The following is a 57,377-nucleotide window of genomic DNA, read 5'->3' on the forward strand; positions in this document are numbered from 1 at the left end:
TTGTGGCAACGAGGGGAAAGGCTACCGCCGGACCCCGCAGGCTACGGATCCCCGGTACACCACCCGGCCCCCGGAACGCCGTCCCGCAAGGACGCAGCCGCTGATTGACTCTTGTTCACGCATTGTCTTTCCGCACCCCGTCGGCCAAGTGCTGGCACCACCATAAGAGCCCCTGAGCCACCGAACGCGTTGCGGTAGCTGAGGGGCTCTTGTGCTGCCGGCATGGTGTTGAATCAGAGTACGCAGGCACGCCCGGCGCCGCATAGTCTTGTGCCATGACTTCCGCCGGCCGCTTCGCCCCGAGCCCCTCCGGCGAGCTCCACGTGGGCAACTTGCGCACGGCAGTGCTCGCGTGGCTCTTCGCGCGTTCCACGGGCCGCGACTTCCTGATGCGCATGGAGGACCTCGACCGTGCGCGCGCCGGTGCAGAGGAAGTCCAGCTCCGGGACTTGGAAGCTGTCGGCGTGACTTGGGATGGCGTCGTCGTTCGCCAGACGGACCGTGCCGGGCTCTACAACGCCGCCATCGAACGGCTCACCGCGGCAGGACTCACGTACGAATGCTTCTGCACGCGGCGCGAGATCCAGGAAGCTCCGTCCGCCCCGCATGCTCCGCAAGGCGCCTACCCGGGGACGTGCAGGAACCTTTCGACGGCGGAACGTGAGATCCGCCGGGCCTCTCGACCGGCTGCCATACGGCTCCGTTCCGAGACTCACGAATGGATTGTGGACGACCGCTTGCACGGGCCCTACACGGGCATGGTGGATGACTTCGTGCTCCGCCGGAACGACGGCGTTACGGCCTATAATTTGGCCGTGGTGGTGGACGACGGGCAGCAAGGCGTGGACCAAGTGGTCCGCGGCGACGACCTCTTGTCCTCCACACCCCGTCAGGCCTATCTGGCCTCGTTGCTGGGGTTGCCCGTGCCGGAATACGCCCATGTCCCCTTGGTACTGAATCGCGACGGCGCCCGGCTGGCCAAGCGCGACGGCGCCGTGACGCTCGGCGACCTTGCCGCCGTCGGGCTGTCTGCCGGGGAGGTACGGGACATGATCCTCGAATCGCTCGGGCTGCCAGGAGTGCCCCTTGGTGACGTCCTGGACAGTTTTGATCCGGCCAGGTTGCCCCGCAAGCCGTGGGTGTGGAACGGCCACCATCAATCAACTCTCCGGAAAGGAGCCTAAGTGCTCGCGTATGTGCTGACCCGCTACGGCGGTGCCGACGCAATGGAGCTGCAGAACGTCCCCAAGCCGATTGCCGGTCCGGGCGAGGTCCTCATCAGGGTGTTTGCCGCAGGCCTCAACCCCGTGGACTACAAACAACGCGAAGGTGCCGTGCGCGTGATCACCAGGCCGAGGTTGCCTTTGGTGGCCGGCAGTGAGCTGGCCGGGATCGTGGAAGCGGTGGGACCTGGCGTCACGCGCTTTTCCACGGGAGATCGGGTGTTTACCCGCGTGGACAAAGCCCTACTAGGTGCCTTTGCCGAGCACGCCGCGGTCCAGGAGGATCTTGTGGCTCTCATGCCGAGGTCCCTCAGCTACACCGAGGCCGCGAGCCTTCCCCTGGCCGGGCTCACCGCCTTGCAGGCACTGCGCGACGAACTCAAGGTCAAGCCCGGAACCAAGCTGTTCATCTCCGGAGGCGCAGGAGGGGTGGGAACCCTCGCTATCCAGCTGGCCAAATACTTTGGCGCCGAGGTGACCACGACTGCTTCTGCCCGCGGAGAAGAGTTGGTGCGGCGGCTCGGGGCGGACGCCGTCGTCGACTATACGAAGGAAAACCTCACCGAAGTCCTCAGTGGCTTCGACGCCGCCCTGGACCTGGTGGGCGGGGAGACACTGGAGCGGGCGTTCAAGATCCTCAAGCCGGGCGGCAAAGTGGTCAGCATCGCCGGGATGCCCGAACCGCAGACAGCCTTGAAAGATCTCGACGCCCCGGCCTGGATGGCCGCGCTGTTCTGGGCCGCAAGCTTCGGAATCCGGGGCCGTGCCCGGGAAGCGAAGGTCAAGTACCGCTACCTGTTCATGCACCCTAGCGGCGAGGACCTGAAATTCCTCGCACGCCTCGTGTCCGAGGGAAAGGTGGAACCGGTAGTGGACAGTACGTATCCACTCGAAAAGATCGCCGACGCTTTCGCCGCACTGGAGCAGGGACGCGCGAAGGGCAAGATCGTGGTGACCATGGACACCCGCGGCTGGGCCAACGCTGCTGGGTTCCCTGGCCGAGCGTAGCGAGGTTAGGGCGCGGCGGGGACTAGGCTGTCCGGGTGGATGCACAGACGATTGCCCCTGGATTCGAACAAGTCGCCGAACTCTTTGGCCGATACCTCAACGAGGACCCGGAGTATTCAGCCCAACTCGCGGCCTACCACCGCGGCGTCAAAGTGCTGGACATCAGCGGTGGGCCGCACCGCCGCCCGGATTCCGTGACTGGAGTCTTCTCTTGCTCCAAGGGCGTGTCCGGGCTGGTCATCGCATTGTTGGTCCAGGACGGCCGACTGGATCTCGACGCAGAAGTGGTCAAGTACTGGCCGGAATTCGGTGCCGAAGGAAAAGCCACGATTACCGTGGCACAGCTTCTCTCCCACCAGGCAGGACTGTTGGGCGTTGAGGGCGGTCTTACTTTGGCGGAATACGCGAACTCCGAACTGGCCGCCGCCAAACTCGCGCAGATACGGCCACTCTGGAAGCCCGGGACCGCTTTTGGCTACCACGCCCTGACCATCGGCGTTTTCATGGAGGAGCTGTGCCGCCGGATCACCGGCTCCACCCTCCAGGAAATCTACGAACAGCGGATCCGCTCGATCACGGGAGCCCACTTCTTCCTGGGGCTTCCTGACTCCGAGGAGCCCCGCTACTCCACCCTCCGTTGGACGGCGGACCCCTCCCAGTCCTGGACCGACCCCGCCAGCCATTTCGGCCTTTCGGCCAACTCAGTGGTGGGTGACATCCTGGACCTGCCCAATATCCGCGAGGTCCGGGCGGCTGGCATGAGCTCTGCCGCCGGCGTTGCCAGCGCCGAAGGCATGGCCCGCGTCTACGCTGCGGCGCTCACCGGACTTGCCCCCGACGGCGGCCGTCCCGCCGTCGCGCCCCTCCTCAGCGAGGAGACCATCCAGACTGTCACGGCCGAACAGGTCTTCGGCATCGACCGGGTGTTCGGCGAGACCAGCTGTTTCGGGACGGTGTTCATGAAATCGCATGCACGCTCGCCGTATGGCAGCTACCGGGCGTTCGGGCACGACGGCGCCAGCGCATCTTTGGGGTTCGCGGACCCCGTGTATGAGCTCGCTTTCGGGTACGTGCCGCAGCAGGCCGAGCCGGGCGGAGCCGGATGCCGCAACCTTGAGCTGAGTGCCGCTGTGCGGAAGGCAATCAACGAGCTGGCTCAGTAGGATAAAGCATGACCGAACCGAGATTCACCGTTGAAACAGCCATGGTCCTTGCCGAGGTGGCGCACAACCGCCAGAAGGACAAGCTCAAGCGGCCCCACCGTGAGCACGTGCTGGCGGTAGGGGATGCGCTGGCCGATTTCGATGACGACGTCCGGATCGCAGGCTACCTGCACGACATCGCCAAGGACACCCCCATCACCAAGCAGGCGTTGCTTGACATGGGTGTTTCGGAGCGCGCCGTGGCTATTATCGAACGGGTAACGCGGCGCTTCCAGGATGACCCGGACAGCGATGAGGCTGTCATTCTGCATATCGCGCAGGACCATGACGCCACGCTGGTCAAGATCGCCTGTAACGCCCACAACTCCGTGCCCGAGCGGGTGCGGGCGCTCGCCGAGAAATGGCCTGACAAGGCGCCCACCACGCGCTACGCAGACGCCCGGGAAGTGCTCTACAAAGCTGTGCCACGGGGAGAAATCCACCTGGTCCTGCAACGCATCAACCCGGATCTGCTGTCCGAGATGGACCGGTTGGCGGACTAGCATATGGCCTGCGCAACCCTCACGTAATTCGTCTAGTCCTCATAGACTCGTGGGATGGAACGTATTGAACCGGTGTTTGGCGGATTCGCGGAAGTTGAAGCGGCCGAGCCCGCCGTCGTGGCGGCCCACCTCTTTATCCGCTCGTTCAGCGCGGTGACGAATAAGTCAGAGACCAGGCTGAAGCGATACCCGATCCTGAAGCATCTATCGCAGTTGGGTGGGTTCGAGGCGGAGTTGCGGTTCTTCCGTGGCAGTGACGTCAAGACACTCGCGGCAGAAAGGCTCACCTTGGAGTGTGTACTCCTTTGGGAAAATGCGGCACTTGCGGCGCGATGGAACGAAGACCTTTGGCTGCTGAGGGCCGGCCAGGATGCGCTTTCCAGCGGTGATCCGTTCGAAACCACCCTTGGCGCCCTCCGCCATGACCCCCGGCAACCCTTGGGATGAGATTGCCGGGGACTACGAGCCGGAATCACTGCATTTCTTCGTGGCCGACGAGCTGAAGGATCAGCCAGCTTGAAAGAGCCGCACGGCGAGGCGGACTAGTCCCCGCTCATCAACCTTCGGCGATGCTTGAGTTCCTTGACCCAGTCCCTGGTCTGCGCCGCCCCGAAAGGTGAGGCTCCGGCGTCGAGGTCTGCGATGAGCGGGCCCGACGCCTTGAGGGCGATCTGCAGGACCCCCTCCGCCGCGCGCTCGGTCAGCCCGAGTTTCCCGGCCCAGGCAAGGAAGTGCTTCCGGGAGATGCCGCTCTTCTTCCCGCCGATGCCCAGCGCGAGCGTCTTGTCCCCATAGACAACTGTGGACGGGATGTCGTAGACGGGGGCGATGGTGTACTCGACCTGCGGCGATTGCACCATGGACACATTTTTGGCGTGGAGGTCGCCGTTGCCGCTGAGCCAGGCGAAGGCCAGCTGGATGGCCAGATTCCGCACGGCCGGCAGGGGCGCAGAACAGTGTGACGCCAAAGCCGTGCACACCTCGCCGAAAGGCACGCTGTACTTGTCCGCCGGATACAGTCCCAGCACTTGGGCCCCGTCCTCGACGGCGAGACGAACCGCGGTGCCGTCGGCTCCGGTGAGCCGATCGAAACGCTCCACGAGCAGCCCGGCCCGCCCACCGACGTCGTGCACTAACTGGACGGCACTCAAAGGGATCCGCAGCCTGCGTGCATAACGGAACATGAGGAACTCGTTTTCCACGACGAACGGGAACTCGGGTGCATTGAGTTTGAGGATGAAGCGCTTGCCGGCTTGCGCCACGGGGAGAGAGATCATCCCGGCCGACAACTTGTCCTGCACACCCGCCAATGCCACAGGATCGATGAGGCCAGAATCGCCGAGCAGGGCATCGAAGTCGAGCGGCAGCTTCGAATCGAGTACGACGGCGGAGCCTCCCTCCGTGGGCGGCTCACCGTGGGGGACGGTCTGGACATCGCCCACGGCGTCCCCTCCGGCGCCCATCAGGAGCGCGAGCTCGTCGTCGGCGCTGGCCTTGACCGCCCTGCGGAGGGAGTTCAGCCGGCGGCCCTCCGGCAGGAGGCCGGTGAAGTAGGGCGGAACGGCGCCGCTCGGCGTGAACACCGCTTCTTGCGTCAGCGGCAGGGTGGTGGCCACGGCGGGACCGCCTGATTCGAGGTACCGCGGCAAGTAGCTGAACTTGGTGCCGCCTTCTTGCCGCTCGATCCGGGCAGCCAGGACTCCTTGCTTGTAGACGTCGGCGATGCGGTGGAATGTCATGACTGGCTGTCTGCAGTCCGGCTGCTCGCGGCCTTCACCGTGAGTTCAAAGCCTAGAGTGCCAAGCACGGCCAGGAGCGGTTCCAGCTGGACCGTCGTCTTTCCTTGCTCCACGAAACGGACGAATCGCTCCGAGACGCCGGCGAGGTCTGCGAGGTCGGACTGGCTCAGGCTCAGGGAGGCGCGGCGCGCACGGACCTTGGCGCCGAGGGACTCGGTGAATTCCTGAGGGGACATGTCCACCCTTCCTGAGTGTTCCGTGCACGTTCCTGCGTGCACGTTCATGGGGTCGCGTTCCGGCACGTTCGTGCCGGTTTCTCCATTTTCCGCCCTGCTGGGGCGCGAATCAAGGGTTGCTGGGTGGGAATCGGTACGTTCGTGCCGGTCAAGTGTGGCCAAACCCGTGAATCGGCTACCCTACCGGCCTAGCCTTGAGTCTCTCCAGCGCTGCTTCTCGGCGTGCGGCCCCGCGCTTTTCGTCGATCACGATCGAGATTGCCAACGCCGCCACAATCACCATCATGCACACAGGAACGGAGACACCCAGGGCAGCCAAACCCACACTTGCGGAGAGTAAGACGACCACAAGGCCTGTGACGCCGATGAGGGTGGGGTCGAAACCCAGTAAGTAACCGTACAGCGAACTCAGGGCCACCTTGAACAGGGCCACAGGGACGGCGATCGTGGCCACTACCGCAGCGGCGCTGATGTGGGCTTCGTGGTCGATGAAGAAGGCAGCCACATGAAGGCCGGCGCCGGTGGCGGCGATGGACCCGAAGATGAACATATGGCCGTAACCGAAGGCGAATGCCCGGTGTCGCTGGTAATGCAGGGCGTGGCCGGACGGGAGGATGAAGTAGATCCACCACATTGCAAAGGCCAGTCCTGTTCCGCCGAGGCCCACAAGGGCGGCATCAACGGACCAACCATGCATGGCCACGATCGCGCGAAGGGTTTCGATTGCGCCAATGAGGCACTCACCCAAGGCGATGATGGCCAGGAGTCCGTAGCGTTCCGCGATGTGGTGCGCGTGCCACGGCGTCTTGGCTTTGCGCTCGGCGATGTACGGGGTGGCCATTTCCAGCAGGAAGAGCGGGGCAGCCATGAGGAAATTCGTGAGGATGTCTGCCTGGACAATCAGCACCGCCACCCAGCCGATCTGCGCCACCACCAGGAACTTCGCGTAGGTGAGGCAAGCACGTCGGCGCTCCGGATCCTGCCTTGCCGCGCGCAGCCACTGGAACACCAGCGCCAACCGCATGATGATGTAGCCCAGCACCATGGTGGAGTTGTCCACACGGTGGCCTTCTGCGAGCGAGTGGAACATCGGTTCGATACCCATGGCAAGGATGAGTACACCCACCATCTGCACCATGGTGACAACCCGGAAAACCCAGTCGTCAGTGTCGTAGGCGCTGGCAAACCACGAGAAATTGATCCAGGCCCACATGACGGCGAACATCGCGAAGGTGAAGCCCATCAACCCGGAACCGAAACGGGCCTCTGCCAGCTCGTGCGCGAATTGGCTACCAGCAACCCCAAAGGCGATGACGAACGTCAGATCAAAGAAGAGCTCCAGAGGTGTGGCCGTGCGATGGAGCTCGTGGGGATCGCGCCCGCCCATGCGCGACAGTGCATGGCGCAGTGGATTCATGGACATGGTTCAGGGTACCGCCGGGAGGCCCCCGGAGTCCCGGTCCCGGGCGAGCATCCCGGGGTTCCTCTTGGCCCACAACAGCAGCCCGATGTACGTCAAGTCGAAGACGCTGCAGAGGGCGCCGATGCCCAGGATGAACGGTGAACTCTCCAACACACCGAAAGTGATGGTGGGCGCGAGGGTCCCGATCCACTTGGCCACGGCGATCACCATGGATTGGCCTCGCAGGCTCCGGCGGGCTGAGAACATGGCGATGAACAGGCCGGACATCAGGAGATTCTGTAGGAATGCGGCGTACCGCGATGCGGGATCCCAATCGAACTCGGCGATGAACAGCCACTGCACGGCGAAGGATGCCAGGCCCAGCAGAACCGCCCATCCGATGAACAGCGGCCGTGTGACAAACCCGGGAAGTTCCCGCCTGCCGAACGCAAGAAAGGTGTACACAATCACGACGTCGGCCAACGCCCAGGCAATGTTGATGACCCCCTGCACGGAGATTCTCGTGCTGAGCGCATGGACCGCGTAGATGGACTCCCACGCGATGTTCAAGCCGAGGGCTGCTGCCGGAATGGCGTAGCTCTTGTGGCGAAATCCGACCAGGATCGCGCAAATGTAGACCGTTGTCCAAGCGACCCCGCTCAGGATTGTCAGAAACAACACCATGGACCCTCCTCGTCCTCAGGCTCCCCCGCCCATTTCGCCGGAAGCCCTCCCGTTCGCCGGAATCTTCCGGCGAGTCCGCGCGCTTCCGGCGAATTGGCGGGCGGGCGGCCGAAACGGGACTTGCTACACGCGACCCAACACGTCGATGTCCTCGAGGAAGTCCTGGTGGACCTCGTCGCTGACCGTGGTACGGGTATCGGCGATCGCGTCGAGGTAGTCCTGCGTGACCGGTCCCTTGCGCCCGTTCGACGCCGGTGCGCGTCCCCCGGCGGACGCGCCGACAGCGTCCGCTGTGTAAACCGCTTTTTCCAAAGCGCGCTGGGAGGCACTGCGCGCCGCATATTCGATGTCCGCGGGGGAGAAGCCCTCGGTCCGTGACACCAGCAATCCCACGTCCACCGAGTCCACCACCGTGGCCGGGATGAATCGCTGCCACATGGCCTCGCGGGCGTGGACGTCGGGCAGGCCGATGGGGATCACGTAGTCGAAGCGGCCGTGGCGCAAGAAAGCGGTGTCCAAGGCGCGGATGAAGTTGGTGGCGCACACCAGCAGGCGGCCAGGCTGTTCACGGAAAGCCGGGATGATCTTGAGGAGCTCGTTGGTGACGCCCTGCAACGGCGACGGCGGCTCGCCGGACCGCTGGGACGCGATCTCTTCGACCTCGTCGATGAACACCACGGCGTGCTCCAGTTCGGCGATTTCCAGGAACGTCTCGCGCAGCGCGCCTGCCAGGCCCTTCGGATCGGCGGCCAGGCGTGAGGGGAAGACTTCCACGAAGGGCCACTCAAGGCGCGAGGCAATTGCCTTGGCGAACGTCGTCTTGCCGGTACCGGGAGGACCGAACAGTACGACGGCGCGCGGCGGCACCACGCCGTATTCGTCCGCAAGGTCGGCCTCGGCCAGCGGCAGGACCAGGCGGCGTTCCAGCAGCTCCTTTTCGCGCCGCATGCCGGCGACGTTTTCCCACAGGTCGCGGGCGAGGATCCGGCCGCCCAGCAGGCTCAGCGGCTCAAGCTCCTGGCGCTGCACCGGAATGGTCCGCTCGAAATAGCGCAGGTTCTTCTTCACCACGAAACCGCGGCCGAGGAACGCTTCCACGCGGGTTTCGCTTTCCGGCATGAGTGCCGAGAGCTTGTTGAGGCCATGCGGAGCCATTCGATTCTCGACGGCGGCCAGTAGCGAAGTGCCGATCCCGCGTCCGCGGAACTCGGGCAGCGTGGCTAGGAAGACGATCCATCCCTGGTCATGGGCCGCGCGTCCGACGGCGGCGCCCACCACCTGGTCGCCCTGCACCGCCACGACGGCGTGGTCCTTCTGGCACGACGCCAGCACCTCGGAGAGCGCGTAGACGGGATCCACGTTGTCCGCTTTGAGCGACTCCCAAAGGTGCAGGATGCCGTCCATATCCGACGAGTGGAAGTCCCTGATGCGCCAATTGCTCATGCCTGCTCCTTGGTGGATCGCCATCGATTGCCTGGTGTTGAGCATAGGCGAACCGGCGGCGGAGCGGGGTTGCGCGGGCGTTGCGTTACGTCGCCAATTCTCTGGTGGCCCGGCTGGCGATGAGTCCTGCTACGTGTTCCGCGTCCCGGCCGACACCGCCTACGAGGCCCGAGGTCAGTCCATATTGGAAGGGCATGCCCACAAAGAACAGCCCTGGCAGCTGTTCCACGGCGCCGCGAGAGGTGGCGGGCCAGCCGTGTTCGTCCTCGGGAAGGCCGCGGATCCAGCCAAAGTCAGGTTGGTATCCGCTTGCCCACATCACGGTGGCCACAGGTAGCGTCCTGCCATCCTGTAGCAGGGGTTGGCCGTCCCGGGCGCCAGCGAGCCGGGGGAGACGTGTCACTCCTGCGACCTCGAGTTCCTTGACGGAGGTCCGGATCAGTGGTGCGCCATGCTGGGTGAAGTCGGTTGCGACCTTGCGGCCCATCGGTGTGGATCGGGTCAGTGCGTGGTGGATCATGAACCACCACAGCCCGCCGGCGTAGCGCAGTACCGGGCCCGGGACGTGGAATGGCGGAGTGCCGGCGATATACGTGCGGTGGGAGGACGCGAGTTCCACGGCGATTTCGACCCCGGAAGTCCCGGAACCGACCACAAGGACAGCTCCGGGTGGGATGGCCTCCGGGTTGGAATACTCCGCTCCGTGAAGTTGGTGGATCGCGGGATCCAGTTCCCCCGCTCCTGCCGGAATCTTCGGCCGCGCATTGGCGCCGGTTGCGACAACCACGTTCTTGGCCAGGAACGATCCGGTGCTTGATTGGAGTTTGAACTTGCCGTCCTCGCGCTCGACGCCGGTGACCTGGACACCATGACTTACCGGGAGCTCCCAGTTCTTGGCGTAATCCTCAAGGTAGTCGGCCATGGCGTCTTTGGCTGGAAAACTGCCCCGAGCTGCGGGAAATGGTTGGCCAGGCAGTGAGTCGTGCTGCGCCGGCGTGAAGAGCCGCAAGGAATCCCAACGGTTCCGCCACACATCGCCAATGCGGGCCTGTGAATCCAAGATCAGGAAGTCCTGGCCGCGTTTCTTCAGATGGAATCCCGTGGCGAGACCTGCCTGCCCGGCGCCGATAACCATCGTGTCCACTGGCTCAATGCTGTCCATCGCGAAGCCTCCCGAGGTGCGAATCCTGGCGTCATTAGAATAACATTCCAGTCATTAGAATGCTATTCTTTTTCAGTGGAGATTCGGCGCAATGACAGGCGAGTGGCCCAAGCCGTCGCAACCAAGGCTGCCGTGGTGGAGGCCGCGAGGCAGTTGTTTCTGAGCAAAGGGTACGTGGCCACCACTATCGGGGCGATTGCGGAGCAAGCTGGCGTAGCAATCCAGACCATCTACAACTCAGTGGGCAACAAGGCGGCGCTGCTGTCGGCCGTGGTGGACGCAACCGCCGCAGGCCCGGACACCCCGCGGTCAGCCACGGAGATCATGCGCGCAAGGACCATCGCAGCCGCCGACGCCGGGGCGGTCTTTGCGTTGTTGGCCGACTGGTTCGCCGAGGTGCATCCGCGGAGCAGCGAATTGTTCAGCGTCATGAGGCAGGCATCCGCCGTAGACGCCGAGGCCGCCAAGGTGCTCAGGGACCGGGCAGAGCGTCGGCTGCGGAACTATGCCGAAGCCGCGGCTGCGCTGCGGCAACGCGGAGCACTGACCTCGGGCATGAGCGACGAGCAGGCTGCCGCCGTGATCTGGTCGCTCGGGCACCCGGACACTTTCAAATCGCTCGTGCTGGATTTCGGCTGGGAACCGGAGCAGTACAGGGATTGGGTTCACGTGGCACTGAAATCGGCGCTCGCCTAGGGACCCTTCTTGACAGCCCTACCCCACCGGTCGCAACCGCAATCCCTGCATGCCGCCGTCGATCGCCAAGGACGTGCCCGACGTCGAGCCGGACAGCGGGCTCGCGAGGTAGGCGACGGCGCCGGCCACCTCAGCTGGGTCCACCATCCGACCGTGTGGCTGGCGGGCATTAAGCGCAGCGCGCTCAGCTGCGGGGTCTGCGGCGGAATCCAGGAGACGGTTCACCCACGGGGTGTCCACTGTGCCCGGGTTGACGCAATTGACGCGGATTCCTTCGCGGACATGGTCTGCCGCCATGGCGAGCGTCAGCGACAAGACAGCGCCCTTCGACGCGGAATACAGTGCCCGTTGCGGCAGCCCGGCGGTCGCGGCGATGGAGCACGTGTTGACGATCGCCGCCGCAGGAGACTCGCGCAAATACGGCAAGGCCGCACGGCTGACGCGGGCGATGCCCACCACGTTGATGTCGAGCACGCGTAGCCATTCGTCGTCGTCGTTCGCAGAAATATCGCCTTGGGCGCCGATCCCCGCGTTGTTGACCACAACGTCAAGGCGGCCGAACTTCCGGACGACCGCGTCGACGGCGGCACGCACCGAGGCGTCGTCGGCCACGTTGCATTCGACGCCGAAATGCGGTGTTCCGGACGGGTTGAGGTCCAGCACGGCAAGCTGGGCGCCGCCGGCTGCGAGGCGGTCCGCGATGGCTGCGCCGATGCCCGAGGCACCACCGGTGACCAAGGCCACGAGCCCCTCGAACTCGGTGCTCACCGCGTGGCCTTGTCCGTGCCTACCGATGCGAGCGACGCTGTACGCGCCCGGTAGAACTCTTGTCGCTGGCGGCCGAGCCCTTCTACCTCAAGCTCCACCACGTCGCCGGGCTGGATGTACGGGAAGCGGCCGGAGAGCGCCACGCCTTCCGGCGTGCCCGTGAGAATGACGTCGCCGGGCTCCAGGACCATGTACTGGCTGAGGTGGTGGACCACCGTGCGGACGTCGAAGATCATGTCCGATGTGTCCGACGATTGGCGGATCTCACCGTTGACCCACGTCCGCAAGCCGAGGTGACCGGCGTCGAGCTGGTCCGCCGGAACAAGCCACGGGCCCAGGGGAGTGGACTGCGGAAGGGACTTGCCCTTGGTCCACTGGCCCGCTGCGCCGGGCAGCTGGTAGTCGCGCTCGGAGAGATCGTTGGCGACCACGTAGCCCGCGATGCACTCCGCGGCCTCGTCCGTGCCGGAAAGGTATGACGCTTCGCGCCCGATGACGATTCCGAGTTCCACTTCCCAGTCGTACTTTTCCGACGACGGCGGGATGGGCGCGGCGTCGAATGGGCCACTGACCGTGTTGCTCGGCTTGAGGAACACCACGGGCGATTCCGGTGGCGTGGCCCCGGACTCGGCTGCGTGCGCGGTGTAGTTGAGGCCGATGCAGATGACGTTGCCAGGGCGGGCGATGGGTGAACCGATCCGGAGTCCCTCGGCCGAAATCTCGGGCAGATTCCCGGCCATGAGGGCTTCTCCGGTGCGTATGATGCCGTCCGTGGCGAGGAACTCTCCGTTGATGTCCTTCGTCAGCGGGTCAAGGCTGAAGCATTTTTCGGTGCCGTTGGCGTCTTGGGCGATGACAACCGGCTTTTCATTTCCGGCAGTGCCCAGCCGGGCGAATTTCATGTTCATGTCTTCCTCCGTGCTCTGGCTTTAACATCCGAGCTCTAGTCTGCTGTTGCTCTCCATAATACGGAAATGTGACCCATTGACAATGCAGACATCGGATGTTTACGCTCTTCCCAGTAAACGACCTGCTGCCAAGCAAGGAGCACAATGAGCGTCATCATCGCGATGGACACTTTCGATATCCGTTTTCCCACCTCCCAGGAGTTGGACGGATCGGATGCCATGAATCCGGACCCGGACTATTCGGCGGCATATTTGGTGATCAAGACCGACGCCGGTGACGGCCACGAGGGCCACGGTTTCGTTTTCACCATCGGGCGTGGCAACGAGGTTGAGACCGTGGCGATCGAAGCACTCCGCCACCACGTCCTGGGCCGCAACGTCGAGGAGCTGCTCGGCGACATGGGTGGCACGTGGAAGCTCCTCGCCCACGATTCCCAACTCCGCTGGCTCGGCCCTGAAAAGGGCGTCATGCACATGGCGATCGGCGCGGTCGTCAACGCACTCTGGGACCTCAAGGCGAAGCGGGCAGGGCTCCCTCTCTGGGAACTTCTAGCCGGAATGAGCCCCGAGGAGATCGTGGCGCTCGTGGACTTCCGGTACCTCAGCGATGCCCTCACTCCCGAGGACGCGATCGGAATATTGCGTGCGGCGGAACCGGGGCGCGCCGTCCGCAGGGCAGCGCTTCTTGCGGAAGGCTACCCCGCATACACCACGACGCCGGGCTGGCTGGGTTACAGCGACGACAAACTTGTGCGTCTGGCAAAGGAAGCTGTTGCGGACGGCTTCGGACAGATCAAGCTCAAGGTGGGGGCCTCCTTGGAGGACGACATCAGACGCGTCCGCACGGCGCGCGATGCCGTAGGCCCGGACATCAAGATCGCGGTGGACGCTAACCAGCGCTGGGACGTGCAGGAAGCCATTGACTGGATGGCACACTTGGCGCCCTATGACATCGCGTGGATCGAGGAACCAACGAGCCCCGACGACGTCCTGGGTCATGCCGCCATTGCCCGGGGCGTTGCCCCGATTCCCGTGGCCACGGGTGAGCATGTCCAGAACCGCGTGATGTTCAAGCAGATGCTGCAGGCCGGATCCCTGCAGGTTTTGCAACTGGACGCTGCGAGGGTGGCGGGCGTGAACGAGAACATCGCCATCCTCCTTCTCGCGGCGAAGTTCGGCGTCCGCGTCTGCCCGCATGCTGGCGGGGTCGGTCTCTGCGAGGCCGTTCAGCACTTGTCGATGTTCGATTTCGTGGCCGTTTCCGGCGACAAGGATGGTCGGATGATTGAATTCGTGGACCACCTGCACAAGCACTTCGTCACCCCGGTGGATGTGCACGATGGCTGCTACTGGCCGCCCTCCGCACCGGGGGCCGGCAACGAAATGGTCGGCGGAACGCTGGCCGATTTCAGCTTTCCCGATGGCCCCGTGTGGGCCTCGGGGTCCACTCCTTTGACTCCCCAGCAATAACCCTCATCGAAGTTCCCTCTTGAAAGCACAGTTCCCTACTGAAAGCACGTGGTGAAAGATATGCGCAAAGAAGCGTTGGTGGCAGGTGCCTTGGCACTGGGCCTCATTGGCCTCACTGGCTGCGGGGGCAGCTCATCCGGCAGTACTTCAGACGGCAAGACCGCCATGACTTGGGCCATGTGGGTCGGCGGCACGGAAGACCAGAAGAACTGGGAGAAAGTTGCCGAGAACGTCAGCAACACCCTGGGCGACGTGAAGATCACGCTGCAGGGCTCCACCTTCCAGGACTACTTCACCAAAATGAGTACCCAGCTCAGCTCGAACACGGCCCCGTGCCTGGTGGCCGTCCAGAGCCTGCGGACGGCCCAGCTCAAGGACGGCATGCTCCCGCTGGATGACCTCGTCAAAAAGAACAACCTGGACTTGAGCGCCTTCGATCCGTCCATGATCAAAGGACTCAGCGCCGACAACAACCTGTACGCCCTGCCGTACGACGTCGGCCCGGTGATGATGTTCTACAACAAGGACATGTTCGACGCCGCCGGCGTGCCGGTACCGAAGGCAGGCTGGACGGCCGATGAGTTCGTTGCGGCCGCGAAGAAGCTGTCCGTCAACGGCAAGCATGCCATCGCACCCAACACAGCTGACCTCTTCATTGAGTCGCAAGTCCTTGCCTACAACGGGGGACGCGTCCTGAAGGAAGACGGCACCATGGACGCAAGCGATCCGAGCTTTGCCAAGGGGCTCCAATGGGTCTCGGACCTGACCAACACAGAGAAGGTCTCCCAACAGCTGCCCGGTGGCGACCCCGCGTTCAGCGCCAATGAATTCATGGCGGGCAATACGGCCATGAATATTGACGGCCCGTGGTCCCTGTTGGACGTCAAAGCCAAAGCCAAGTTCAAAGTGGGCGTCACCACCCTTCCCGCCGGCCCCGGAGGCGGGAAGACCTTCAGTGCCGGTTCCGGCTGGGGCATCTCCAAGCAGTGCGCCACTCCGGACAAGGCCTTTGCCGCCCTCAAGGAAATGACTGGCGACAAGGTCCTGGGGGACCTTGCAGCAGCAGGGCGCGCGTTGGCCGCACGAACCGCCCAGCAGACAAAGTGGATTGACAACGCCGGAATTCCGGGAGTCGCAGAGACCCTCAAGAGTGCGGAAGCCGCTGCCGTGCCGATGCCAAGCAACACCAACAGCGACCAACTGGGCCAGCTTTTCAACCAGTACCTCGTCAAATCCATCAATGGACAGCAGAGCGCAACCGATGTCATGAAGGACATCGCGGCCCAGCTGCCCCGATGATCAGTGTTGTACCTGCCCGGCGGTTCATGACCAGCCGCCGGGCAGATACTCACTCTTCGCAAAGGAATGAGAAATGACACTACTCAAGCCCGCCAAGCCGCCGCTTCCTGAGGCAACCGTGACAACCGGCAGCGTCAACGCAAAGGCTGAGCCCGATGCCCAGCTAGGCCGGAGGACAATGTGGGGACCGGCCTTTGCCCTGCCGCATGGACTCGGCCTGGCATTCTTCACCCTGCTACCGATCGTTGTTTCCCTCGTCATCAGCCTCTTCAACTGGCCGCTCCTGGGAACGCCGAGTTTCCTCGGCCTGGGTAATTACCAGCGACTGTTCAGCGACCCCATCTTCGGCCAGGTCGTCGGGAACACTGTCCTGTTTGTGGTTCTCTATGTGCCGCTGAACCTGGTTGTCTCCCTGGGCCTTGCCGCATGGTTGACTCCGCGCATCAAGGGGCGCCATATCTTCCGGGTCATCTTCTTCATTCCTTCGATCACACCGGTGGTGGCAAATGTCGTCGTCTGGCGGATGCTTTATCAGCCTGGTGGTTTCATCGACGGCACCCTGCAAAGCACCACGGGAGTTTCAGCGCCAAACTTCCTCGGAGACGAACACTGGGCAATGATGGCCATCGTCGTCATGAGCGTATGGCAGGGGTTCGGCTACAACATGCTGGTTTTCTCGGCCGCCTTGGACGCCGTCCCTGAGAACCTCACCGAGGCGGCGGCAATCGATGGCGCCAATGCCTGGACCATCTTTTGGCGGATCAAGCTCAAGCTCATTTCACCGTCGATCTTCTTTGGGACGATGATGACCCTCATTACCTCTTTCCAGGTTTTCGCCCAGCCGTTCATCCTCACCAAGGGAGGACCCGGCTCTGCCACCTCGACGATCGTCCTGTACATCTACAACCAGGGCTTCCAGTTCCACCAGCTCGGCCTGGCGTCCGCAGCCGCGTGGATCCTCTTTGTCATCATCCTGGGCGTGACGGCAGTCCAGTTCCTCGGACAGAAGAAGTGGGTCCACTACGATGCTTGAGACAACCAGCCGGGTACGACCCTTCACAGCCGTTGCCCCGGGAAGACGATGGACTGCAAGGATCCGGCCTGCCATTGGATACGCGATCCTGTGCCTCATTGCACTTCTCTTCCTCTCCCCGCTGATCTACATGTTCGCGACGTCCTTGAAGCCGCCCGCGGAGATCTTCACTGTCCCACCGAAGCTGTTCGGCTCGGAATTCCGCTGGCAGAACTACCAGGAGGCGCTGAACTACATGCCGTTCCTGCGCTTCATGGGCAATGGTCTGTTGGTCTCGGCCGCTGGAACGGCCCTCACTCTGGTGGTTTCGGCGTTCTCCGGTTACGCCTTTTCCCGGCAGCGCTGGCGGGGACGGAACGTGGTGTTCATGGTGTTCCTCGCAACCCTGATGATTCCCCAAGAGGTCCTGATTGTCCCGATGTTCGTCATGATGCAGAAAGTGGGCTGGGTGAACACTTTCCAGGCACTCATTGTGCCCTGGGCCTTCACAGCATTTGGCGCATTCCTGCTCCGGCAGTTCTTCCTTGGCGTACCCCAGGAACTCGACGATGCGGCCAGGGTGGACGGCGCGGGAACCCTCAGGACCTTCCTGTTGGTCATGCTTCCGCTGGCCAGGCCCACCATGGCCGTGCTGGCAGTCTTCAGTTTCATCAGCTACTGGAACTCGTTCCTGTGGCCGCTGGTAGTGATCAATGACGTCAACAACCTCGGCACCATTCCGCTCGGGCTGCAGATGTTCTTCGGCCAACAGGGCAATCAGTGGCACCTGGTCATGGCCGCCTCGGTGATTTCGATGGCTCCCACCCTTCTGCTGCTGATCCTGCTGCAGAAACACCTCGTCAAAGGCATCGTCACGAGCGGCTTGGGCGGACGCTAGACGCTAGCTCTAGCCCGCTAGCCAACAACCCAAAGACTCAACAACGGCAGAACAACTTTTGAAGGAGCAACTACCAATGATCGCCCAAGCACCTTGGTTTACGGAGTCCCGGTTCGGCATGTTTGTCCACTGGGGCTTATATGCCCTGCCAGCGCGGCATGAGTGGGTCATGAACCGGGAACGTATTCCTGCTGAGGAATATGAGAAGTACTTCCAGCGCTTCAACCCGGATCTCTACGATCCGCGGGAATGGGCCCGTGCGGCGAAGGACGCCGGCATGAACTACGTGGTGCTGACCACCAAGCACCACGAGGGCTTTTGCCTGTGGGACTCCGCACTGACCGACTACAAGTCCACCAAAACGCCGTCCGGCCAGGACCTGGTGGCCCAGTATGTCGAGGCGTTGCGGGAATTTGGCCTGAAGGTAGGGTTCTATCACTCCCTCATTGACTGGCACCACCCCGATTTCACCATTGACGGATTCCACCCCGAACGCGACAACCCCGAGGCCGCAAAGCTCAACGAAGGCCGCGACATGGCCCGCTACCGCGAATACTTGCACGGCCAAGTACGCGAACTGCTGAGCAACTACGGCCAGATCGACTACCTCTTCTTCGACTTCTCCTACACCAGTGAAGACCACAAGGACATCTGGGGCGGCAAGGGCCGTGAGGCGTGGGGTTCCGTGGAACTCTTGAAGATGGTCCGGGAACTGCAGCCGGGCATCATCGTCAACGACCGCCTGGACATTCCCGGCGACTTCGCCACGCCGGAGCAGTACCAGCCTTCCGGGCCGATGGTGGTGGACGGCGTCGAGGTGCCTTGGGAGGCATGCCAGACGCTGAACGGCAGTTGGGGCTATGACCGGGACAACCTGGACTACAAGTCCGTGGACTTGCTCGTCCGGATGCTCGTCGACGGGGTGTCCAAGGACGGCAACCTGCTCCTCAACGTAGGCCCCACAGGCCGCGGGAATTTCGATCCGAGGGCGGTGGAGTCCCTCCGCGGTATCGGCGAGTGGATGAAACTGCACTCCCGGGCCATCTACGGTGCTGGACCCGCGGCCTGGACCCCGCCCGCGGATGCCCGGTACACGCGCCGTGGCGACCGGCTCTACGTGCACTTGTTTGCGTGGCCGTTCGAATACGTCCACCTCCCCGAACTCGCCGGCAAGGTCGAATATGCCCAGCTGCTCAACGACGCCTCCGAAGTCGCGATGCTGGAGATCGCACCCGACCGGGAAGCAATCAACACCACCCCTGGGGGACAGCCGGCAGGTACGCTGACACTGAAACTGCCCGTCCAGCGACCGGACGTGGCGGTGCCCGTCGTCGAACTCTTCCTGAAGCCCGGGGTGTAGCATGCCGGAAACCATTGCCCTGCACACCCGGCTCAAGCCGGGTGCAGAGCAGGACTATGCGAATGCCCATGCGGGGATCCCCGCCGAGCTCGTCGCCGCCCTGAAAGAGGCCGGCGTGGGCAATTGGCGGATCTGGCGCAGCGGCCAGGACCTCTTCCACTTGGTTGAAGTGGAGGACTATCAGGCTATGCGCCGGGCGCTCGCGGACCACCCGGCAAACGTCCCGTGGCAAGCCCGCATGGCGGAGCTACTGGAAGTCCAGGATGACTATTCGGGCAATGACTCGGGCATCCCGTTGGTGTGGGAGCTGGCATGAGCGGGACGCAGTGGACTGGCCGGCTGGGCAAGCTCGGCTTCGGAGCGGCCGGCATCGGCAACCTCTACCGTGCCATGCCGGACGCCCAAGCTGACGCCACTGTCAACGCGGCCTGGGATACTGGGGTCCGCTATTTCGACACCGCCCCGCACTACGGCTTGGGGCTGTCCGAGCGCAGGCTCGGCGCCGTACTGAGGGGGAAGCCTCGCAGTGAGTTCACTGTGTCCACCAAGGTGGGCCGGCTGCTGGTGCCGAACACCGCGGGAGCAGACGCGAAGGACGACGAAGGCTTCGACGTCCCGGCTACGATCAAGCGCCAGTGGGACTTCTCCGAGGCAGGTATCCGCCGGAGCATCGAGGAATCGCTCGAACGCCTCGGTCTGGACCATGTGGACGTCGCCTACCTGCACGATCCAGACTTCCACGACCTCGCCAAGGGAATCGGCGAAGCGCTGCCCGCCCTGGAAAAGCTGCGTGCGGAAGGCGTGGTGAGGGCCATCGGCGTCGGTACGAACTCGGCAGGGGCCGCCCTCGAATGCGTCGAGGCCGCAGACCTGGACCTCGTGATGCTCGCCGGTCGGTACACGCTGCTCGAGGAGCCCAGCGTTCCGCTCCTGGACCGCTGTGTTGAGCGTGGCACCGGCGTCGTGAACGTGGGCGTGTTCAACTCCGGCCTGCTGGCGCGGCCCGAGGTCCCCGAGGACGCGCACTACAACTATGCGCGTGCCCCGCGCGCGCTCGTGGAGCGCGCACGGGCGCTCGCCGGCGTGTGCCGGGACTTCGGGGTGGAGCTCCCGACGGCGGCACTCCAGTTCAGCCTGCGACATCACGCCGTGGTGAACGTGACGGTGGGGGCCAGCGCTCCGGAGCAGATCGCCGCCAACGCCGCGCGGATGAATGAGGACGTGCCGGAGGAGCTGTGGGCGGCTTTGGCGGGTGTGACCGTGTGATTGATTCCCACCTGCACTTGTGGGAGCTTGGGCCGGGTCCGGAGAGCGACGCCGGACCCGGCCCCGCGAGTGGCCCGCGTCCCTACGCGTGGCTTGGCCCGCAACACGGCGCCCTTTTCCGCACCCACGACGAGAGCGAGGCATGGGACACCCTGGATGCCGCAGGCGTCGTTGGAGCGGTTCTCGTCCAAGCTGACGACACTGTTGCGGATACCGAGTCCATGCTCGCCGTCGCGGACCGCAACTCCTGGGTACTCGGCGTCGTCGGCTGGATTTCCCTCGAAAAGCCCGCCGAAGCGGAGCAGGAGTTGCAACGGTTCCTTCGGAATCCCGCTTTCCGGGGCATCCGGCACTTGGTCCACGACGATCCGCGGGACGACTTCCTGGAATTGCCCGCAGTCCGCGATTCGCTGCGCATGGTCGCCGGCAACGGATTGGCCTTCGACATCCCTGATGCCTTTCCGGGGCACCTCGGGCGGACGGTCCAGCTGGCCCGGGATCTGCCTGAGCTGACTGTTGTGCTGGACCATCTCGGGAAGCCTCCATTGGCCGATGCTGCAGCCATGGACTTGTGGCGTGCGGACTTCCGGGCCTTGGCCGAGCTCCCCAACACGGTGGCGAAGGTGTCCGGCCTACACTTGCCCCGGATTCCCTATGTGGCCGAGGCCTTGCGTCCGCTGTGGGATGAAGCCCTGGACGCTTTCGGCCCGGGACGGCTCATGATCGGTGGCGATTGGCCCGTCAGCACCCTAGGTGCGCCGTACGGACGCACAATGGAGGTGCTTCTCGAACTCGCCGCCGGCCTCACGAAGGGGGAGCGGCAGGAGTTCCTTGAGGGAACGGCGGTACGGACGTACGGGCCTCAGAAGCGAAGTTAGAGCGCCTGACGCAGCCAGCTCTCGACGCCGCTGATGTGGACGGTGACGAGTGCCCGGACCAGCTCGGCGTCGCCGCGTTCCAAGGCGTCCGCGATGGCCTTGTGCTCGGCGAGGGTGTGCGCCACGGCCTTTTCCTGGGTCAGGCCGCGCCAAATGCGGGCTCGGACGGTACTGCTGGAGAGGGCCTCAAGAAGACCCGCGAGGTAGTCGTTTCCGGCCGCCTCGGTGATGATGCCGTGGAATTCGAGGTCGTGGGCCACGAGTTCTTCCACGTCGGTGTTCTCGTCGATTCCGTCCATGGTGCCGCGCAGGGCCGTGAGGGCCGTGGGAGTGATCTTGCCCGTGGCGATGAAGGCGGTGGCGGGCTCCAGGATTCGTCGGACCTCAAAGAGCTCCAGGATGGAACGGTCCTGATGAAGATCAACGACGAACGCCACGGCCTCATTGAGCAACTTGGCGTCAAGGCTGGTGACATAAGTGCCGTCCCCACGCCGCACGTCCAAGACCCGGATGAGTTCGAGGGCCTTGACGGCTTCGCGCAGTGAACTTCGGGAGAGGCCGAGCCGCTCGCTCAGTTCCTTCTCCGGCGGGAGGCGGTCCCCGGCCTTGAGCTCGCCGCGGATCAGCATGTCCTTGATCTTGCCGATCGCTTCATCTGTGACAGCCATGGCTACATCCTAACGGCCAATGATCCGATGTCTGGCACCCAACTGACTCGCATTTGTTGTCGTTATGAGGCCCCAAAACGACAACAAATGCGAGTCAGTTGGGGGCCGCAACGCACGACGGCGGCACCCGGGTTCCGCGCGAACGGAACCGCGGGTGCCGCCGTCGGGCACTCAGTACTGAAAGGGTTAGATCCTGTCCTCGGAACCGGCAACTGGCAGGTTGGCGATCACGGGTGAGCTGCCGGTGAACCCGTCGCGGGCTGCGGCGAGCTCGTGGATTTGCTTGCGGCACAGGTACCAACCGACCACCATGAGGGCACAGGCAATTGCCGTGACCAACATGGTGAGCGGGGAGTCGATAAACACCATCACCAACACGCCCACCAGGAACAGCAGCGAGAGGTACCCGGTGTACGGAGCGCCGAACATCCGGAAGGACGGGCGCTTCAGCCAGCCCTTGTCCGCCCAGCGCTTGAGCTGCATCTGGCACAGGACGATCGTGGCCCAGGTAACGATGATGCCCACGGAAGCGACATTGAGGACGATCTCGAATGCATCGGCCGGGACCAGGTAGTTCAGCGGCACGCCAAGCAAAGAGACACCGGCGGTGATGGCGATGCCCCCGTAGGGGACACCGGCCTTGTTCATGCGCTGGGCGAACTTCGGAGCAGAACCGGCCACGGACATGGAGCGGAGAATGCGGCCGGTGGAGTACAGCCCGGCGTTCAGGGACGACAGGGCCGCCGTGAGGACCACGAGGTTCATGATCACGTCCACACCCTGGATGCCGATATGGCCGAAGAACGTCACGAACGGGCTGACACCCTTGACATAGGAGGTGTACGGCAGCAGCAGGGCCAGCAGGATGACGGAGCCGACATAGAAGACCGCGATGCGGAAGACCACGGAGTTGATGGCCTTGGGCATGATCTTCTCGGGGTTCTCGGTTTCGCCAGCTGCGGTGCCCACGAGCTCGATCGAAGCGTACGCGAACAGCACGCCCTGCATGAGGATGATCATGGGCAGGATGCCGTTGGGGAAGATGCCGCCGTGGTCCGTGAGGAGGCTGAACCCGACTTCCTGGCCCGGTACCGGGGTGCCGAAGATGACGAAGAAGGTGCCAACCACGAGGAACACCACCAGCGCGGCCACCTTGATGAGCGCGAAGTAGAACTCCATCTCACCGAACACCTTGACGGAAACGAGGTTCAGGCTCAGGACGACCACCAAGGCGATCAGGGCCCAGGCCCACTGCGGAACAACGCCCATCCACGGCACGTATTTGCCGAAGAAGTTCATGTAGAGGGCCGCAGCGGTGATGTCCACGATGGTGGTGGTGGCCCAGTTGATCCAGTAGAACCAGCCGGAGACAAACGCGGCCTTCTCGCCGAAGAACTCGCGGGCGTAGGAGACGAAGGAGCCCGACGACGGGCGGTGCAGCACGAGTTCGCCAAGGGCGCGCAGGATCAGGAAGGCGAAGAAGCCGCAGACCGCGTACGCGATGACGAGTGAGGGGCCCGCGGCGTTGAGGCGGCCGCCGGCACCCAGGAACAGGCCGGTGCCGATGGCGCCGCCGATCGCGATCATCTGGATCTGACGCGGCTTCAGGCTCTTGTGGTAGCCCTTGTCCTCGGCGTGAAGGAGCTTTTCAGTGGCGTGCGCCTGTGGCGGGACCGTGTGGTCCGTGATGGGTGCATTGGTCATGGGAATCCTTAGGGGGGTGTCCTGTTGGGGGTCCGGATCTCGCCGTCCGGCCTGTCTGTTCGGGCGCTCAGGCCCGACGGCGGCCGGTGAGTGCCGCCGTCGTCGCACAGTGTGCTTGACTCAGCCTATTTACTGAGGTTGGCGAGGCGTTCCGGGCGGAGGAGCTCATCGAGCCGCTCCGAGGTCAGCAATCCGTGTTCAAGAACGAGTTCGGCCACACCTTTGCCGCTTGCCAGCGCTTCCTGGGCGATGGCGGTGGCAGAGGCGTATCCAATGTGCGGATTGAGGGCCGTGACGAGTCCGATCGACTGTTCTACTGTGAGGCGCAGCCGTTCGGTGTTCGCGGTGATGCCCCGGATGCAGCGCGACGTGAGTGTGCGGCACGCGGCTTCCAGGTGGGAGATGCTCTTGTGGAGGCTGTGGACGATAATCGGCTCGAAGGCGTTCAGCTGGAGCTGGCCCGCTTCGGCCGCCATGGTGACGGTGACGTCATTGCCGATGACTTCATAGGCCACCTGGCTGACCACTTCCGGGATCACCGGGTTGATCTTGCCTGGCATGATGGACGAGCCCGACTGCACAGCCGGGAGGTTGATTTCGCCCAGTCCCGCACGCGGTCCGGAGGACAGCAAGCGGAGATCGTTGCAAATCTTGGAAAGCTTGACGGCGACTCGCTTGAGCACGCCCGAGAGGTGCACGAATGCGCCCACGTCCTGGGTGGCCTCGATGAGGTCGACAGACGTGACCAAGGGCAGGCCCGTGATCTCGGCCAGGTGCCGGCAAGCCACCTCGGCGTACCCAGCGGGGGCGTTGAGTCCCGTGCCGATGGCGGTGGCGCCAAGGTTGATTTCGTGGATCAGCAGCTGGGATTCGGCCAGCCGTGCCCGGTCCTCGCCGACAGTCACGGCGTATCCGCCGAATTCCTGGCCGAGGGTCATGGGGACGGCGTCCTGCAACTGGGTGCGGCCCATCTTGACCACCGTGCGGAATTCCTGGCCCTTCTCCGCGAAGGCGATCTGGAGTTCCTGCAGTGCCGCAAGAAGGCCTTGGACCGAGAAAATGGTGGCCAGGTTGACTGCCGTTGGGTAGACGTCGTTGGTGGACTGGCTCAAGTTGACGTGGTCGTTCGGGTGGAGCCTGGCGTAGTCGCCCTTGGGGTGCCCGAGGATTTCGAGGGCGCGGTTGGCGATGACCTCGTTCGCGTTCATGTTGGAGCTGGTGCCGGCGCCGCCTTGGATGACATCCACCATGAACTGCTCGTGGAACTTGCCGTCCAGGATGTCCTGGCAAGCCTGCTCGATGGCGTTTGCCCGCTCATCGTCCAGGAGGCCAAGCTCGCGGTTGGTGCGCGCTGCGGCCAGTTTCACTGCAGCGAGGCCCTTGACGAGGTTAGCGTTGGTAGCCAACGGCTGGCCTGTGATGGGGAAGTTCTCGATGGCACGCAGCGTGTGCACTCCCCAGTATGCATCGGCTGGGACGTCGCGATCGCCGAGGAGATCGTGTTCCGAGCGGAACGGGCGTGCGTGATTGACGGTTGTCATTGCTGTCCTTTGGTCTGCTGGCTTCTTTGGCTGCGTCAGTTGGATGCGAGGAAGTTCGTTGCACGCAGGACGCCCACCGGGTGGCCGCCGCCCAACACTGGTGGGCTTGCAAGCGCGGCGAGCTGGCCGCCGTCGAGCCCTAAGGCTTCGAGGACGCCCACGGTGACGGGCATGCGGGCGCGGTCGCCGCCGTCGGAGATCTTGATGGCGACGCTGGTGCCGTTCCGCAGGCCGATCAGCTGGAGGCCTTCGAAACCGTCCTTGGCGAGCAGGCCGGGAAGCGTGCGCATGATCGCGGTGACGTCACGACCCTCGCCGGCCACCATCTCGGGGTAGGCGCGCATGGCGTGGGCTACTTGGCCCTCCGCTGTTTTGTTGTCCGCTGCCGCCAAGCGGCCGTACGCCCGGGCCATGCCGTGCAGGCTGTGGGCGAAGAGCGGGGTGCCGCAACCGTCCGTGCTGACGGCAGCTGCGTCTTCGCCCGTGAGCTCGGTGATGGTGTCCCTCACGAGCATCTGCAGGGGATGCTCCGGGCGAAGGTAGCCCTGGACGGGCCAGCCGTTGATCACGCATGTCGCGGCCATTGAGGCATGCTTACCGGAACAGTTCTGCGCGAGCTGCGTGGGCTTGCCACCGGCGCGGAGCCATTCTTCGCGCTCGGCCGTGCCGTAAGGGAGGTCAGTGCTGTTTTCCAACGCGCTCTCGTCCAGGCCGTGCATTTCGAGGATGCGGGCGGTGCCTTCGAGGTGCATCGCGGCGCCGGAGTGGCTTGCCGCGGTGAGGGCGAGGAGGTTCTCCGGAAGCTTGAGTCCCGCGCGGACCATGGCGACCGCCTGCAGGGGTTTGAGGGAGGACCGCGGGTAGAACGCGGCGTCGGGCTCTCCCGCTTCGAGGAGTGTTTCGCCGTCGGGTCCGACGGCGATGAGGGAGCCGTAGTGGATGCTCTCTACCAAGCCGTCGCGGGTCTGTTCAGCGAGGGGGACGTGGTGCGGGGTTGTTCGCATAGAGGGGTTCGACTCGGTGGTTTCCGGCACGACGCCTTCCGGCGCGGCGCTTTCTGGCGCGGCGCTTTCTGGCACAGAGGTGTGCGTTGCATGCGGGGTGGGCATGGCTTCCTTCAGTTGGTGGATCATTTGCTGAGGATGGTGTCCAACGCGACGCTGACGGCGCTGAGATGGTCGGCCATGGCGTCTTCGGCGGCTGGGGCGTCGCCGGATTCGATGGCTTCGACAATACGGAGGTGCTCATCGTCTGAAACATGCTGGCGGTCGGCCACCATGTTCAGGGTCTCGGATTGGTGGGCCAGCGCCTCGCGGATGTCCGCGACGACGCTTTCGAAGACCTTGTTTCCGCTGGCGCGTGCGATGGCGGAATGGAAACTGGCATCGAGGCTGACCCAGGTCTCAGGGTCGGTCTCGGAGAGCATTGACGCCACGATTTCCTTGAGGTGTTCAAGATCTTCCGGGCTGCGGCGTTTCGCGGCCAAGCCCGCCGCGGGGACTTCGATGTGTGGGCGGGCCTCGTTCAGGTCCCGCGCTGAATACTGGCCGAGCGTGAGGTCATTTGCCACCCGGTCTGCGACGACGAACGTGCCTTTGCCGGTCTTCGTGACGGTTAGTCCGAGCGCATTGCAGGAACGGAGGGCTTCACGGATGACCGAGCGGCTTACCCCGTACTGCGCTGCCAAGGTGGCCTCCGAGCTCAGCTTGGCTCCTACGTCCACCGTTCCGTCTTCGATGTCCTGGCGGATGGCACTGAATACGGCTTCCGCAGCACTGAAGCGGGCGAGGGGCCGGGGGCTTGATGGCCTGGGCGCTTGGGCCGGCCGGGGGACGGCGCCGCTTGTGGCGGTGCGCTGGCCAGCCGCAGCTTTCTGGCTGACGGCTGGCTGTCCGGTGACGGCCTGTCCGGCTGTCCGGCTGTCTGACAGGTTCACTCTATGAATATGGCACGGGTCACAGGGTGGTGTCAAGATTCGCCGGCTTGCTGACATCGAGAGCGCCGTATCGAAGGGAACCGAACATCGATTGTCGACGCCGTGGCGGGTCTGGATCGAGCCGATTGGCGACGGTAGGAGGATTTACCGCCTCCGCCTGGCGCCGAGTGAGTTGACACCGTTGCTGACATGGCGCCTCGATCAGATGGGATTCCTGCCTCAGATACTGAGAGACACCCAATAGGCCAGTCGCTCGAACCGCATTCCCGAGGCGAACGAACTGCTGCCGGAGCATAATTGCATCCATGGCCAACCGTCCGCGCGGGCGATGGGATTCAACGACGCAGAAAGTACCGCCCATCACGGTGGAGGTGCCGGTCCTCGGCGTTGGCGCCGGACCTTCTGACTATGAAGAGTTAGCGCGCTACGTGTATGCGCTACGTAGGTCCCGCGGACTCCACATGACACTGTTGCACCTTGGCGTCGCGGAGGACTTTTGCCGGGACGTGGCTGTTTGGACCAAAGGCAACACCAGTCCTGAGTCGGCCATGCGCGAGACAATTTCCTGGGCAGAGGGGTTGCCTGTGCTGGAAGCTTTTTCCGGAAGCGCCGAAAGGCTGATCGTACTAGGCGCCGGTGGGGTGTGCGGACTGGAGATAGACGTGCCCGCTTCGGTGCATGACTATCAGGTTTCCCTTGTGGAAGCCCTTCACGAACTTTTGGACGAACTGCTGGTGGACAACATCGACGACTTCATTCTCAGCTCTCCAGCACTTGGATACCGCTCGCCTCGATGGGTACCCCATGTGGCCGTGGGCAGGCCGAAGTACACGGGTCGCGGGCCTTGGGAGATCGGTAGGGTCGGAGTCGATTTCGGCGAATCGCGGATCAGGAACCGCCAATTCCTCCGGGATATCGGTGCCGACTGAGGGATTTAAACCTAAGGCCGCCAGGCGACGTCTCTGACGTGGGTGTCGGCGAACACTTCCAGGCGTGAGACGAACTCCTTGATGGATGCGACAGCATAGTGCTCAGGATCCCAACAGGCGTGAATCTGCAGACGCACGGGTTGGCCAGCGGAACTGGTGATGAAGGCAGAATAGGCGCCGAAACGCGGCAAGTCTGTTGCAACGCCGACGCCTCGACCCGAAGCTGCAAGCGCTTGGACCAGGCGCGGTGACGGCACCTGCTCGAATGAACCATATCTCAGGCTTTCCGCGCTGACCGCGTCGTCCAGTGCGGTGCGCGTTGGATTGTCCTGAACTGGCAACACCAAATCTTCGCGCAACAGATCACCGACTGCAATCATGGCCCGCCGCTCGGTCGCCCAGGGGTGTGTCTGGGACGTGTATGCACGAAGGGGGACGCTGGTTAGCGTGCGCGCGTCCAGGCTGTCGCTGGGTGGGCGTGAGGCGGAAATGCCCAGGTCGCAGTTGTCGCGGACGGCCTCGTGGATCCGGTCGGGGTCGACGGGTTTGACAGTCACAAACGCGTCGCCTCGGCCAAGGGACGCAACAAACGGCGCCACTATCTCTGAAATCGTGGTGTCTGCGGCCGCGATCGAGATGCGAGAGAGCGTCCCTTTGGCCATTTGCTTAGCCAGCATTTCAACACGATCCGCGCGTCTCACGAGGTCGGATGCGACATGCAGCATCTCTGTCCCGGCATTCGTGAGGGACAAGCGCGGACCCTTGCGGGTGAACAGGTCAACGCCGAGATCCCGTTCGAGAGCCTGAAGCTGCCGCGAAATTGCCGGCTGAGCCACGTGGAGATGTTCGGCGGCCGAGGTCACCGTCCCGTGCTCGACGACGGACAAGAAGTAGCGAAGGTGCCGTATCTCCATCCTCCGATTATGCCTTGGAGGCATGGATTTGGCACATAAATGGGTATTGGACAGGATGATTGCGCCGCGGAACGATTGACCCATCACCCCCAAGACAAAGGAGTCGTTGTGGATTTGCTCTCTCTCGATACGTGGCTGCTGCCACCACACAATCGTCATTCACTGCACCAGGTCGATCGGCTGGTGCCGGTGGCTACGATTGCCAGGGGCGATAGGGCCCCCCGTGCCCTGTCGCCCGCAGATACCTCCCACGAAGCCGACCATTCCGCCGTCGCCCTCGCACCCGGGCGGGAGGCGACGCTGCTTGAGTTTCTCGAAATGACCAACACCGATGCCTTCATTGTCCTTCGCGGCGACCAGGTCCTTTACGAGCGGTATTTCGGCGACAACACGCGGGAGTCGCGTCATATCGTCATGTCCGTCTCCAAGTCACTCTGTGGGATGTTGGCGGGGATTCTTGTTGACGATGGCCTGCTCGACGTTGACGCCAAGACATCAATGTACGTCCCGGAACTCGAAAACGGCTCGTACGGTGGTTCGACCGTCGGCCAATTGCTGGATATGACCGCATTGCCTGACTTCGACATGACCTACACCGATCCCTCGGCAGAAGTCCAAGCGGGCGACCGATCCGCGGGGTGGCGTCCGCGGCGCGATGACGACGCCGACGGAACGAGGGCTTTCCTTGAACGGCTTCAGGGTTCAGGCGGCCACGGAACGGCGTTTCAATATTGCTCCGCAACAACCGATGTACTCGCCTGGGTGCTCGAACGCGCCGCGGACATGCCCTACGCACGGCTCTTGGAGACAAAGCTTTGGCAGAACCTCGGCGCCGAAGATGATGCAGTAATCACCGTCGACAACCGCGGCACACCCTACGCCTGCGCTGGAATCAGCATGCGACTGCGCGATCTGGCACGGTTCGGACGGTTGATTCTCGACGACGGCCGAATCGACGGGCGGCAAGTCATCCCAGAAGAGTGGATCCGGACAACGGCACAGGGTGGTGTCTTCGACACTTCCCTGTACGGTGATTCCACGCCAGGCACGTATCGAAACCAATGGTGGATCCCCGGGGGTAGTCACGGCAGCTTCTATGCGGTAGGAATCTTCAGCCAGTACCTCTGGCTCGACCCGAGTACCGGCATCACCATTGCGAAATTCTCCAGTGAGACGGGCCCGCTCAACCACAAGAGCGAACACCTCAACGCACTGCATTCCATCGCGTCCAACTCGGCTTTTTGTAGCGGCGACGGCGAACGCTCGGCAGGGAAGGACAAGTGACCACCGACAAGCCGCGCTCAGCGGCGATCGAACAACGCTCCATCGACTACATCCCGCTTGACGAACGCCATGGCAAGCCGTGGCACCTGTTCACTGTCTGGTTCTCGAGTAACCTGCAGATCACCGGTCTGGTCACGGGCGCGCTTGCCGTCACCGTGGGACTCGACCTCACCTGGGCGATCATCACGATCCTCATCGGCAACCTCGTCGGCGCGGTCTTCATGGCCTACCACTCCGTGCAGGGGCCGCGGATGGGCGTCCCCCAGATGATCCAAAGCCGCGCACAGTTCGGGTTCCTCGGAGCCCTGCTACCGGCCGCGATCGTCCTGTGCATGTACGCCGGTTTCGCCATCGAAGGCGGCGTCGTCACCGGTCAGGCATTGGCATCCTGGGCGCACATCTCCTTCTCCAGCTCCGTCATCATCCAGGGCGCGATCGCCGCTGTCATCGCGATCGTCGGGTACAAACTGATCCACCTCACCAGCCGTGTTGTTACCGTCGTCTCGACGATCCTGTTTGCCACACTGACCGTCACGCTCTTTTCGCTGCTCCCGATCGAGCTCCCGGCCGGGCCACCGCCCGCATTCGGTACCGTACTGCTCGCGATCTCCATCTTCGTCTCGTGGCAGGTCACATGGGCTCCCTACGTGTCGGACTACTCCCGTTACCTTCCGGCGGATACTCCGGCGCGCACGACCTTCGCGTGGACCTACGCCGGCTCGGTGGTGGGCGGTTCCTGGGTTATGATCCTTGGCGCGGTCGGGGCGACGGTTAGTGCACAGGCAATGGGAAGCGATTCCATCGGCTTTCTGAGCGGTCTAGTGCCCGCCGTCGGCGGGGTCATCCTGCTTGCACTGCTGATCAGCGCCCTGCCGGCGGGCGCGTACGGAGCATACGGCGCCTACCTCACTTTCATCAGCGCCGTCTCCGCCCGCGGCAACGGTCGAGCGACCCCGATGGTCCGAACGATCTTCTCCATCGTTTTCACCATCGTCGTCACTGCGGTAACCATCGCCGCCAATGGCGACATCCTCGCGACCGTCGAAGAGATCACGCTGTTCCTGCTCTACCTCCTGGTGCCTTGGACAGCGATCAACCTGACGGACTACTACTTCGTGCGAAAGGGCAGCTACGAGGTTGCTGAGCTCTTCAAACCCCGCGGGGCGTACGGGCTCGTGAACCGGCCGGCCATCATCATCTACGTGCTCGCGATCGCCGCCGAAGTCCCATTCGTCAACAGCAGCCTGTTCGCTGGACCCTTCGTGCCGTTCTTCGGAGGAGCAGACCTCGCCTGGATCGTCGGGCTCCTGCTGCCTACGGTGCTCTACCTCGGCTACGCGCGGTGGCTGAACGTGAAAACGCCTGTCGCGGCCGACGCGTTGGACCTTGCAGAATCCAGCGCCGACGTGTAGCCCGGAAACCACAATCGACCCCGATGGTCGGGGAATGCCCGGAATGTGTTGCCCGCCAAACAGTCGGTAGACGTCCTGGATTACTAGGACGTCTACCGGCTTGCTCACATCCGCGGATCCGAAGGGCTGATGCCTCCGGGTATTTATTGTTGGTTGAGTGCGCCGCCTGTGGCGGGGTCGCTGTAGCTGGGTTTGCCGTTTTCGTGGTGGCCGGCGAACCGCCGAAGGTATTGCGGGGCGTCTTCGTCGGCAACGCTCACGTCGTACCAGCCGTGGCTGGACGCCAGTTCGACTTCCCTGGCAACGGTCTTCCTGGGCGGGACCGTCACTTTGAGCGCTTTGCCTTGGTCGTAGGCATTGGAGATGCGGACTTTCCGGGGGCGCGTTCCGGAATTGCTGAGCACGAGCTGCACGCTGGTGCCGGCGGCGTCCTCTTGTACCTTGGCTTGGAGCTCGTCAGCGTCCGTGAGACTGCCCTTGAACTCAGCGAGGTAGCCGTTGGCGCCCCACACTCCTAGGTCGTAGGAAGTGTCGCTGGACCAGGAATCGCGGACGGTGTCTTTCGCGGCAACCTGGTATCGGCGCGGCGCGTCCTGCGGGGCTCGTCCGTTGCGGACCAGGAAGTGGGCGCCGGCCTCTCCCTGATTTGCGAATTCCAGGCTGAGTTCGGAGCTGCCGGAGCGTACGAACTCGACGCCGAATCGATACGGAAGGGGGCGCGCCGGACGGACTCCAGGTGCCTGCTGCGGCATTGACTGCGGATTCTGGACTGAGAAGGGCTGGCCCTGTCCCTGGATGGGGGCGGGTGGTGTCATTGCGGTGAAGTCGGACTGCGCTCTGGAGAAGTCAAACGCCGATGTGAGGTCCCCACAGACGGAACGGCGCCAGTCGCTGATGTTCGGCTCCGGCACGCGGAATCGCTTTTCCAGGAACCGGATGACCGAGGTGTGGTCGAATACTTCCGAGCAGACCCATCCGCCCTTGCTCCAGGGTGAGATGACAACAAGTGGAACCCTGGGACCGAGGCCAATGGGTTGTTTTCCGTGAGGGTCGGCGCCGGGCACCAAAGGGTGCGCTTCGCCGGGGTGCAGATCCAGATCGAGGAATTCATCCGCGAGGCTCGCCGACAGGGACGCCGATACCAGGCCGTCGGTGCCGGGGCGGTTCTTCAGCGGCGGCATGGGAGGTACCACGTGGTCGAAGAAGCCATCGTTCTCGTCATAGTTCAGGATCAGCGCTGTCTTTGCCCAGACTTTGGGATCCGCCGTGAGAGCGTCCAGGACCGTGTCGATGTAGTACGCGCCGTCCGTCGGCGAAGCCGAGGGATGCTCGCTGTACTTGTAGGGCGAAACGATCCACGACACAGAGGGCAATGCGCCAGTGAGCACGTGCTGTTTCAGCTCGGCAAGGGTGTGGGTTGACGCGCCGTTGTCTACGAGCGGCCCGCTGGCCCCCTGTGCCCTTTGGAAGTTGGCGAAGAATTCAAGGGAGTTGTCGGTGTAGTTGTCCGTTGGTTGGCCCGGGACACCTGTTCCTCCCTGGTAGACACGCCAGCTGATGCCGTTCTGCTGAAGCCGCTCCGCGTAGGTGGTCCAGGTATAGCCGTTGGTGACGTTGCGTTCCTCGATGCCGGGTCCATTCTTGGCCGAGCCGAGCCGGTTTTGCGGGTCGATTGTGCCCGTCCACAGTGCAATCCTGTTCGGTGCGGTATCGGCGTGGACGGAGGCAAAATACGCGTCGCAGATGGTGAATGAGTCTGCAAGGGCTCGATGGAAGCTGTTTTCCTTCTCGGACAGATAAGCCATCGTCAGTACATCTTGTTTTTGGTTTACCCACTGGTCCCACCGGCCCTCGTTCCACGCCAAGTGGCCGCTGCTCCAGCCATGGTCGGTGCCGGCGATGTTCTCTGAGGTCCGGGCTGAATCGAGGTAGAACGGCAGGACGTATTTTGCGTCTGCTGGCAATCCGCGGGCATGGTAGCGAGCAGTCTGAACCGTAGCAGGGGGTTGATGCCAAACGTCGTTTCCGTTGGGAAGGAGCCACGGACGCGGATCACCGAAGCCACGGACTCCCCGCATGGTGCCGAAGTAGTGGTCGAAGGACCGGTTCTCTTGCATCAGGATGACCACATGTTCGACGTCGTCAATCGTGCCGCTTCGCACTGCCGGTTCCGCCGCCAGCGCCTTCCCGATCGATGCTGGCAACGCCATTGAGGCGGCAGCAGCCGCAACGCCCCCGAGCAATTGCCTCCGGTTCACCGTAACCATGTTCGTACCCTCTTCCTTAGCCGTCGATGTTTCCCCTCTGCATCCTCCCAGCAGCCGTCAGGCAGTCAGTGAACCGGCACTTGACCCAAAATGAACAAAACGCAAAGACATGTGACGCAAAGCGAACGCGCGGAGAAAATTTTTAGCGAAAGTCAGCGCGCCGCATCTGTCCGCGCCCACGGTGGATTCCTATGGGTGGCTTCTGAGCCGGATCGTCCGCGCCTGATGGATGGCGGCCAGTGCAACGGCGCTGGCTGTGAGCCTGAGGGTGTGGATCCTGTACCACCACTTCAACAGGGGTTTGCGGCGCGTCTCGTCGAGCGGTTGTGGGCTGAAGAACAACTCAGGGTTGATGGACCGTAGCAGGTATGCGGTAGCAGCCGCGCCAGTCGTCGAGCTGGCGGCAGCCACTATCAGCCAACCCCTGGTGCTGGAATGATTCCAACACATCGCGACGGTCTGAGGAGGTCTGTCCCATGCCCACAATCTACCGCCGTGGCCCGTCACTTACGCAAGCTTCGAACCACGTCGTACAGGCCGCTCCGGGACGCGGTTCCGGTCTTCTTGAGGGCCCTCGAGATGTGGTTTTCCACGGTCCGGGTGCTGATCCCCAGCCGGCTGGATATTTCGATATTGCTTTGATGGCCGGCCAGAATGGCTATCTCGATCTCCCTTGCTGACAGGGGCTGAGGCCGTTCTGCCCCGGTGTCGAGGACAAAGTCCTCCCCCTTCGGCTGGAAGCGGACTTCGAAGGCGGACACGGTTTGTTGGAACGCTGCGGCGCAATCGGGGTCGCGTTCAAGCGAATAGCGCCTCGCAGTCCCCTTGAGAAGCGTGCCGATCAGGTGAAGGTCGGTGTCGGGTTCGTATTGGTCCAGAAGAATCCTCAGCAACTGATGGTCGCCCTCGCTGATAGCCGAAGCAATCGCGAGGAACTGATCGTGCATGGCGCCACAATGTTTCTTGAACACCCGCCCCGCTCCCTTGAGGATTCTTTGGCCAGGGGAGAGTGCCAGCATGAACAGCGAGGAATATACGGCCTCCGTGATGTATCCGCGATCAATCTGCTGCTTCAGAAGGTCGGCGGCCCTTTCATCGAATTCCTCGGGAGAAGAATACTGCGCGGCAACGAGATCGTAGACCGATTTTCCGGTTCCGGGCAGGGGGCCGATATCCGCGACATCCTTGCGTGCCTGGGTTCCGAGCGAGGGGATGGTCTTGGCTGAGGCGGACAACTCGCGAAGGCCGGCGATTCTGAGCATCGCATCATGGAGAAAACTCACCAGGAAGCCGTGCTTGCCCAGGGCGAAGACGCTGGTCATGACGTAGTCGGCTTCAAGGCTCAAACCTCGTTGGAGCAAGGCCAGCACCGATACGTAACTGCTTGCGACGAACCTGAACTGGTCGAGGCCGCGCCGCGCTGCCGCACGCTGAGCCAGGGAGAAGGAGAGCGCTTCATCGCTCTGTCCGCCGATGAGGAGGGCGAGCCCGCGGACGAAAGGTTCAATACTGGTGGCGAGTTCGTAACTGTCTGCTGAATCGAGGGCCATAAGGGCCGCCTGGGCATCGAAGCGGTATATCTCCAGCATGCCTTGAATAACCGGCACAACGCCGCTTTCGGGATGGTGGCTTGTCAGCCCGTACAAGGCTTGGTCGAGATTTGCAGGCATGCGGTCGAATGACGCTGCAAGGTAAATCGCAAATGCTTCAGCCTCAGCCTTCCAATCGGGGTAGGCATTACCCAGATCCTTGAGTATGCCGGTGGCCGCCACGAGCCCGTCGCCATAAGAGATCACCCAAAGCGCCTGGGTCATGGCGAAGAAGAAACTGTCGGCGGGATCCGCCCCCGCGAACTGGGTTCCACTGAAGACTTGTTCGATACGCGAGGGATCGATTGCTCCGCCCCAGTAGAACTTGAGGAATGCAGCCGCGTTGGACATGGACGGCTCGGACTCCCACAGTCCGAAATGCGCCTCCTCAAGCAAACGGAGCTGTTCCTGGAAATGTCGGGTTGCTGACGTGCCGCCTCCCGCCTCCCTCCGAAGGTCCTTGAGCAGCTCGGCAAGAGGTGGTGACAAGGGATTGCTCGCCGGCTGGAAGGGGGTGTCGATTTCCCGGGCTATGCGATCAGTCAGCAACCTGCGCGAAGAAAGCGTATGACGGTCGCGGAAATAGTCCGCGACGATCGGGGGACTGACGTCCACCCAGATCGTGTTGTTGACGTCTTCCGTGACCGCAACCAGCCCGCGCCTTTCGAGACCGTCGAGGATCTCCGGACCAGCCATCGTGTGTAGGGACTCCATGGGACTGGCCCCCAGGACAGACAGGGTGTGCAACGCCGTCAGTTCGTCGGTGTTGAGGCCCTGAAGGAGTGCCTCTATGGTGCTCTGAAGGTACTCGTTCCAAAGCGTGTGGCTAGCGATGCTCCACTGTCCATCGCGAAGTATGAGCAGCTTGCTGAACACCGCGCTTTGGGCAATCCTGACCACGAGCCGCGGGTTCCCGGCTGACTTCATGAGGATGGCGGTGGTCAGATCTAGGTCTGGCGGCGATCCCAGAGTCTGCGCCAGGAGTTTGTTGACTTGATCGTAGCGAAGCGGGCTCAGGCGGATTTTCGCCTCCGGCCACCGGGCCGGCGAAAACACGGAAGACTGCGAATAGAGCGGGGAGTCGCCAGCCGTCGTCATCAGCGGCCGCCGCGTCCGCTTTTGAACGATGTCTATGACGGCGAGGGACTCCTTGTCCAGGAGATCGACGTCGTCCACAGCGATTGCTTTGGGACCCCGCCGCGCGAGTCGCTCTGCCAGGACGTCGGCCACCCCCAGTGGCCCATTCTGGCGGATCCGTGCGTCTAGGCCGAGGCTGCCTATTCCGGCCAACGGGGTCTCCCGCAAGAGCCGCGCGCCGGAGAGGCTGAACACCTCGGCTCCGGTCTTTTCAAGATCCGCGACGATCGACTTCAAGACCGTGGAACGTCCGCTTCCCGCGCCGCCGACGATCCGAACACTGATGCCGCGAGCCACGTGGTCCAGTGCGCGGCGGGTTTCCTCTTCGAACACTCCAGGACTCCTAACTCTTAGCGTTGCCATCATTGAATCCCACGCGCCCCCACGGCAACTGCAAAAGGAGTTGTCCACGACACGAAACGCCATTGGTTCGGGCAAGGAGTGGCGTGGCCAGCCGGTTTCGGTGGGAGAAGCACACCGTTAGGGGACTGGGCTCACACAATTAACAACGCTATGGCCGAAATCGGCCACTGAGTGGGGAATGGCCCCAAAATGAGTAGTGAAGTTTCCTTGGACTAGGTGTTGGAGGGCCGATAAGCCCGGAACACTCACTCCCGGCGCTCACCCGCCAGCCGTGCTCTATAGGTGCTGGATCCCCGCCCGCTGCATGGCGTCTCGGTAGATTTCGATGTTCTTGGCCAGGAGTTCCTGCTGCTTCGCCTCGGACAGGGCAAACGCCCGTCCGCCGAGCGCGCTTGCCTTGTAGACCTTGATCCCGTGCTGCCGGAGCGGCGAGTGGTAGGTCTTCTCGTAGAGGGCCAGGAAGGCGGCGGCCTCTGCGCCATGCGCGACGATCGCGGACACCCTCTTGTTGATCTTGAGGAACTGGCGGAACGGGCGGAGTCCGTCGGTCTTCTCCTGTGCGCTCAATGCCGGCGGCAGGTCGGGGTCGCGGACCCAAGGGTAGGAGTTCCATGGCATGACATAGCGCACGTCCAATTCAGCCGAGTCGTAGATGAGCTGAGCGCGGCGGGCGGCATCGTCGTCGTTGAGGTGCGAAATGAATCCCGAGGCAGTGCCTTTGCCCGGGCTCGTATGGAGTGTGACAATCCGGCACTCGTCTTCGTCATGCACCGGATCGACGTAAGGCACGGAAGAACCTGGCCTCTTGGCCATCAGTTCGTCGCACAGCTGAGTCACGGCAGCAATGTTGGGCTCCTGTAGCAAGGCCCTTTTTTCGTCCCAGTCAATGGTCACGTTCTCTCCTTCGGCAGCGCGGCGTCCAGAATCGGCGTCCCTTGCCACTTTACGCCGTCACTTTACGCGTCGCTCACGCTCTGCAGAGCCGAGGGGCGAAAACGCCCGACGCCGGGGCCGCACCGCGGGCTTCCCAGCGGCCCTGTCGGAGTGGGGTGCTATTGCCCCTTCAGCTTCTGCATGTCGCGCCGGTCCTTCTTGGTGGGCCGTCCTGAGCCGCGGTCGCGCTGGGGAAGCCCAAGTGCCGGCGCCGCGGGGCGCTCCGGAGTGTGGTCGGTGAAGCAGTGGGAGGCTGCTTCGGCGCCTACTCTTTTGGCAATGAGCTGCCGGACCTCAAGGATGCGCTCGAAACCGGACTGGCGGACACGGATGGTGTCGCCGATAATCACGGGTTGGGAGGCCTTGACCGGGTTCCCGTTGATTCGCACGTGCCCTGCCCGGCAGGCGGTAGTGGCCGCGGAACGCGTCTTGTAGGCGCGGATAGCCCAGAGCCAGGCGTYGATGCGCACGTTGCCGCTTTTTGATGTTTGGGCGGAAGTCGGGAGGCTAGTCATGATTGCGAACGAGTATAGTCGGCGCGCGGCCCGGTCCGTTGCTCCAGAAGCTGATTACCGGCGTCGTAGTTCTGCGTACTCAAGGTGCGGGACGACCGTCCCCGCGTCCCGCTCCAGGAAGTTGGTGCCGGGCGCCACGATGTCGTCAATGGCATCAAGGAGGGCTTCGCTGAGGACAACGTCCGCGGCCTTGAGGTAATCGGTCAGGTGGTCCTCCGTGCGTGGGCCGATGACCACGCTGCTGACGGCGGGGTGGCTCAGCGCGAAGCCGACGGCCAGCTGGATGAGGGTGAGTCCATGCCGTTCTGCGACGCGGGCCAAGGCATCCGCAGCCAGGAGTTTGTTCCTGTTGAAAGGTGCGGAGACGTCGAAGCGGCCGGGAACCGCCGAGGCTCGGGAGCTTGCGGGCTGCGGGGCTCCCACGCGGTAGTTCCCGGAGAGCCAGCCGCCGTCGAGCGGTCCATAACTGAGTACGCCGAGGTTGTACTGTTGCGTGATCGCGAAGACGTCGCGTTCATTCGCGCGGACCAGCAAGGAATAGGGCACCTGGTCCACTACCGGCGGCACGAGGTGGTTCGTCGTCGCGATCCACTGCGCCTCTACAAGCTGCGACGGCGTGAATACCGAGGTTCCGTAATAGAGGATCTTGCCCTGCCGGATGAGGTCGTTGAGTGCCGTGATGGTTTCCAGGACATCCGTGTTGTAGTCCGGACGGTGAGCTTGGTAGAGATCGATCCTGTCCGTCTGCAAGCGGTTGAGGCTGCCCTCCACGGCTTTCATGATCCAGCGCCTGGAATTCCCCGCGTGCGCGGGATTCGGCCCCATTTGTCCGTGGAACTTAGTGGAAAGGAAAACGTCATCCCGGCGGCCATGGAGTGCCCTGCCCACAATGGCCTCCGCCTCGCCCTGTGAATAGATGTCCGCGGTGTCGATGCTGGTGATACCGGCGTCGAGCGCCGCATGGACGATGCGGATGCTTTCCTCGGCGCCCGTGGGCGCCGTGCCCGTCCCAAGGTTCAGGGTACCTAGGGTAAGGGGGCTGATCAGGGCGCCTGTGCGTCCCAGGGTTCGAAGCTCGCTGAGGCTCATCTCCGGCTTCCTCCGTGAAGAATCATGGCTGTGCAATGGATTGACACGACGCTACACATCTCGTGGCCGGGGCATGCGAAAAACGTACAAATTCTTCGCTTTTCGTATTGCGGGGTAATGAAAACAGGGCGTGACGAATTGTGAATTGACTCGAATCGACACGCTAATACACAAATATTGCCGATATCGGCGTCCGGTGAATTAGTAGAAAGGCAAGCGCGAAACTACAGAGAAAGGAAACCGCCATGACCCAGGCAACGGTGGACGGAGGCGCTTCGATCAAGCAGGCGTTCGCGCAATTTCCCTCAGGCGTGGCGGCGCTCAGCGCCATGGTCGGCTTCGCACCGGAAGTACTAGTGGCATCCAGCTTCACTGTAGGTGTCTCGCTTGAACCACCCCTAGTCATGTTCGCGGTGCAGAACTCCTCCACCACGTGGCCCAAGCTCCGGAGAGCCCCGCGGATGGGCGTTTCCGTCTTGGCACAGGGCCAGGAAGCCCTGTGCCTTCAGCTTTCCTCCAAGACGCAGGACCGCTTCGCTGGCCTTGCGACGTCCACGAGCGACGCCGGTGCCGTGTTGATCGACGGCGCGGCACTGCTGCTTGAATGCGAAGTAGTCTCAGAGACCCCTGCCGGCGACCACGCGATCGTCGTCCTCCAGGTCAAGTCCGTGGAGATCAACCATGACGCCGAGCCCCTCATTTACCACGGGGCCGGGTTCAGGCAACTGGTCGCCTGAGCTTGCGCGCGGGCCCCAACTAACTCGCATTTGTTGTCGTTTTCGTGCGTCAAAACGACACCTACTGCGAGTTAGTTGGGTCAGTCGGGCGCTGCGGACCTTATGCCCGGGGGCGGCCCCCGGCAGAGGCTGTCACCCGGCCGGAAGAGACAGGCTTGCCGCCATGGGGGTCTCCCCGGTGTTCGCGGACCGGCGCGCGAGTCTCGGGCGACTCCGCGGCGTTCCCTTCGGCGGGTTCCTTGTCAGAAGCTGTCGCTTCTTCATCGGCTGACGCTTCCTGCGCCCGTTCAGCGTCGCGCGCTGCGGCCCGGGCGTCAGCCTCGGCGACGGCAGCGGCCCACTGGCTGTTCAGGACCGGAGGATCCTGCTTCACCGCAACCACAAAGGGATGTTCCTTGGCCTGGGTTGTGGCGACGGCGGTGGCCGTGGCTGCGATTCCGGCCTTGACCTGTGCAGGCTTAGGCCAGGCGCGTGGGTTCACCAGCGACTTCCACGGGAAGTTCCGGACAGCAGTCCACCCCGCCGACCACACCAACTTCGTGGTCCCAAGGACTCCAAGACGCGGTTTCTCGGGAACAACCGCACCCGTCCCCAGGGAGTCGGCTTCCGCCGTCGCCGGCTCCTTAGACTCCGCTAGGACGGGGACGCGCCGAGGACGCGGCGGCAGGTGCACAACCGGGACCGTATCTCGTTTCGGGAAGATTCCCACCATGGCGAGAACGATGATCGAAAGCAACTTCGCGACGCCGGCCAGCACCAAGGTGACAACCATCAGGAAGCCCAAACCAAGGAACATCAGCAAAGCCAGTCCGAGCGTGCCGAAAAAGGTCAGATTGAGGGCCAGTGTTGTTGGATCCTCCACGTAGCCTCCCCGAGCCAGAGTTGTGAGGTGGACGCCGCGACCGTCGGTCCGCAGGCATGTCTCCTAGCCTACGGGCGAAATCTGAATGAATCATCCGCCAGACTCCGCCTTGCCGAGGTTGTATCGAAGCTGTTATCTGCTGTGGCAAAATTTGTTGCCTAGCTCTCACCATCCAGTCCAGAGAGGGCGTCAATGCCACTCGATTCCGCTCGCCTCCGCCACGGCGCCTGCCCTTGCCTGTCCGGGGAGCAGTACACCGAGTGTTGCGGACGTTTCCACCGCGGGGACGCCGACGCACCGACGGCCGAGCAGCTCATGCGTTCGCGTTACTCGGCCTTCGTTGTCCTTGATAGGGACTACCTCCTGCGCACCTGGCACCCGGAAACCCGTCCGCTGGCGCTGGACTTGGACCCGGACATTCAATGGCGCCGGCTGGACATCCTTGCAACGCGCCGGGGCGGTCCCTTGGACGCTGAAGGGACAGTCGAGTTCGCGGCACACTACCGTTCCGACGGCGAACGCGGGGTGCAGCGTGAAAACAGCCGCTTCGTACGGATTGACCGCCGGTGGTACTACCTCGATGGCGACATCGGCTAACCCGTGCGCGCTGCCCTGATCAGCCGCGGGCCTCAGCGGTACTTCCGGTGCAGGCTCTCCTTCAGCGAGGCGCCGGGGGAGGCATCAGCGATCCACGGACCCGTACCTTCGGATTGGTCCAGGATTCCGGCCTCAAGCCAGGCGTAGTCGCCAGCGAGAACGTTCGCGGACAGCTCGTGATCGACGTCGTCGGTGTTCCGCCACAATTGCTCGAAGTAACCGTCCACGCGCGTCCGGGCCTGCTCACAATAAGCCTCGGCAAGCTCATACGCAGCCGCGCCCTGTTCCGGTGCCGTCTGCAACAGCATTTCGGCCCGCGAGCAGCACGCCGCCATGGCAAACAACTCCGCCCCGATATCCACAATCCTGCCCAGGAAGGCCTGTTTGTACTCGAGCTTCGCCTGCCAGCGGCCCATCCCGTAGAACGTCTGCCGGGCGAGCCTGCGGGAGGACCGCTCCACATACCGCAATTGCTTGGCCAAACGCCCAAACTCACCGTAGGAGCGTGGATCCATACCCGCTCCGGCCACGAGCTTAGGGAGCCACTTGGCGTAGAAACCTGAGGCGCCGACGGCGGCACGCGCCTTCTCCTGCAGGGTCGCGTCCCCGGAGGCGAGCTCGCCCGCTGCCGAAAGGTGGGCGTCGACGGCTTCCCGGGCGATGAGCAGGCGCATGATCTCGGACGAGCCTTCGAAGATCCGGTTGATGCGCATGTCCCTCAGCAGTTGCTCCGCCGCGACCGCGCGTTCCCCGCGGGCCTCCAACGAATCCGCCGTCTCGAAGCCACGACCACCGCGGATCTGGACCAGTTCGTCAGCCACGGTGTAGCTCAGCTCAGTGGACCAAAGCTTGGCCAGGGCGGCCTCGATCCGCACATCTTTCTGCCCGGCGTCGGCCATCTCGGCGGAGAGCTCAAAGACGGCTTCAAGGGCAAAGGTGGTGGCCGCGATGAAGGCGATCTTCTTGCCGACGGCCTCATGTTTTCCCACCGGGCGTCCCCATTGGGTGCGGGCGTTGGACCATTCGCGGGCGATCTTCAACGACCACTTGCCCGCCGCCACGCACAGCCCGGGTATCGAGAGCCGGCCGGTGTTGAGCGTCGTGAGCGCGATCTTGAGTCCCTGGCCTTCGCGGCCCAGCCGGTTGGCTGCCGGTACGCGGACTTGGTGGAAGCGGGTCACCCCGTTTTCGATGCCGCGCAGGCCCATGAAGGAGTTCCGGTTCTCGACGGTGATCCCGGGGGAGTCCATTTCCACCACGAACGCTGTGATGCCGCCTTTTTCTACCGTTCCATCCGGGTTGGTGCGCGCAGGCACCACCGCCATGACCACTACCAGTTCGGCGATGACGCCGTTGGTGGTCCAAAGTTTCACGCCGTCCAAAAGGTAGGACTCGCCGTCGTCGCTTGGCACTGCGGTGCAGCCCATCCGGGCGGGGTCGCTGCCGACATCGGGCTCTGTCAGCAGGAAAGCCGTGATGGCGCCGGCCGCACAACGCGGCAGGTACTCCTGCTTTTGTTCGGGTGTACCGAAGACCTTGACCGGCTCCGGGACACCGATGGATTGGTGGGCCGAAAGCAGCGCGCCGAGGCTCGGATGGACTGATCCCAAGAGCGCCAAGGCCCTGCCGTAGTAGACCAGCGACAGGCCCAAGCCGCCGTATTCGCGCGGAATCTTCATGCCGAAAACGCCGAGTTTGGTGAGGCCGGCGAGGTATTCGTCCGGGATCTTCGCCTCGCGCTCGATCACGCGGCCGGACATGGTGCTGCAGAATTCCGCCAACTTGGCCATGAATTCTTCGCCGCGCTCGACGTCTTCGGCCCTTGCCTGCGGCCACGGGTGGATGAGTCCAAGATCGAAATCCCCCAGGTACAGCCCCTTTGCAAAACTTGGGCGGTTCCATTCGGTTTCGCGGGCGGCCTCGGCGACGGCACGGGCTTCTGCCGCGGTGACGCCGGTGCTCTTGTTATCAGTGGCGGAGGTCATGGGGAGACTCCTCTTGCCGGTTGTGCCGGTTCGAGCCCAGGATCCGCCTCGGGTGGGGGACCCTTTAGCTGTCCCTCAATGCTACCCGCGGGTAGGTACCTGTGCTAGGGGAGGTTTGCGATGGGAATTCCACGGGCAGTTCGACCTTGCCTGCCTGGTGAACCAATTGATCCCACGCGAAATTGATGCCGTGGACCAGGCCACCCAGCACGTTCTTCACGGCGAACCAGGCGAGGCTCGCCGCTCCAACCAGCGCAAGAGTGGCCATGGCGGCCCCTGCAATGAACGCTGCTAGGACCAGGCCTAAGACCAGTGTTCCGCCGAAGACGTAGGTGCTGGTGTCCAAAGTCGTAAGGTCGAACTGCATTGGGTCCCCTCCGCAACGCTGCCAAAGCCAAAGCCGACGTCGGAATGTCGAAGTCGTTGGAAACGACACTAGGGCCGGCATCGTCGGTCCAGCCAGCAACAACACCGGCCTCCGCGCGTGTTGATACGCGATCGAAACCCTACCGGTAGGTAGATCACGGAAGGGTTGCGGCGCACCCTGCGTTAACCTTGTACGGGGCAGTTTTCGGGATTTCCGCTGCCAGAAGGTTCCGCGGCAGCTGAAGGAGAGTAAGTGTCCCGCTCAGCAATGTCCTCCGCCGACGCCATCAGCGCGCGGCTCAGGGACCTCGAACTTCTTACCAAAGGCCCCGCATGGGCCCTCACACGCTCGGCTCCTTGGGTCATCGCGGTGCTCCAGGCGTCCTTCACCCGCACAAGGCCGCAGCTTCCGCTCGAAGAGTTCCACGCCGACGTCGACGCCTTCCTTGAGCAGCTCCGCAGGCAGGATCCCGGGCTGGGCGGCCAGGCGAGCGGCAAGGCCTTTGCCGACGAGTGGACCCGCAAGCAGTTCCTGACCCGTCGCAGCCAGTCCGGCCAGATCGTCTACGAAATCACCGAGGCTGCCGCACGCGTCCTGGCTTTCCTCGATAGCCTCTCCAGCGAACGCTCAACCCTCAACGGTTCCCGGCTCGGAACGCTGCTGGGCGACGTCGAAAAGCTCGCCAACGAGACGAACCCGGATCAAAGCGCCCGTTTGGAATCCCTCGAAGAGGAGATCCAAGAGCGGCAGCAGCTGATCGAAGACATCAGCTCGGGCGACTTCGACGGTCTCTTGGACGATGAAGAGGCTGTTGAAGCGGCTGGAAACATCCTGGACCTGGCCGCGAGCCTGCCCGCGGACTATAAGAAAATGCGCGACCGCATCGAAGAACTGGTGGGCGAGCTCCGCAACCAGATCATCGAGGAGTCCCTCAGCAAGGGTGCCACCATGGCGCAGGTCCTCGAGGCGGACAAACGCTTGCGGCAGAGCCCCGAAGGCCGCACGTTCCGCTCCTTCACGGCGTTCCTCGAAGATCCGCAGCAACAGTTGCGCTTCCGTTCGGCGATCGGTGACGTGTTGAGCCGCCAGTTCGCCGACGACCTCAGCCACGAGGACCGTGAAACACTCAAGAACCTGGTAGCGGAACTGCGAACGCAGCACAGCCAGATCCAACGCATCTACGGCCGGCTTTCGGAGAGCCTCAACAACTACATCCAAAGCGACGATATCCGCCAGTCCGTGCGGCTGCGGCAGGTCCTGCGCGAAGCCGAACAGGCGATCCGCTCCATGCCCTACGAACGCGACCGTCCCGGCCTGGTCCGCGGCCCTGTGTTGTTCAACGCGGGGTTCGAATCACTCGCCATGGTCAAGCTCTTCGACCCAGACGAGTTCGCAGCGCCTCCCAAGCTCGCCGACCCCATCGCCTTCAGCGATTCGGACCGCGTCCGCTCGCTGCGCTCGGCGAAGGCGAGGCCCGACGTCGTTCGCTCCGCCATGGCGGGCGCTGCCACCCTGGCGGAGGCCTGGACCAACCTCCCGGAAGATGAACGGCATATCAACACCGTCCGGGCCCTCCTGTCGGAAGCGCTGCACGGTGGCGCGGCATTCGACCGGGCCGCCTGGGAAAACATCGACTTCGAACAAATCGATGGCAGCACACGCACCGCGTACCTGCCGCTCGTGACGCTGACTAAGGATTCCGATGACTGACGCCCACCCCACCGAGCATGCCCCCTCTTCGGAGCAAGGAGTGGACATAACGCAACATGTCCGGTCCGAGGCTTCGCAGGATGGACATGCGCATTCCCGGACGGCGGAATCGGCGGCGGCATCGGAGACAGAGGATGGACATGTCCATCCGGATCCGTTCCGCGTGACGCCCCGCGACACGTTCGTCGACGGCGCGGCGCTGTTCCCAGGCGATACCGGCGTGCTGCCCATGAAGGTTCGCCAGGCCCTCGTACGGCTGCTCAAGGGTCCATATATCGACGGAGGCCGCGACGAAAAGCTCTGGACCACGCTTCTGGACAACCAGGTGATTCTGCGCAGCAGGCTTTCGGAGCTCTTCCTGAACCTGCAGCTGGATCACGAACGGAAAATCGCCGTGCTCCGGCCTGTTGATCCGGAAGCCATCGGAGGCAGCGCTCGCTCAAGCATCCTGCGCCAACAGCGCGCGTTGAGCCGGGTGGAAACCATTGTGCTTCTGCGCCTGAGGCTCCTCCTCGACCGGCACGTCACGGCCCAGACCGACCCCGTCATCACGCGCGAAGAAATCGCCGAACTCGTGGCGCACTACCAGCCATCCGGCCAGCAAGACGCCCTCCGCGACACCGACGTCGTGAACCGCACGGTCACGAAGCTCCTGGCCCGCCAACTCCTCCTGGCCACGGGCATCGAAGACACCTTCGCGATCTCCCGAGCGCTCCCCCTAGCCCTCCCCTTCGAAAACATCGGCGACATCCCAGCCCAAATCGAAGCACTGATCGCAGTAGCAGCCGACGAATCCGGCACAGAACCGCTGATCGAACTAACGGAAACAGACGACGACGACCCTAACTCCAACGACGACGCTGACTCCGATGTGGAAGACACAAATGGTGACGAACACGCCGCAGCGGTGGATGCAGGCCCGGGAGTGGCATCGGGCCTGTCGGAGCCGCGCGCTGAGCTGATCGAAGATCAGCCGCGCGGCGAAGGGGCGGGGCCGGCATCCACCGCGGAGGCCTACGCAACCACAACAGCGAAGACCACCAGTGAGGCAGCCAAGTGACTATCGCAACCATGCTTCCGATTGGCGAACTCACGAACCCGGGCCAGATGCGCCTTGCCTTGGTCCAGGTGGTCAACTGGGGCACGTTCCATGGCGCCCACACGATGCATGTGGACCGCAACGGGACGCTGCTCACAGGCAATTCGGGCGTCGGCAAGTCGACGTTGTTCGATGCCATGCTCCGCGTCTTCGATGCCCGTCCGCGCTCCAATGAGGCTGCCGCGCAGCGTGCTGGCGGGGCTGTGGAGGACAAGAGGACCACGTTCACGTACATGCGTGGAAAAGTTGGCGACAAGGCCGTGGGCGAGGGCTCGGCGAGTGCCTTCCAGCGACCCGGTGCCACCTGGTCCGCCGTCGCTCTGACGTTCGACAACGCGGCCGGCACCAAGATCACTATCTCGGCTCTTTTTGACCTGCCTAAGAACGGCACGGAGTCCAGCGTCGGCCGGTTCTACGTGATTGACAACAAGCCCCTGGATCTCGGAGCGATCGAGGGCATCGCGGAGAAGCGCTTCACCAAGGGCGCGCTGGAGACCATTTTTCCGGATGCCCAGATCTTCGATGTGCACAAGGCTTTTGCGGAGCGTTTCCGGCGGCTTCTGGGCATCAACTCCGATCAGGCTCTCCCGCTTCTGAGGGTCATCCAAGCGGGCAAGGGCCTCGGCGGCAGCGTCAACACGTTCTTCCGCGACCAGGTGCTCGACGCCCCCGCGACGCTCACGGCTGCGGACGACGTCGTCGAGGAATTCAGCAACCTCATGTCCATCAGGCAGCGGTTGGAGGACGTGCGCCAGCAGCGCGATCAGCTCGCCCCCGTGCCCGGGATGAACAAGGAGTATGCCCAGTCGTTGCTGGAGGCCAACCGGCTCCGGGAGCTCAGCGGCGAGGAATTCGACGCCTATAAGCAGCAGCTCTCGGTCACGGTCCATGCCAAGACCTTGGCCCGCTTCAAGGACCTTGCCCAGGCGAAAGCCAAGGAGCTCAGCGCTGAGCGAGGCGTCCGCGACGCGCTCGCCAAGGAACTTCGCCAGCTCGAATCGGATTACAACAACCAGGGCGGGAACGCGATTTCGGCGATCGAGCAGTCGCTCGAAAATGCCCGGGTCGGCCTCAAGCTCCGCCAACAGGTCGAGGAAGCGGCCCGCCAAGCATTGGCCGACGCCGGACTCAACCTTGAGTGGACAGCTGAGGGTTGGGAGCAGGCCCATGAGCAGGCCGCGAGCCGCTCCGCCGAACTCAAGGACGATTCCGAAGCGCTGAGGGAACTCCGGTTCGAAGCGTTCGACGGCCACGCCACCAAGAAACGTGAGCTCGCGGCAGCCCAACAGGAGCTCGTCTCGCTGAAGACGCGCAAGTCCCTGCTGCCGCCGTCGAGCATTGAAAACCGCGCCGCGATCGCCGCAGCCACCGGCGTTCCCGAGGATCGCATGCCCTTTGGAGGCGAGCTGATAGACCTCGCCGAGGGGGAGGAACAGTGGCGGCCCGCGGCCGAGCGCGCCCTGCGGAACCTGGCCACGACGCTGTTGGTTCCGGGCGAGCATTTCGCCGCGGTCACGCGCTACCTGAACGACAACACGGTGCGCGGCGCGCTGCGGGCCGTGGACGTTTCCAAACCGCTCGCGGGCGGCGCTTTGGCTGTGGAGGACGTGTCCGACGGCGATTTGCTGACGAAGCTGAACATCCTCACCTTGGGTGCCAATGAGAACGCCGGACAGTGGATCCGAGAGCGGATCGCCCTCGATTTCGCTTTCCCGTGTGTCGAAGACCCGGACGAGCTCGCCAAGCTGGACAAAGGCCTGAGCCTGGGCGGAGTGGTCAAGCGCAACAGGCACACCGTGGAGAAGGATGACCGCTTCACGAGTCGCCAGGACTACGTTCTCGGTTTCGACAATGCTTCCAAGCTGGAGCTCGTGGCCGCGAAAGTCGGCGAGCTCGAAAACGAGCTTCTGAAGGCCGCCGAACTCGCCCAAAACCGCGAGGATTCCCACCAAGGCATGACGCGCCAGCTCGAAGCGTTGCGCCGCATCGCCGACGACGAACGTGGCTGGGATCAGGTCTCTGCAGCAGTGGCGGCCGAGGAGCTGGCGAAGATCGAACAGCGGCTCAAGGATGCCTTGTCAGCCCAGGCCGACCTGGAACCTTTGCGTGCAAACATCGAGGCCGTACGCGAAAAGCACCAGTCCTCCACAGGGTCGGCGGCGGTTTTGCAGAGCGAATACAAGACCCTCGACCACCAGATGACCACGGCTGACACACTCCTTGATGCGGCACGCAACCGCCTGGACCAGGCGCCGCCGTCGGGCGCTACTGTTGCTGCCCTCGAACCGTACTTCAGCGCATTCGGCGAGCTGAGGGAGCTTCATGAACTCGACACCCTGGCTGCCGAAATCCGTAGCAAGCTCCTGGCGGAACTGCACGCCGCCGAGTCGCGGGGGCAGGCGTTGGCCGAGCGGCTGACGCGCATGTTCGAAGGATTCGTGCGCGAATGGGGCACCGCCATTTCCGCGGACCACGGCACCTCGATCGGCGCCGCGGGGGAGTTCGAGTCCCGCTATCACCAGATCGTCAGCGAAGGGTTGCCTGCGCAGGAAGCCGAATTCCGGCAGTTCTTCAACCAGCGCACGCACGAGTCGTTCAGCACGCTGTTGCACTTGCTCGACGAGGAACGCCGCGCCATCACCAGCCGTATCCTGCCCCTCAACGGCATCCTGTCCGAGGTCAATTTCCACGAGGGAAGCTTCCTGGAACTCGACATCAAACAGACGCTGCCCGCCACGGCGAAGCAGTTCAAGGACGCCATCCAGAACGCGTTGAAGACGCGCCACGCGCGGCCATCCCGTGCGGCGGGTGCCGCTTCGGGTGCCGGTGCCCTCGCGGAGGCGGACGACGACGCCGAGCTCACCAACCGCTACAAGTCGCTCGAAACGCTGGTCAAGCGTCTCGGATCGCAAACTCCGGAGGACCGGCGTTGGCGAGCCGAGGTGCTGGATGTCCGTGGGCATCTTTTCATCCAGTGCAAAGAGCACCGCTCCGTCCAGGGACCACGGGGTGGYAAGAAGACTGAGGTGTACATGCACGCGGACACCGGCTCGATGTCCGGTGGCGAGCGGCAGCGCTTCACGGCGTTCATCATGGCCGCGGCGCTGAGTTACCAATTGGGCATCGCCGAGCAGGGTTTCACGACCTACGGAACGGTCATGATGGACGAGGCATTCGTCCTGGCCTCGGAGGAGTTCGCCGGCGCGGGCATCAAGGCGCTGCACGAGTTCGGCTTCCAGCTGTTGCTTGCCGCGCCCGAGAACGTGATAGATCTTTCCCGGCACCTCGGTTCCGTTACCGAAATCCTGCGCGACAAGCGAACCAACCGCTCCGGCGTGCTTACCGCTCCCGTGATCGGTGGCCAGGGCGTGCCGGGTGCATGGCGTTCCGAGGCCAATCCTGTGGACATCGTGCTCCGCTAGCCCAGACGCTCGCTCACTTTTGTGGCACTTTCGCCGGACGCTCGCTCACTAGACGTGAGCGAGCATCTGGCGTTTTGCCCTCAAAAGTGAGCGGGCGTTTGCCGCCGCAGCGGCTACTTGCCTTGGACCCGCCCCAGGAACTGGGCGGTCCGGGACTGCAGTCCGGCGATTTGGCGAACGACGACGGCGGCCGGGTCCGGATTGATCTCATTGGCCGGCGGCTCTTTGCGGACGTTGGTGCAACATCCGAAGTCGGCGCAGATCAACGTACCCACAGTGTTGCCGTCACGACCCGATTGGCCTGCGCGCTTGGCAACCCAAAGATAGACATCGTCCTTGGAAAACACATCGCGGCACAGCTCGCAAAGGACTGAGCGTTTCTTGCCGGAGCCTCCCTCGGGTGCGCGCAGCATGATGCCAGTGAGGGAACCATCATTCGGGAGGACGAGATAGCCCCGCATCGGCATCTTTTCGTCGCGCCAGCCAAGGAATTCGAGGTTATCCCAGTTCAGGGAATCAAAGTCCTTCGGAAGGTTGAGCTTGGCGGCCTCCGAGCGGCTCGCATTGATGAATGATGAACGGATTTGTTGAGCGGTGATTTTCTGCACGGCGAGTTCTTTCAGATCGTTTGGGTCCCCGCGGAGGGGAAAGGACGCTAGCGTCTGGCGATCCGGACGCGCAACAAAAGAGCCGCTTTGCCGTGCTTCTTGCGTGCGGCGGTGGGGTTAGTTCCCTGTGCCGCCGAGCGGAATGGCCGACGCGAGGGCAGCTGCAAAGCAGGCCAGTGCGGCCACCTCGCCAACCATGACAGCGCCAACGTGTGCAGTGCGCATGCTCATCCTCTCGATCCTTGCCGAATTCCGGCCCTTGGCGCGGTTCGTTGAATCAACCGGCCCTGTCATCTTTGCAAACGCCGTAGGCGGTGTCCAAAAATGCTGCGCCTTGAAGCACCCGCCTGGCCAGACACTCGCTCACTTTTCGGGCGTTTCCCCCCGACGCTCGCTCACTAGAGGTGAGCGCATAGGTGAGCGAGCGTCCGGGGGTTCACCAACGCGAGTCAATTACGCAAAGTAAACGTTTCGTAATTCTCCGAAGGGTAGGCTAGCCTTACTTAGGTTTGCATCACTTACCTAAGGAGTCCCGTGGCTTCCCGCCCCACACGCCGTGCCCTGCTGAAGACCGCAGGTGCAGCGACCGCCGCCCTTGCCGCCGTCGCGCTGTCCCTCACCGGTTGCTCGACCGGATCGACCGCCGCCAGTTCCGCAACGACCCCGGCCCCAAGCAATCAGTTCCCGGTCACTATCAAGAACGTCTTCGGTGAGACCACCATCAAGACGCAACCGCGGCGCGTGGTGACCGTCTCATGGGTCAACGACGACGTTGCCCTGGCTCTCGGCGTCGTGCCGGTCGGTGTTCCGAAGAACGCCTGGGGCAACAACGGCAAGGGTTCTACTCCTTGGAAGGACGCCGCGCTTGAGAAGCTGGGTGCCGGCTTCGGCACCGCGAAGGCACCTGCCCAGTTCTCCGAGGCAGACGGCATCAACTTCACGGAAATCGCCAAGCTCGCTCCGGACGTCATCCTTGCCGCCTATTCCGGCCTGACTGAAGACGACTACAAGAAGCTCTCCGAAATTGCCCCGGTGGTGGCGCAACCCGAACTCGCGTACGGCACACCGTGGCAGCAGGCCACCATGATCATCGGCAATGCCCTGGGCAAGAATTCAGAGGCAGCCAAGCTGGTCTCGGACACCGAGGCCGCCATCAAGAGCAAGGTTTCCGCTTTCCCCCAGCTCGCCGGCAAGACGTTCATCTACGGCAACCTCGAGCCTGCAAAGGGCGACGGCGTCAACGTCTACACAGCCAACGACAACCGGCCGCGTTTTCTTTCCGAAATCGGCATGAAGCTTGCTCCGGTGGTGGAGAACGCCAGCCAGGACTCCAAGGAATTCTTCGTTCCCTGGTCCGCTGAAAAGGCCAACGAGCTCTCATCGGACGTCTTTGTGACCTGGGTTCCGGATTCCAAGACCACTGACCAGATCAAGAATGACCCCTTGCTGGGCCAGATCCCCGCCATCAAGAAGGGCGCCCTGGTTGCCGACTCTGACAACACCCTCACCCTGGCGATCTCCGCATCCTCGCCCCTGAGCCTGCCGTGGGCACTGGACACGTTCCTGCCGCAGCTGGCCAAAGGTGCCGACGCGGCCGCCAAGTAAGCGATGCGCCTGACATGACACAAAGTACGACGACGGTTGGCCCACCTTCCCCCTGCGGAACCACGCGCGAATTGGCAGCTCATGACCCTCAAAGCGCTCCCAATGGGCATCACCTGCTAGTTCGCGGGAAGGGTGGGTGGTTGTTGGCTGCCGTCGTCGTGCTTGTGTTGGTCTGCGCCGCCTCGCTCACGATCGGTGCGAGGGGCATGTACCTTGAAACCGTCTGGCAAGCCCTCACGCGGTTCAACCCGGACGACGGCAACCATGCCGTTGTTCACACCCGCATTCCACGCACCGTCCTCGGCTTGGTGGCAGGGTCTGCCCTTGGCCTTGCCGGTGCTGCGATGCAGGGAGTCTCCCGCAACCCGCTGGCCGACCCCGGCATCATGGGCGTCAATGCGGGAGCGGCACTCGCGGTGGTCGCAGGAATCTACCTTTTCGGTATCTCGGGGGCGAGCGGCTACATTTGGTTCGCTTTCGTTGGCGCGGCGGCGGCCGCCGTCGTCGTCTATCTGATTGCGTCCATGGGGCGTGGCGGGGCGACGCCGGTGAAGCTCGCTTTGGCGGGAGCGGCCCTGAGCGCGGGGCTCTATTCGCTGATGAACGTCATTTTGGTTTCGAGCCAGGACACGCTGGATCGTTTCCGCTTCTGGCAGGTGGGTGGAATCGCCGGCAGCGACTGGTCCGTGGTGTTGACCGGGTTGCCGTTCCTGCTGCTTGGGGCGTTGATCGTCCTGGGTAGCGGCCGCATCCTGAACGGCCTGGCCCTCGGAGACGACGTTGCCCGTGGACTCGGCCAGAATGTGGTTCTGGCCAGGGGTGTCACCGCGCTCGGGATCGTGCTGCTCTGTGGCTCGGCCACGGCGTTGGCTGGTCCCATCGGTTTCGTCGGACTCGTGGTTCCGCACGCCGTGCGCTTCTTTACCGGCCCGGACTACCGCTGGATCCTGCCGTTCTCGATGGTTCTCGCGCCGGGGCTGTTGTTGGCTTCGGACGTGCTTGGCCGAGTCGTGATGCTTCCCAGCGAGGTCCCTGCGGGCATCATGACAGCCATCGTCGGGGCTCCCGTCTTCGTGTGGCTCGTCCGCCGGGGCAAAGGGGCGTCGCTGTGAGGGCCACCCCGCGGAACCTGAACAGGACCGGACTCCTGGGCGCCGGCGTCGTGATCCTCTTTGCGGTGACCGTACTCCTGGGCAGCTATACCGTCACCATCCCCGATTTCTTCAGGATCCTCACGGCCCATCTGACGGGCGGCGAGAAGATCCCGGGCGCAAGCTTCATCGTCATGGAAAACAAATTGCCGCGGGCTGTGTTGGGCATCCTGATCGGCGTGGCGTTCGGCCTCTCCGGCGGGCTCTTCCAGACCATGCTCCGCAACCCCCTCGCGAGCCCCGACGTCATCGGCATCAGCTACGGAGCGAGTGCCGCGGCGGTCTTGGCTATCGTCGTGTTCGGCGCGTCCGGCGCCGCTGTGTCGGCGGCTGCGCTCGCTGGAGCAATCGGCGTCGCGCTGCTCATTTACGCCATTTCGCGGGGTTCGGGCGGCCGCGGTTCGGGCGGGCGGGGCTCTGGCGGGCGCGGAAACGCGGCAAGCAACCGGCTCATCCTCGCCGGCGTGGGGATCGCCGCCGCCTTGGGGGCAGTGGTGAACTTCCTCATGACTAGGGCAGATATCCGGACGGCCTCCGAGGCCCTCATCTGGCTCAACGGTTCCTTGAATTCCGTTAACTGGGAGCGCGTGGGCATACTCCTCGCTTCCCTCGCAGTTCTCGTTCCCGCTCTGGCCATCCTCGCCCGACCGCTGCGCATGCTCGAACTGGGCGACGACGCCGCGGCCGGACTGGGGATCCGGGTCAACGCTGTGCGTTTCGGGCTGGTGATCACCGCCGTCGCGCTCGCTGCGGTTGCGACGGCGGCTGCCGGGCCGGTTGCCTTCGTCGCCTTCCTTGCGGGGCCAATCGCGCGGCGGTTTGTCGGGCGTCCCAGCCTTCCGGCATCGGCATTCACGGGCGCTTTGATTGTCCTCGCGGCCGACTATTTCGCGTACAACGTGGCCCCCTTGGTCCTAGGCGGCACCGTACTGCCGGTCGGCGTTATCACCGGGGCCCTTGGTGCTCCATTCCTGCTGTGGCTGCTGGTCACGTCCAACCGAAAGGAAGCCTGACATGGCACAACTGAGAGCACACGATTTGACGCTCCAATACGAGCAACGCCGCGTGGTTGAAGGACTCTCGACGGTGATTCCCGAAGGCAAAGTGACCATGATCGTCGGTGCCAACGCTTGCGGAAAGTCCACGCTGCTCCGAGGGCTGTCCAGGCTGTTGAAGCCGAGCGCCGGCGTCGTCACCTTGGATGGCAAGGACATCCACTGCCGTCCGGCCCGGGAACTCGCCCGCATCCTGGGCCTCTTGCCGCAGCACCCCCTTGCCCCGGATGGCATCACCGTCCGCGAACTCGTGGGCCGCGGACGCTATCCGCACCAAGGATTCTTCCGCACCGCTACGGAGGACGACGACGCCGCCGTGCGGCGCGCGCTCGAAACCACGGCAACGCTTGAGCTTGCTGAGCGGAACGTCGACGAATTGTCCGGTGGGCAACGCCAAAGAGTGTGGATCGCGATGGCCCTCGCCCAGGAAACGGAGGTCCTGCTCCTCGACGAGCCCACCACCTACCTTGACCTGGCACACCAAGTGGAGGTGCTGGATCTGGTGACCGACCTCAACCGTCGCCGCGGAACTACGGTGGCAATCGTGCTTCACGACCTCAATCTGGCGGCGCGCTACGCCGACCACGTCATCGCCATGAAGGTGGGGGAGATTGTTGCCGAAGGGCCTGTACGCGATGTTGTCACCGAGGATCTGGTCCGCGACGTTTTCGGTTTGGAGTCCCGAGTGGTTCCGGATCCGCTTTCCGGCACCCCGCTCGTTCTTCCGATCGGGCGGCACCACACCGTCTCTCCCTCAAACCGTGTCGAATTGGAGTTCGCCTCATGAACGCAAACGCAGTGCGGAACGCCGTCACCGAGCCAATGACCCTCGCGTTCGACGTCACGGTCACCGCGGTGCAGGATTTGGGACCCAATTTCCGTCGCATCACTTTCGGGGGATATTGCTTGCGCGGGTTCGGCGTCTCAGGGAACACCTTGGACCTGCGCATCAAGCTCATGATTCCGTCGCTCGACGCGGACGGTCACCCGTTGCCGCTACCTGCCTTCAACATGGGCCACGCCGGTTGGTACCAGGAATGGTTGGCCATGGACCCCGCGGTGCGCGGTTCGATGCGGACCTACACCGTGCGGAACGAGAGGCTGGACGCCGTCTACCCGGAGATCGACGTCGACTTCGTGATGCATTTCGACGACGACGGCGGGTCGGCGGGCGGTGGAGGCGCAGCTGGCGCGGCCGGGTCGCGCGAGTCCGGCAGGGCGCCGTCGTACAAGCGGGCCCCGCCTGCCCGCCGGTCGGGTGGTCCGGCAGCCAACTGGGCGCTTGCCGCGAAACCCGAAGATTCGATCACGATCATAGGCCCCAACAATCGGGCAGCCCATTGCATCACTGCCGAAATCTACTCGGGCATCGAGTGGCGTCCCGGCTTGGCACAGCGCGTCCTCCTTGCCGGAGACGAAACGGCCGTGCCGGCCATCAGTGCCATTCTGGAGTCTTTGCCTGCGGGCATCACAGGCCATGCCTTCCTCGAAGTGCCTGAGGCGGGCGACTTCCTGGACCTCGCCACCGAGGCCGACATCGAAATCACCTGGCTCGCGCGCGGTGCCGCGATTGGCCGCTCGCGGCCTCATGGCGAGTTTCTCAAGGAGGCTGTCCGCGGAGCGGTTCCCGTCCCCGGCTGGGTGGGCATCATCTCGCTGGACGGCGCCGCTGGTCCGGAACCGGAAGACGTCAATGTGGACCGGGACATCCTCTGGGAAACCCCGCTGCGCATGGACACGGCCGCCATCGAAGCGTGCCGCAACCCGGGCCTTCCCCCCGGCGCACTGCCGTTTTACGCCTGGATCGCAGGCGAGGCCGGGGTCATCAAGGAGCTGCGCCGGTATCTTGTCCGGGATGTAGGAATCGACCGGAAGAAAGTGGCGTTCATGGGCTACTGGCGCAAGGGGAAGTCCGAACTCTAACCGGCCCCTGCGACGCTCGCTCACGTTTGTCGCACTTTTGTTCCGACGGGCGGCCTCATAGGTGAGCGAGCGTTCGGCCAAAAGACGCCATAGGTGAGCGAGCGTCGAATTAACCTGGGCTTTGCCGGCGGGCAACCGGGCGGGGGTACGCTGGCGTCGTGGCTGGGAACGTGCTTCATGCAGACCAGAACGGACGACGGCGGTTTGTCGCCTTGGGCGATTCTTTCACCGAGGGCGTGGGGGACCGGAACGAGGCCCTACCGAACGGCGTCCGGGGCTGGGCCGACCGCGTAGCCGAGAAACTGGCCAAAGCTGAACCGGGCTGGGAGTATGCCAATCTTGCCGTCCGGAGCAAGCGCCTCCGCCATGTCGTTGAGGAACAGTTGGACCGGGCCTTGGCCATGGAACCCACGCTCATCACGCTTTACGCCGGCGGTAACGACATCCTGGATTTCGGCACCGACATGGACCAACTCATGGCCGAATACGAAAAGCTTGTAGCGCGGCTCGCAGCCACGGGGGCCACGTTGGTCTTGTTCACGGGGTACGACGTCAAGGTCTCGGCCGTGCTGGAACCGTTCAAGAAGCGCAATGCCCTTTACAACGAACGGGTGCGCGAGCTCGCCGCCAAGCACGGCGCCGTGTTGGTGGACTATTGGTGCCTTGACGCCTATCACGACCGCAGGATGTGGGCCTCGGATCGGCTCCACATGTCCAAGGCCGGGCACAAATACATGGCGGCGCAGGTCCTGGACCACCTCGGCATCCCGCACAAGTTCTCACCCAAGGATTGGGAACCGCCGCAGCGGCTCAAGCTG

The 57,377-nt window shown here is 63.5% G+C and carries 51 protein-coding genes and 1 pseudogene (1 of these 52 only partly in view); 29 read left to right on the top strand and 23 right to left on the bottom strand.

Annotated features, from left to right (window positions below; translation table 11 throughout):
• The first annotated feature begins 275 nt into the window (after positions 1 to 275).
• The 5 genes from gluQRS to AC1DLO_RS16600 are packed head-to-tail and all read left to right on the top strand — an operon-like array spanning position 276 to position 4,383.
• Positions 276 to 1,184, top strand: coding sequence for a tRNA glutamyl-Q(34) synthetase GluQRS (gene gluQRS, locus AC1DLO_RS16580; protein WP_476890721.1), 909 nt, complete (start codon positions 276 to 278; stop codon positions 1,182 to 1,184).
• On the top strand, positions 1,185 to 2,231 hold the full coding sequence (locus tag AC1DLO_RS16585) for an NADP-dependent oxidoreductase (RefSeq protein WP_476890722.1): 1,047 nt from the start codon (positions 1,185 to 1,187) through the stop codon (positions 2,229 to 2,231). It begins immediately after the preceding gene.
• A 35-nt stretch (positions 2,232 to 2,266) separates the two neighbouring features.
• Positions 2,267 to 3,394, top strand: coding sequence for a serine hydrolase domain-containing protein (locus AC1DLO_RS16590; protein ID WP_476914530.1), 1,128 nt, complete (start codon positions 2,267 to 2,269; stop codon positions 3,392 to 3,394).
• An 8-nt stretch (positions 3,395 to 3,402) separates the two neighbouring features.
• Positions 3,403 to 3,936, top strand: coding sequence for an HD domain-containing protein (locus tag AC1DLO_RS16595; protein ID WP_476890724.1), 534 nt, complete (start codon positions 3,403 to 3,405; stop codon positions 3,934 to 3,936).
• A 54-nt stretch (positions 3,937 to 3,990) separates the two neighbouring features.
• On the top strand, positions 3,991 to 4,383 hold the full coding sequence (locus AC1DLO_RS16600) for a hypothetical protein (RefSeq protein WP_476890725.1): 393 nt from the start codon (positions 3,991 to 3,993) through the stop codon (positions 4,381 to 4,383).
• Positions 4,384 to 4,478: 95 nt separating this feature from the next.
• Here AC1DLO_RS16600 and AC1DLO_RS16605 read toward each other — a convergent pair whose 3' ends face one another.
• The 6 genes from AC1DLO_RS16605 to AC1DLO_RS16630 all read right to left on the bottom strand — a co-directional run bounded on the left by AC1DLO_RS16605 (position 4,479) and on the right by AC1DLO_RS16630 (position 10,602).
• Complete coding sequence (locus AC1DLO_RS16605) at positions 4,479 to 5,675, bottom strand: type II toxin-antitoxin system HipA family toxin (RefSeq protein ID WP_476890726.1); 1,197 nt, start codon at positions 5,673 to 5,675, stop codon at positions 4,479 to 4,481.
• Positions 5,672 to 5,911, bottom strand: coding sequence for a helix-turn-helix transcriptional regulator (locus tag AC1DLO_RS16610; RefSeq protein WP_476890727.1), 240 nt, complete (start codon positions 5,909 to 5,911; stop codon positions 5,672 to 5,674). Before AC1DLO_RS16610 ends, AC1DLO_RS16605 begins: the two co-directional genes overlap by 4 nt.
• A 175-nt stretch (positions 5,912 to 6,086) precedes the next feature.
• Positions 6,087 to 7,334 carry a low temperature requirement protein A gene (locus AC1DLO_RS16615; protein ID WP_476890728.1) on the bottom strand — a complete coding sequence of 416 codons (1,248 nt, stop codon included), beginning with the start codon at positions 7,332 to 7,334 and terminating at the stop codon, positions 6,087 to 6,089.
• Positions 7,335 to 7,337: 3 nt separating this feature from the next.
• A complete protein-coding gene (locus AC1DLO_RS16620; RefSeq protein WP_476890729.1) occupies positions 7,338 to 7,997 on the bottom strand; it encodes a transmembrane-type terpene cyclase in 660 nt (219 codons plus the stop codon).
• A gap of 123 nt (positions 7,998 to 8,120) precedes the next feature.
• Positions 8,121 to 9,440, bottom strand: coding sequence for an ATP-binding protein (locus AC1DLO_RS16625; RefSeq protein ID WP_476890730.1), 1,320 nt, complete (start codon positions 9,438 to 9,440; stop codon positions 8,121 to 8,123).
• Between the two features lie 85 nt (positions 9,441 to 9,525).
• Positions 9,526 to 10,602, bottom strand: coding sequence for a flavin-containing monooxygenase (locus tag AC1DLO_RS16630; RefSeq protein ID WP_476890731.1), 1,077 nt, complete (start codon positions 10,600 to 10,602; stop codon positions 9,526 to 9,528).
• 75 nt (positions 10,603 to 10,677) lie between these two features.
• On the opposite strand from AC1DLO_RS16630, the gene AC1DLO_RS16635 reads away from it, so the two are divergent.
• A complete protein-coding gene (locus tag AC1DLO_RS16635) occupies positions 10,678 to 11,298 on the top strand; it encodes a TetR/AcrR family transcriptional regulator (RefSeq protein WP_476890732.1) in 621 nt (206 codons plus the stop codon).
• Between the two features lie 18 nt (positions 11,299 to 11,316).
• Here the strand turns inward: AC1DLO_RS16635 and AC1DLO_RS16640 are convergent, their stop codons facing one another.
• Both AC1DLO_RS16640 and AC1DLO_RS16645 read right to left on the bottom strand, forming a co-directional pair.
• On the bottom strand, positions 11,317 to 12,066 hold the full coding sequence (locus AC1DLO_RS16640) for an SDR family oxidoreductase (RefSeq protein ID WP_184741537.1): 750 nt from the start codon (positions 12,064 to 12,066) through the stop codon (positions 11,317 to 11,319).
• Complete coding sequence (locus tag AC1DLO_RS16645) at positions 12,063 to 12,974, bottom strand: fumarylacetoacetate hydrolase family protein (protein ID WP_476890733.1); 912 nt, start codon at positions 12,972 to 12,974, stop codon at positions 12,063 to 12,065. The genes AC1DLO_RS16640 and AC1DLO_RS16645 overlap by 4 nt, the downstream gene beginning before the upstream one ends.
• 144 nt (positions 12,975 to 13,118) lie before the next feature.
• Between AC1DLO_RS16645 and AC1DLO_RS16650 the strand changes: the two genes are divergently transcribed.
• From AC1DLO_RS16650 to AC1DLO_RS16685, 8 genes are all read left to right on the top strand, one after another.
• On the top strand, positions 13,119 to 14,444 hold the full coding sequence (locus AC1DLO_RS16650) for an L-fuconate dehydratase (protein WP_476890734.1): 1,326 nt from the start codon (positions 13,119 to 13,121) through the stop codon (positions 14,442 to 14,444).
• 48 nt (positions 14,445 to 14,492) lie between these two features.
• The gene (locus AC1DLO_RS16655) at positions 14,493 to 15,743 is read left to right on the top strand and encodes an ABC transporter substrate-binding protein (RefSeq protein ID WP_476890735.1); all 1,251 of its coding nucleotides are present in this window, start codon (positions 14,493 to 14,495) and stop codon (positions 15,741 to 15,743) included.
• Between the two features lie 73 nt (positions 15,744 to 15,816).
• Positions 15,817 to 16,776 carry a carbohydrate ABC transporter permease gene (locus tag AC1DLO_RS16660; protein ID WP_476890736.1) on the top strand — a complete coding sequence of 320 codons (960 nt, stop codon included), beginning with the start codon at positions 15,817 to 15,819 and terminating at the stop codon, positions 16,774 to 16,776.
• Positions 16,769 to 17,653: a carbohydrate ABC transporter permease gene (locus tag AC1DLO_RS16665; protein ID WP_476890737.1), complete on the top strand. Its 885-nt coding sequence runs from the start codon at positions 16,769 to 16,771 to the stop codon at positions 17,651 to 17,653. The genes AC1DLO_RS16660 and AC1DLO_RS16665 overlap by 8 nt, the downstream gene beginning before the upstream one ends.
• A 76-nt stretch (positions 17,654 to 17,729) precedes the next feature.
• Positions 17,730 to 19,013 (top strand): alpha-L-fucosidase, encoded by a 1,284-nt coding sequence (locus AC1DLO_RS16670; protein WP_476890738.1) that lies wholly within the window; start codon positions 17,730 to 17,732, stop codon positions 19,011 to 19,013.
• 1 nt (position 19,014) lies between these two features.
• Entirely contained in the window at positions 19,015 to 19,329 is a 315-nt protein-coding gene (locus AC1DLO_RS16675; RefSeq protein ID WP_476890739.1) for an L-rhamnose mutarotase, read from the top strand.
• The gene (locus AC1DLO_RS16680; protein ID WP_476890740.1) at positions 19,326 to 20,279 is read left to right on the top strand and encodes an aldo/keto reductase; all 954 of its coding nucleotides are present in this window, start codon (positions 19,326 to 19,328) and stop codon (positions 20,277 to 20,279) included. The genes AC1DLO_RS16675 and AC1DLO_RS16680 overlap by 4 nt, the downstream gene beginning before the upstream one ends.
• Complete coding sequence (locus AC1DLO_RS16685; RefSeq protein ID WP_476890741.1) at positions 20,276 to 21,157, top strand: amidohydrolase family protein; 882 nt, start codon at positions 20,276 to 20,278, stop codon at positions 21,155 to 21,157. The genes AC1DLO_RS16680 and AC1DLO_RS16685 overlap by 4 nt, the downstream gene beginning before the upstream one ends.
• Here AC1DLO_RS16685 and AC1DLO_RS16690 read toward each other — a convergent pair.
• The 5 genes from AC1DLO_RS16690 to AC1DLO_RS16710 form a co-directional block, all read right to left on the bottom strand.
• Positions 21,154 to 21,825, bottom strand: a complete 672-nt coding sequence (locus AC1DLO_RS16690; protein ID WP_476890742.1) for a FadR/GntR family transcriptional regulator — start codon at positions 21,823 to 21,825, stop codon at positions 21,154 to 21,156. The genes AC1DLO_RS16685 and AC1DLO_RS16690 overlap by 4 nt on opposite strands.
• A gap of 186 nt (positions 21,826 to 22,011) precedes the next feature.
• Positions 22,012 to 23,529 carry an amino acid permease gene (locus AC1DLO_RS16695; RefSeq protein WP_184741469.1) on the bottom strand — a complete coding sequence of 506 codons (1,518 nt, stop codon included), beginning with the start codon at positions 23,527 to 23,529 and terminating at the stop codon, positions 22,012 to 22,014.
• A 125-nt stretch (positions 23,530 to 23,654) separates the two neighbouring features.
• Positions 23,655 to 25,070 (bottom strand): aspartate ammonia-lyase, encoded by a 1,416-nt coding sequence (gene aspA, locus AC1DLO_RS16700; protein WP_476890743.1) that lies wholly within the window; start codon positions 25,068 to 25,070, stop codon positions 23,655 to 23,657.
• Between the two features lie 35 nt (positions 25,071 to 25,105).
• Complete coding sequence (locus AC1DLO_RS16705) at positions 25,106 to 26,203, bottom strand: asparaginase (RefSeq protein WP_476890744.1); 1,098 nt, start codon at positions 26,201 to 26,203, stop codon at positions 25,106 to 25,108.
• Positions 26,200 to 27,006 (bottom strand): FadR/GntR family transcriptional regulator, encoded by an 807-nt coding sequence (locus AC1DLO_RS16710; protein WP_476890745.1) that lies wholly within the window; start codon positions 27,004 to 27,006, stop codon positions 26,200 to 26,202. Before AC1DLO_RS16710 ends, AC1DLO_RS16705 begins: the two co-directional genes overlap by 4 nt.
• Before the next feature lie 305 nt (positions 27,007 to 27,311).
• On the opposite strand from AC1DLO_RS16710, the gene AC1DLO_RS16715 reads away from it, so the two are divergent.
• A complete protein-coding gene (locus AC1DLO_RS16715) occupies positions 27,312 to 27,935 on the top strand; it encodes a hypothetical protein (RefSeq protein WP_476890746.1) in 624 nt (207 codons plus the stop codon).
• Between the two features lie 11 nt (positions 27,936 to 27,946).
• Here the strand turns inward: AC1DLO_RS16715 and AC1DLO_RS16720 are convergent, their stop codons facing one another.
• Complete coding sequence (locus tag AC1DLO_RS16720; protein ID WP_476890747.1) at positions 27,947 to 29,008, bottom strand: LysR family transcriptional regulator; 1,062 nt, start codon at positions 29,006 to 29,008, stop codon at positions 27,947 to 27,949.
• 159 nt (positions 29,009 to 29,167) lie between these two features.
• On the opposite strand from AC1DLO_RS16720, the gene AC1DLO_RS16725 reads away from it, so the two are divergent.
• Positions 29,168 to 30,133, top strand: a complete 966-nt coding sequence (locus tag AC1DLO_RS16725; RefSeq protein WP_476890748.1) for a serine hydrolase domain-containing protein — start codon at positions 29,168 to 29,170, stop codon at positions 30,131 to 30,133.
• On the top strand, positions 30,130 to 31,545 hold the full coding sequence (locus tag AC1DLO_RS16730) for a purine-cytosine permease family protein (protein WP_476890749.1): 1,416 nt from the start codon (positions 30,130 to 30,132) through the stop codon (positions 31,543 to 31,545). Before AC1DLO_RS16725 ends, AC1DLO_RS16730 begins: the two co-directional genes overlap by 4 nt.
• A 143-nt stretch (positions 31,546 to 31,688) precedes the next feature.
• On the opposite strand, the gene AC1DLO_RS16735 is transcribed toward AC1DLO_RS16730, so the two are convergent.
• Positions 31,689 to 33,812, bottom strand: coding sequence for a phosphocholine-specific phospholipase C (locus tag AC1DLO_RS16735; protein WP_476890750.1), 2,124 nt, complete (start codon positions 33,810 to 33,812; stop codon positions 31,689 to 31,691).
• A gap of 229 nt (positions 33,813 to 34,041) precedes the next feature.
• On the opposite strand from AC1DLO_RS16735, the gene AC1DLO_RS16740 reads away from it, so the two are divergent.
• Complete coding sequence (locus AC1DLO_RS16740) at positions 34,042 to 34,251, top strand: hypothetical protein (protein WP_476890751.1); 210 nt, start codon at positions 34,042 to 34,044, stop codon at positions 34,249 to 34,251.
• A 64-nt stretch (positions 34,252 to 34,315) separates the two neighbouring features.
• Here AC1DLO_RS16740 and AC1DLO_RS16745 read toward each other — a convergent pair whose 3' ends face one another.
• The 4 genes from AC1DLO_RS16745 to AC1DLO_RS16760 all read right to left on the bottom strand — a co-directional run bounded on the left by AC1DLO_RS16745 (position 34,316) and on the right by AC1DLO_RS16760 (position 39,438).
• Positions 34,316 to 36,871: a helix-turn-helix transcriptional regulator gene (locus tag AC1DLO_RS16745; protein WP_476890752.1), complete on the bottom strand. Its 2,556-nt coding sequence runs from the start codon at positions 36,869 to 36,871 to the stop codon at positions 34,316 to 34,318.
• Positions 36,872 to 37,177: 306 nt separating this feature from the next.
• The gene (locus AC1DLO_RS16750; RefSeq protein ID WP_184741461.1) at positions 37,178 to 37,795 is read right to left on the bottom strand and encodes a uracil-DNA glycosylase family protein; all 618 of its coding nucleotides are present in this window, start codon (positions 37,793 to 37,795) and stop codon (positions 37,178 to 37,180) included.
• 158 nt (positions 37,796 to 37,953) lie between these two features.
• A complete protein-coding gene (locus tag AC1DLO_RS16755; RefSeq protein WP_476914531.1) occupies positions 37,954 to 38,349 on the bottom strand; it encodes an RNA-binding S4 domain-containing protein in 396 nt (131 codons plus the stop codon).
• A 54-nt stretch (positions 38,350 to 38,403) separates the two neighbouring features.
• Positions 38,404 to 39,438, bottom strand: coding sequence for an aldo/keto reductase (locus AC1DLO_RS16760; protein ID WP_476890754.1), 1,035 nt, complete (start codon positions 39,436 to 39,438; stop codon positions 38,404 to 38,406).
• 245 nt (positions 39,439 to 39,683) lie between these two features.
• On the opposite strand from AC1DLO_RS16760, the gene AC1DLO_RS16765 reads away from it, so the two are divergent.
• Positions 39,684 to 40,175 carry a flavin reductase family protein gene (locus AC1DLO_RS16765; RefSeq protein WP_476890755.1) on the top strand — a complete coding sequence of 164 codons (492 nt, stop codon included), beginning with the start codon at positions 39,684 to 39,686 and terminating at the stop codon, positions 40,173 to 40,175.
• A 100-nt stretch (positions 40,176 to 40,275) separates the two neighbouring features.
• Here the strand turns inward: AC1DLO_RS16765 and AC1DLO_RS16770 are convergent, their stop codons facing one another.
• Entirely contained in the window at positions 40,276 to 41,037 is a 762-nt protein-coding gene (locus AC1DLO_RS16770; RefSeq protein WP_476890756.1) for a hypothetical protein, read from the bottom strand.
• Positions 41,038 to 41,229: 192 nt separating this feature from the next.
• On the opposite strand from AC1DLO_RS16770, the gene AC1DLO_RS16775 reads away from it, so the two are divergent.
• Positions 41,230 to 41,634: a YchJ family protein gene (locus AC1DLO_RS16775; protein ID WP_476890757.1), complete on the top strand. Its 405-nt coding sequence runs from the start codon at positions 41,230 to 41,232 to the stop codon at positions 41,632 to 41,634.
• Positions 41,635 to 41,666: 32 nt separating this feature from the next.
• Here the strand turns inward: AC1DLO_RS16775 and AC1DLO_RS16780 are convergent, their stop codons facing one another.
• Positions 41,667 to 43,619 carry an acyl-CoA dehydrogenase family protein gene (locus AC1DLO_RS16780; RefSeq protein ID WP_476890758.1) on the bottom strand — a complete coding sequence of 651 codons (1,953 nt, stop codon included), beginning with the start codon at positions 43,617 to 43,619 and terminating at the stop codon, positions 41,667 to 41,669.
• 64 nt (positions 43,620 to 43,683) lie between these two features.
• Positions 43,684 to 43,986, bottom strand: coding sequence for a hypothetical protein (locus AC1DLO_RS16785; RefSeq protein WP_476890759.1), 303 nt, complete (start codon positions 43,984 to 43,986; stop codon positions 43,684 to 43,686).
• Positions 43,987 to 44,238: 252 nt separating this feature from the next.
• Between AC1DLO_RS16785 and AC1DLO_RS16790 the strand changes: the two genes are divergently transcribed.
• From AC1DLO_RS16790 to AC1DLO_RS16800, 3 genes and pseudogenes are all read left to right on the top strand, one after another.
• Complete coding sequence (locus AC1DLO_RS16790) at positions 44,239 to 45,696, top strand: DUF3375 family protein (RefSeq protein WP_184741453.1); 1,458 nt, start codon at positions 44,239 to 44,241, stop codon at positions 45,694 to 45,696.
• Positions 45,689 to 46,591: pseudogene (locus AC1DLO_RS16795) on the top strand (DUF4194 domain-containing protein); the annotation flags it as partial. The gene AC1DLO_RS16790 and the pseudogene AC1DLO_RS16795, both read left to right, overlap by 8 nt.
• Before the next feature lie 161 nt (positions 46,592 to 46,752).
• Positions 46,753 to 50,217: an ATP-binding protein gene (locus AC1DLO_RS16800; RefSeq protein WP_476890760.1), complete on the top strand. Its 3,465-nt coding sequence runs from the start codon at positions 46,753 to 46,755 to the stop codon at positions 50,215 to 50,217.
• A 113-nt stretch (positions 50,218 to 50,330) separates the two neighbouring features.
• Here the strand turns inward: AC1DLO_RS16800 and AC1DLO_RS16805 are convergent, their stop codons facing one another.
• Complete coding sequence (locus tag AC1DLO_RS16805; RefSeq protein ID WP_476890761.1) at positions 50,331 to 50,825, bottom strand: FBP domain-containing protein; 495 nt, start codon at positions 50,823 to 50,825, stop codon at positions 50,331 to 50,333.
• 534 nt (positions 50,826 to 51,359) lie between these two features.
• On the opposite strand from AC1DLO_RS16805, the gene AC1DLO_RS16810 reads away from it, so the two are divergent.
• From AC1DLO_RS16810 to AC1DLO_RS16835, 6 genes are all read left to right on the top strand, one after another.
• Positions 51,360 to 52,430 carry an ABC transporter substrate-binding protein gene (locus tag AC1DLO_RS16810; RefSeq protein ID WP_476890762.1) on the top strand — a complete coding sequence of 357 codons (1,071 nt, stop codon included), beginning with the start codon at positions 51,360 to 51,362 and terminating at the stop codon, positions 52,428 to 52,430.
• A gap of 14 nt (positions 52,431 to 52,444) precedes the next feature.
• Positions 52,445 to 53,542: a FecCD family ABC transporter permease gene (locus AC1DLO_RS16815; protein WP_476890763.1), complete on the top strand. Its 1,098-nt coding sequence runs from the start codon at positions 52,445 to 52,447 to the stop codon at positions 53,540 to 53,542.
• A complete protein-coding gene (locus tag AC1DLO_RS16820; protein ID WP_476890764.1) occupies positions 53,539 to 54,594 on the top strand; it encodes a FecCD family ABC transporter permease in 1,056 nt (351 codons plus the stop codon). Before AC1DLO_RS16815 ends, AC1DLO_RS16820 begins: the two co-directional genes overlap by 4 nt.
• Position 54,595: 1 nt before the next feature.
• Entirely contained in the window at positions 54,596 to 55,423 is an 828-nt protein-coding gene (locus tag AC1DLO_RS16825; protein WP_476890765.1) for an ABC transporter ATP-binding protein, read from the top strand.
• Entirely contained in the window at positions 55,420 to 56,559 is a 1,140-nt protein-coding gene (locus AC1DLO_RS16830; RefSeq protein WP_476890766.1) for a siderophore-interacting protein, read from the top strand. Before AC1DLO_RS16825 ends, AC1DLO_RS16830 begins: the two co-directional genes overlap by 4 nt.
• Before the next feature lie 158 nt (positions 56,560 to 56,717).
• Positions 56,718 to 57,377: the 5' portion of an SGNH/GDSL hydrolase family protein gene (locus AC1DLO_RS16835; RefSeq protein WP_476890767.1), read on the top strand. It continues 282 nt past the right edge of the window; the window shows 660 of its 942 coding nt (coding positions 1–660); its start codon is at positions 56,718 to 56,720; its stop codon lies off the right edge, out of view.

Source organism: Arthrobacter sp. 01T419, from assembly GCF_056398865.1.

Coding starts and splice junctions, on each gene's coding strand:
- AC1DLO_RS16725 (WP_476890748.1), top strand. CDS start 29,168: ATGACCAACACCGATGCCTTCATTGTCCTTCGCGGCGACCAGGTCCTT.
- AC1DLO_RS16620 (WP_476890729.1), bottom strand. CDS start 7,997: ATGGTGTTGTTTCTGACAATCCTGAGCGGGGTCGCTTGGACAACGGTC.
- AC1DLO_RS16825 (WP_476890765.1), top strand. CDS start 54,596: ATGGCACAACTGAGAGCACACGATTTGACGCTCCAATACGAGCAACGC.
- AC1DLO_RS16660 (WP_476890736.1), top strand. CDS start 15,817: ATGACACTACTCAAGCCCGCCAAGCCGCCGCTTCCTGAGGCAACCGTG.
- AC1DLO_RS16680 (WP_476890740.1), top strand. CDS start 19,326: ATGAGCGGGACGCAGTGGACTGGCCGGCTGGGCAAGCTCGGCTTCGGA.
- AC1DLO_RS16705 (WP_476890744.1), bottom strand. CDS start 26,203: ATGATCCACCAACTGAAGGAAGCCATGCCCACCCCGCATGCAACGCAC.
- AC1DLO_RS16785 (WP_476890759.1), bottom strand. CDS start 43,986: ATGCAGTTCGACCTTACGACTTTGGACACCAGCACCTACGTCTTCGGC.
- AC1DLO_RS16600 (WP_476890725.1), top strand. CDS start 3,991: ATGGAACGTATTGAACCGGTGTTTGGCGGATTCGCGGAAGTTGAAGCG.
- AC1DLO_RS16830 (WP_476890766.1), top strand. CDS start 55,420: ATGAACGCAAACGCAGTGCGGAACGCCGTCACCGAGCCAATGACCCTC.
- AC1DLO_RS16695 (WP_184741469.1), bottom strand. CDS start 23,529: ATGACCAATGCACCCATCACGGACCACACGGTCCCGCCACAGGCGCAC.
- AC1DLO_RS16765 (WP_476890755.1), top strand. CDS start 39,684: ATGACCCAGGCAACGGTGGACGGAGGCGCTTCGATCAAGCAGGCGTTC.
- AC1DLO_RS16650 (WP_476890734.1), top strand. CDS start 13,119: ATGAGCGTCATCATCGCGATGGACACTTTCGATATCCGTTTTCCCACC.
- AC1DLO_RS16665 (WP_476890737.1), top strand. CDS start 16,769: ATGCTTGAGACAACCAGCCGGGTACGACCCTTCACAGCCGTTGCCCCG.
- aspA (WP_476890743.1), bottom strand. CDS start 25,070: ATGACAACCGTCAATCACGCACGCCCGTTCCGCTCGGAACACGATCTC.
- AC1DLO_RS16775 (WP_476890757.1), top strand. CDS start 41,230: ATGCCACTCGATTCCGCTCGCCTCCGCCACGGCGCCTGCCCTTGCCTG.
- AC1DLO_RS16675 (WP_476890739.1), top strand. CDS start 19,015: ATGCCGGAAACCATTGCCCTGCACACCCGGCTCAAGCCGGGTGCAGAG.
- AC1DLO_RS16760 (WP_476890754.1), bottom strand. CDS start 39,438: ATGAGCCTCAGCGAGCTTCGAACCCTGGGACGCACAGGCGCCCTGATC.
- AC1DLO_RS16715 (WP_476890746.1), top strand. CDS start 27,312: ATGGCCAACCGTCCGCGCGGGCGATGGGATTCAACGACGCAGAAAGTA.
- AC1DLO_RS16735 (WP_476890750.1), bottom strand. CDS start 33,812: ATGGTTACGGTGAACCGGAGGCAATTGCTCGGGGGCGTTGCGGCTGCT.
- AC1DLO_RS16780 (WP_476890758.1), bottom strand. CDS start 43,619: ATGACCTCCGCCACTGATAACAAGAGCACCGGCGTCACCGCGGCAGAA.
- AC1DLO_RS16615 (WP_476890728.1), bottom strand. CDS start 7,334: ATGTCCATGAATCCACTGCGCCATGCACTGTCGCGCATGGGCGGGCGC.
- AC1DLO_RS16740 (WP_476890751.1), top strand. CDS start 34,042: ATGGCGGCCAGTGCAACGGCGCTGGCTGTGAGCCTGAGGGTGTGGATC.
- AC1DLO_RS16625 (WP_476890730.1), bottom strand. CDS start 9,440: ATGAGCAATTGGCGCATCAGGGACTTCCACTCGTCGGATATGGACGGC.
- AC1DLO_RS16720 (WP_476890747.1), bottom strand. CDS start 29,008: ATGACGATTGTGTGGTGGCAGCAGCCACGTATCGAGAGAGAGCAAATC.
- AC1DLO_RS16690 (WP_476890742.1), bottom strand. CDS start 21,825: ATGGCTGTCACAGATGAAGCGATCGGCAAGATCAAGGACATGCTGATC.
- AC1DLO_RS16630 (WP_476890731.1), bottom strand. CDS start 10,602: ATGGACAGCATTGAGCCAGTGGACACGATGGTTATCGGCGCCGGGCAG.
- AC1DLO_RS16815 (WP_476890763.1), top strand. CDS start 52,445: ATGACACAAAGTACGACGACGGTTGGCCCACCTTCCCCCTGCGGAACC.
- AC1DLO_RS16605 (WP_476890726.1), bottom strand. CDS start 5,675: ATGACATTCCACCGCATCGCCGACGTCTACAAGCAAGGAGTCCTGGCT.
- AC1DLO_RS16645 (WP_476890733.1), bottom strand. CDS start 12,974: ATGAACATGAAATTCGCCCGGCTGGGCACTGCCGGAAATGAAAAGCCG.
- AC1DLO_RS16670 (WP_476890738.1), top strand. CDS start 17,730: ATGATCGCCCAAGCACCTTGGTTTACGGAGTCCCGGTTCGGCATGTTT.
- AC1DLO_RS16610 (WP_476890727.1), bottom strand. CDS start 5,911: ATGTCCCCTCAGGAATTCACCGAGTCCCTCGGCGCCAAGGTCCGTGCG.
- gluQRS (WP_476890721.1), top strand. CDS start 276: ATGACTTCCGCCGGCCGCTTCGCCCCGAGCCCCTCCGGCGAGCTCCAC.
- AC1DLO_RS16595 (WP_476890724.1), top strand. CDS start 3,403: ATGACCGAACCGAGATTCACCGTTGAAACAGCCATGGTCCTTGCCGAG.